The sequence below is a fragment of the Stappia sp. MMSF_3263 genome, assembly GCF_030733745.1.
Taxonomy (GTDB): domain Bacteria; phylum Pseudomonadota; class Alphaproteobacteria; order Rhizobiales; family Stappiaceae; genus Stappia.
The window spans coordinates 171533-214245 of record NZ_JASHIK010000007.1 but is presented as its reverse complement, the minus strand read 5'-3'; the positions used below and the strand labels follow the sequence as shown (position 1 = coordinate 214245).

Annotated in this window: 32 protein-coding genes and 1 tRNA gene; 8 read left to right on the top strand and 25 right to left on the bottom strand. The window is 66.6% G+C overall.

The genetic code is table 11. The features are described 5' to 3' along the window. Positions 1–32 precede the first annotated feature (32 nt). The 9 genes from RBB46_RS10520 to tpiA form a co-directional block, all read right to left on the bottom strand. Positions 33–983: a TAXI family TRAP transporter solute-binding subunit gene (locus tag RBB46_RS10520; protein WP_306028939.1), complete on the bottom strand. Its 951-nt coding sequence runs from the start codon at positions 981–983 to the stop codon at positions 33–35. 570 nt (positions 984–1553) lie between these two features. Next, the gene (locus tag RBB46_RS10515) at positions 1554–1850 is read right to left on the bottom strand and encodes a hypothetical protein (protein ID WP_306028929.1); all 297 of its coding nucleotides are present in this window, start codon (positions 1848–1850) and stop codon (positions 1554–1556) included. Between the two features lie 485 nt (positions 1851–2335). Continuing rightward, positions 2336–2411, bottom strand: a tRNA-Lys gene (locus RBB46_RS10510). Between the two features lie 84 nt (positions 2412–2495). Continuing rightward, complete coding sequence (locus tag RBB46_RS10505; protein ID WP_306028928.1) at positions 2496–5651, bottom strand: efflux RND transporter permease subunit; 3156 nt, start codon at positions 5649–5651, stop codon at positions 2496–2498. 6 nt (positions 5652–5657) lie between these two features. Further along, positions 5658–6803 (bottom strand): efflux RND transporter periplasmic adaptor subunit, encoded by a 1146-nt coding sequence (locus RBB46_RS10500; protein ID WP_306028927.1) that lies wholly within the window; start codon positions 6801–6803, stop codon positions 5658–5660. 130 nt (positions 6804–6933) lie between these two features. Continuing rightward, the gene (locus RBB46_RS10495) at positions 6934–7800 is read right to left on the bottom strand and encodes a VOC family protein (protein ID WP_306028926.1); all 867 of its coding nucleotides are present in this window, start codon (positions 7798–7800) and stop codon (positions 6934–6936) included. Positions 7801–7830: 30 nt separating this feature from the next. Beyond that, positions 7831–9459 carry a CTP synthase gene (locus tag RBB46_RS10490; RefSeq protein WP_306028925.1) on the bottom strand — a complete coding sequence of 543 codons (1629 nt, stop codon included), beginning with the start codon at positions 9457–9459 and terminating at the stop codon, positions 7831–7833. Between the two features lie 121 nt (positions 9460–9580). After that, on the bottom strand, positions 9581–9952 hold the full coding sequence (gene secG, locus RBB46_RS10485) for a preprotein translocase subunit SecG (protein WP_306028924.1): 372 nt from the start codon (positions 9950–9952) through the stop codon (positions 9581–9583). 135 nt (positions 9953–10087) lie between these two features. Then, a complete protein-coding gene (gene tpiA, locus RBB46_RS10480; RefSeq protein ID WP_306028923.1) occupies positions 10088–10840 on the bottom strand; it encodes a triose-phosphate isomerase in 753 nt (250 codons plus the stop codon). 250 nt (positions 10841–11090) lie between these two features. Between tpiA and RBB46_RS10475 the strand changes: the two genes are divergently transcribed. The 6 genes from RBB46_RS10475 (at position 11091) to lexA (ending at position 17611) form a co-directional block, all read left to right on the top strand. Then, positions 11091–12980 carry a peptidylprolyl isomerase gene (locus RBB46_RS10475; RefSeq protein WP_306028922.1) on the top strand — a complete coding sequence of 630 codons (1890 nt, stop codon included), beginning with the start codon at positions 11091–11093 and terminating at the stop codon, positions 12978–12980. A 35-nt stretch (positions 12981–13015) separates the two neighbouring features. After that, positions 13016–14047 (top strand): anthranilate phosphoribosyltransferase, encoded by a 1032-nt coding sequence (gene trpD, locus RBB46_RS10470; RefSeq protein WP_306028921.1) that lies wholly within the window; start codon positions 13016–13018, stop codon positions 14045–14047. Then, entirely contained in the window at positions 14040–14852 is an 813-nt protein-coding gene (gene trpC / locus RBB46_RS10465) for an indole-3-glycerol phosphate synthase TrpC (RefSeq protein ID WP_306028920.1), read from the top strand. Before trpD ends, trpC begins: the two co-directional genes overlap by 8 nt. Before the next feature lie 13 nt (positions 14853–14865). Beyond that, positions 14866–15378 (top strand): cyclic pyranopterin monophosphate synthase MoaC, encoded by a 513-nt coding sequence (moaC, locus tag RBB46_RS10460; protein ID WP_306028919.1) that lies wholly within the window; start codon positions 14866–14868, stop codon positions 15376–15378. A 1-nt stretch (position 15379) separates the two neighbouring features. Continuing rightward, a complete protein-coding gene (gene glp, locus RBB46_RS10455; RefSeq protein WP_306028918.1) occupies positions 15380–16594 on the top strand; it encodes a gephyrin-like molybdotransferase Glp in 1215 nt (404 codons plus the stop codon). Between the two features lie 300 nt (positions 16595–16894). After that, on the top strand, positions 16895–17611 hold the full coding sequence (gene lexA / locus RBB46_RS10450; RefSeq protein ID WP_306028917.1) for a transcriptional repressor LexA: 717 nt from the start codon (positions 16895–16897) through the stop codon (positions 17609–17611). A gap of 123 nt (positions 17612–17734) precedes the next feature. Here lexA and RBB46_RS10445 read toward each other — a convergent pair whose 3' ends face one another. Beyond that, a complete protein-coding gene (locus tag RBB46_RS10445; protein WP_306028916.1) occupies positions 17735–20122 on the bottom strand; it encodes a ComEC/Rec2 family competence protein in 2388 nt (795 codons plus the stop codon). Positions 20123–20365: 243 nt separating this feature from the next. Here RBB46_RS10445 and gltX point away from each other — a divergent pair, with 243 nt between their 5' ends. Next, positions 20366–21796 carry a glutamate--tRNA ligase gene (gene gltX / locus RBB46_RS10440; protein WP_306028915.1) on the top strand — a complete coding sequence of 477 codons (1431 nt, stop codon included), beginning with the start codon at positions 20366–20368 and terminating at the stop codon, positions 21794–21796. A gap of 266 nt (positions 21797–22062) precedes the next feature. Next, positions 22063–23355, top strand: a complete 1293-nt coding sequence (gene gltA, locus RBB46_RS10435; protein ID WP_306028914.1) for a citrate synthase — start codon at positions 22063–22065, stop codon at positions 23353–23355. A gap of 105 nt (positions 23356–23460) precedes the next feature. On the opposite strand, the gene lpxB is transcribed toward gltA, so the two are convergent. The 15 genes from lpxB to dnaE all read right to left on the bottom strand — a co-directional run bounded on the left by lpxB (position 23461) and on the right by dnaE (position 42174). Beyond that, positions 23461–24678 carry a lipid-A-disaccharide synthase gene (gene lpxB / locus RBB46_RS10430; protein WP_306028913.1) on the bottom strand — a complete coding sequence of 406 codons (1218 nt, stop codon included), beginning with the start codon at positions 24676–24678 and terminating at the stop codon, positions 23461–23463. Beyond that, positions 24675–25574 (bottom strand): LpxI family protein, encoded by a 900-nt coding sequence (locus tag RBB46_RS10425; RefSeq protein WP_306028912.1) that lies wholly within the window; start codon positions 25572–25574, stop codon positions 24675–24677. Before RBB46_RS10425 ends, lpxB begins: the two co-directional genes overlap by 4 nt. A gap of 3 nt (positions 25575–25577) precedes the next feature. Beyond that, on the bottom strand, positions 25578–26378 hold the full coding sequence (gene lpxA / locus RBB46_RS10420; protein WP_306028911.1) for an acyl-ACP--UDP-N-acetylglucosamine O-acyltransferase: 801 nt from the start codon (positions 26376–26378) through the stop codon (positions 25578–25580). An 11-nt stretch (positions 26379–26389) separates the two neighbouring features. After that, positions 26390–26854 carry a 3-hydroxyacyl-ACP dehydratase FabZ gene (fabZ, locus tag RBB46_RS10415; RefSeq protein WP_306028910.1) on the bottom strand — a complete coding sequence of 155 codons (465 nt, stop codon included), beginning with the start codon at positions 26852–26854 and terminating at the stop codon, positions 26390–26392. Positions 26855–26887: 33 nt separating this feature from the next. Further along, positions 26888–27955 (bottom strand): UDP-3-O-(3-hydroxymyristoyl)glucosamine N-acyltransferase, encoded by a 1068-nt coding sequence (gene lpxD / locus RBB46_RS10410; RefSeq protein WP_306028909.1) that lies wholly within the window; start codon positions 27953–27955, stop codon positions 26888–26890. A 70-nt stretch (positions 27956–28025) separates the two neighbouring features. Then, a complete protein-coding gene (gene bamA, locus RBB46_RS10405; protein WP_306028908.1) occupies positions 28026–30392 on the bottom strand; it encodes an outer membrane protein assembly factor BamA in 2367 nt (788 codons plus the stop codon). A 187-nt stretch (positions 30393–30579) separates the two neighbouring features. Beyond that, on the bottom strand, positions 30580–31716 hold the full coding sequence (gene rseP, locus RBB46_RS10400) for an RIP metalloprotease RseP (protein WP_306028907.1): 1137 nt from the start codon (positions 31714–31716) through the stop codon (positions 30580–30582). A gap of 94 nt (positions 31717–31810) precedes the next feature. Further along, positions 31811–33034: a 1-deoxy-D-xylulose-5-phosphate reductoisomerase gene (dxr, locus tag RBB46_RS10395; RefSeq protein WP_336623156.1), complete on the bottom strand. Its 1224-nt coding sequence runs from the start codon at positions 33032–33034 to the stop codon at positions 31811–31813. Between the two features lie 3 nt (positions 33035–33037). Next, complete coding sequence (locus RBB46_RS10390) at positions 33038–33898, bottom strand: phosphatidate cytidylyltransferase (RefSeq protein WP_306028906.1); 861 nt, start codon at positions 33896–33898, stop codon at positions 33038–33040. Beyond that, positions 33895–34665: an isoprenyl transferase gene (locus tag RBB46_RS10385; protein ID WP_306028905.1), complete on the bottom strand. Its 771-nt coding sequence runs from the start codon at positions 34663–34665 to the stop codon at positions 33895–33897. The genes RBB46_RS10390 and RBB46_RS10385 overlap by 4 nt, the downstream gene beginning before the upstream one ends. Before the next feature lie 41 nt (positions 34666–34706). Then, the gene (frr, locus tag RBB46_RS10380; protein WP_306028904.1) at positions 34707–35270 is read right to left on the bottom strand and encodes a ribosome recycling factor; all 564 of its coding nucleotides are present in this window, start codon (positions 35268–35270) and stop codon (positions 34707–34709) included. Between the two features lie 151 nt (positions 35271–35421). Beyond that, positions 35422–36141 carry a UMP kinase gene (gene pyrH, locus RBB46_RS10375; RefSeq protein WP_306028903.1) on the bottom strand — a complete coding sequence of 240 codons (720 nt, stop codon included), beginning with the start codon at positions 36139–36141 and terminating at the stop codon, positions 35422–35424. Between the two features lie 130 nt (positions 36142–36271). Then, positions 36272–37195: a translation elongation factor Ts gene (tsf, locus tag RBB46_RS10370; protein ID WP_306028902.1), complete on the bottom strand. Its 924-nt coding sequence runs from the start codon at positions 37193–37195 to the stop codon at positions 36272–36274. Between the two features lie 127 nt (positions 37196–37322). Continuing rightward, on the bottom strand, positions 37323–38168 hold the full coding sequence (rpsB, locus tag RBB46_RS10365; RefSeq protein WP_306028901.1) for a 30S ribosomal protein S2: 846 nt from the start codon (positions 38166–38168) through the stop codon (positions 37323–37325). A 565-nt stretch (positions 38169–38733) separates the two neighbouring features. Further along, positions 38734–42174 carry a DNA polymerase III subunit alpha gene (dnaE, locus tag RBB46_RS10360; protein WP_306028900.1) on the bottom strand — a complete coding sequence of 1147 codons (3441 nt, stop codon included), beginning with the start codon at positions 42172–42174 and terminating at the stop codon, positions 38734–38736. Positions 42175–42713: the final 539 nt, after the last annotated feature.

Genomic DNA, 42713 nt, shown 5'->3' with positions numbered 1-42713 from the left:
CCCCCCCCCCCCCCCCCCCCGTCCGGGCCGGATTACATCCAGCCGCGTTCCTTGTAGTAGCGCACGGCGCCGTCATGCAGCGGAGCGGACAGGTTGTTCTTGATCATGTCCTCCTCCTTCAGGTTCTCGAAGGCCGGATGCATGCGCTTGAACCGGTCGAAATTCTCGAAGACCGCCTTGGTGACCTCGTAGATCACGTCCGGCGAGGTCTTGGTCGAGGAAACAAAGGTCGCGCCGACGCCGAAGGTCGTCGTGTCCTTGTCGGTGCCCGCGTACATGCCGGCCGGAATGGTTGCCATGGCGTAGAAGGCATTGTCGTCGACCAGCTTGCGGATCGCCTCGTTGTCGACGTCGATCAGGCGCGATTCGCAGGAGGTGGTGGCCTCCTTGATCGTGCCGGCCGGGTGGCCGACGGTGAACACGATCGCATCGATCTTGTTGTCGCAAAGAGCGGCGGCCTGCTCGGCCGACTTCAGTTCCGCGGCCAGCGAGAAGTCGGAAGCCGACCAGCCCATCTTCTCCATCACAACTTCGAACGTGGCCCGCGCGCCCGAGCCCGGGTCGCCCATGTTGACCCGCTTGCCCTTCAGGTCGTCGAAGGTCTGGATGCCGGAATCGGCCCGCGCAACGACGGTGAACGGCTCGGGATGAACCGAGAACACCGCGCGCAGATCCTCGAACTTGCCCTCGGGGAACGTGTCGGGGGCAGTGCCGTTATAGGCATGGTACTGCCAGTCCGACTGGGCAACGCCCATGTCGAGATCACCGGCGCGAATGCCGTTGATATTGGCGACCGAACCGCCCGTCGTGTGGGTGCACTTGATGTCGTGCTCGGCCGAGCCGCGATTGACCAGACGGCAGATCGCGCCGCCGACCTGATAGTAGACGCCGGTCTGTCCGCCGGTGCCGATGGTGATGAACGTCTCGGCCTGTGCGGCGCCCGACACTGCGAGCGCGCCTGCCAGGATCGTCCCCATGGTCATGGATTTCAAGAATGTCACTGCGATGCCTCCCGTTTATAGGCAGCGGTCTGGTGAGACGCGCGAGGGAGCCTTGCCGGCTCCGCCGCGCATCCGAAACGCTTCTGGATCATCGCCATCCCGGTTCGGGACCGTCAAACGCAGGAGACCGCACCTCCCCGGCCCGACCCTCCTCACGGGGCGGACCCGGTGGTTCCGGCCATTTCGCAACCCGGCCCTACGCGGGCGGATCGGGCGGCCTGGCCGTTCGAAGCAGCGGACTTGCGTCCTCGGCGATCACCCTCCTCGCTTCGTGTTGCGTATGCCGGACACCAGGTGCCCAGGCACTCCCGCGGAAATGCGGACAATCGAGGTTAGACCGAAACCCCACGCTGTTCCAACCCCCTATCGGACACGCCTGGCGTGTCCCATTCGCGCGAAACCCAGCGTCGCGGGCCGCAAGGCCGCACGGGCCGCGAAGAGCCGGTGGTTTTCAGGACAATGGAGGATGTGCCGGCGAACTGCCCGCCCGCAAGGGCGGCATGCCGGAGCGGTCGGTTGGCAAGGGGCGCACGACCGCAGGCAGGAGAAGGATCAGTCCTTGCTCTTGCCGCCGTAAATCACTTCAAGGAAATTCCGGCGCAACTGGGCTTCGTCCTGCCCCTCGCGCAGCCCCTGGCGCCATTGGTCGATCACCAGACGCAAGGCCAGCGTTTCGCGGGTGTGCGGCAACCGGCTCAGATAATCGGTGAAATAATCGTCCAGCGCCTGGCGGTCGAGTGCGCCTTGCGCGATCAGCCCGTGAATGAGGGCCATTGTCGCCGCGATATGTCCCCTCAGGAACTCGTACTCGGCCGTGCTCGCCGTCTTGTCGTCAGAGGAATCAGACATCGTCGCTTCCAATCATACCAATACGTCTGCACCCAGGCTTCACGCCGCCATCCCGGCCGTGCGACCGGGGATCCCTCACCCCGTCAGCATAACATCCGCCGTGCAATACGTCTCCCGGTACAGGCCACCGGATCGCGAACGCGACCTTCAACGCCCTGGCACCCCTGTCGAGTCCGACTGCAACCTGCAGTCTCTCATGCGGACCTTTCCAAACCGTACAACACGGAGCAGGATTTTTCCACAGTCACTATTTATCATGTGATCAATAACAGGCATCCCGGCCCGTGGCACGACATACGGACCCTCGCGTCACTGTCTGTTTCGCCGCTTCCGGGAAGGCCGCTCCGTGTCGCGTCGGGAGGTGGTGTTGTCCCCTGCCCGGCAACATCCTGCATTCATCGGCAATCGGAAAGGGCCCCGGACGCGGCCGCGAGAGCGCGACAATGTCCCGGCGGAAAACCGCTTCGGCCTGGAAAAGGATGAAATGGTGAGCCCGCAGGGGCTCGAACCCTGGACCTACTGATTAAAAGTCAGTTGCTCTACCAACTGAGCTACAGGCTCACACCGGGGGTTCGTGTAACAACGCGAAGCCCCGGTGACAAGAGCTGAATCGCCTGCACTGGATAACCCGTCCCCGGGTGATCGTCAGGCTGGCGCGGCCTGGGATGGTGGCGTTTCCTCGTCCGCCCCGCGATAGACGCCCTTGATCCGCTCGCGGGTGATCTGCATGACCACGTAAAGCACCGGAATCAGGATCACGCCGAACACCGTCGCGAACAACATCCCACCGAAGACGGCGAAGCCGATGGCCTGCTGGCTCGCAGCCCCCGCGCCGCTGGCCGTCAGCAGCGGAACGACGCCGAGCAGGAACGAAAGCGCCGTCATCATCACCGCCCGGAAGCGCAGATGCGCCGCCTCGCGGGCGGCGGCGAGGATGGAGCGTCCCTTGGCCCGTTCCTCCATGGCGAACTCGACGATCAGGATCGCGTTCTTGGCGCCCAGTCCGACAAGCATGATCATCCCGATCTGCGTATACAGGTTGACGTCCCTGCCCGTCGCCATGACCGCTGCGAAGGCTCCGAGCAGCGCCACCGTCACCGACATCAGGATCGCCAGCGGCATCGACCAGCTCTCGTACTGTGCGACCAGGAACAGGTAGGCGAACAGGACAGAGAGAAGCAGCACGATGACGACCACCGCCCCTGCACCCTGCTGCTGCAGTGCCGAACCGGTCCATTCGAACGTGTAGCCGGACGGCAGTGCCTCCGCGGCGGCCGCCTCCATCTCGCTCATCACCGTACCCGTGGCCTTGCCCGCCTTCGGCGCAGCATTGACCGAGGCGGCACGGAACATGTTGTAGCGGCTGAGGATCTGCGGCCCCAGGACGTTGTCGACGCTCACCAGCGTTCGCAGCGGCACCATGTCGCCCGATTGCGAGCGCACATGCAGCCGGGCAATATCGTCCGCCCGGTCGCGAAAGCTCCCCTCCGCCTGGATCATCACCCGGTACACCCGGCCGAACAGGTTGAAGTCGTTCACGTAATAGCCACCGAGGAAGGACTGCAGCGTCAGGAAGACGTCGCTCACATTGACGCCGAGCAGTTTTGCCCGCTCCCGGTCGAGATCGACAAACAGCTGCGGAACATTGGCGCGGAAGGTCGAGTAGGCCTGCGAGATCGACGGCTGCTGATTGGCCGAATAGACCAGCGACCCGACGCCGGAGGCCAGGTCCTGCGGCGAGCCGCCGCCGGTCTGCTGCACCTTCATCTCGACGCCCGCCGTCGTCCCGAGACCAGGAATCGGCGGCGCGTTGAAGGCGATGATATTGGCCCCGGGGATCGTGGCGAACTCGCTCCACAGATGCGCCAGGATACCGTCCGCGCTCAATGCCGGCGTTGTCCGCTCGGCCCAGGGTTCCAGCTTGACGATGATCAGCGCCGTGTTCGGCGCAAGCCCGGAATTGAGGATCGAGAAGCCGTTGACGACGATGACATGCCGCACACCCGCCACGCCTTCCAGAACGGTTTCCATCTCGTCGGTGATCACCTCCGTGGGCGGCAGTGCCGCGCCGTCCGGCAATTGCACGTCGACCATCAGGTAGCCCTGGTCCTCCAGCGGCAGGAACCCCTTCGGCAGGCGGTCGTTGAGAATGACGATCAGCGCCACCGCGAGACCGACACCGGCCAGTCCGACCAGCGAGCGCGGCAGAAGCCTGGCAACGATGCCGACATAACCGTCGCGCAGCCATCCGATGCCACGGTCGAACAGGGCGAGGATGCCGGTCGGAGGTCCGCTGCGCGCCTTCAGGATCAGCCCGCACAGTGCCGGCGACAGAGTGAGCGCGTTGATCGACGAGATCACCACGGCAACCGAAATCGTCACCGCGAACTGCGAATAGAGGCGTCCCGTGATCCCGGGCATGAAGATCGTCGGAACGAACACGGCCAGCAGCACCAGCGTCGTGGCGATCACCGGCGTGGTGATCTGCCCCATCGCCTTGGCGGTCGCCTCTTTCGGCGAAAGGCCTTCCTCGGCGATGATCCGTTCGACATTCTCCACCACGATGATGGCGTCGTCGACGACGATGCCGATCGCCAGCACGAGTGCGAACAGGCTGATCGTGTTGAGCGACATGCCCGCGACCAGCAATATGGCGAATGTGCCGATCAGCGACACGGGAATCGCCACCATCGGGATGATCGTGGCGCGCCAGCTGCCCAGGAAGATGAACACCACGGTGACGACGAGCGCGAAGGTCATCATCAAGGTCATGATGACGTCTTCAAGCGACTTTTCCACGAACTCGGTCGTGTCGAACGGGATGTCGTAGGCGACATCCTCCGGGAAGGCCCTGGCAAGCTGCTCGATCCGGGCCCGCACCCCTTCCGCAACGGCCAGCGCGTTCGCGCCCGGCGCCTGGTAGACGGCAAGCACCGTCGCCGGGTTGCCGTTGAAGCGGCCGTTGGCGGAATAGAACTGCGAACCGAGTTCCACCCGCGCCACGTCGCCGACGCGCACCAGCGCACCCTCGGCACCGCTGCGCAGCACGATCTTCTTGAACTCCTCCGGCGTCGAGAGCCGCCCTTGCGCCTTCACAGTGTACTGGAACTGCTGCCCCTCGGGGGCCGGCGGCGCGCCGATCTGTCCGGCGGCCACCTGGATGTTCTGATCCTGGATCGCGGCGATGAAATCGGACGGTGTCAGCGACAGGCTCGCCAGCCGGTCGGGATCGAGCCAGATCCGCATGCCGTAGGCGAAGTCGGTCAGCACGTCGGCCTTGCCGACGCCCTTCACCCGCGCCAGCGCGTCCTTGATGTTGATGGAGGCGTAATTGGCGAGGAAGACCTCGTCATAGGTGCGCTTGGGCGAGAACAGCGTCACCACCAGCAGCATGTTGGTGCTGGCCTTTTGCACCGTGACGCCGCTGCGCGTGACTTCCGCCGGCAGCGAACTCGTGGCCTGCGACACCCGGTTCTGCACGTTGACGGTGGCGATGTCCGGATCCGTGCCCACCTCGAAAACGATGTTCAGCGAATAGGTGCCGTTGTCCGAGCTGTTCGACGACATGTACATCATGTTGTCGACGCCGTTGACCTGCGCCTCGATCGGGGCGGCGACCGTTTCCTCCACGACCTGCGCGCTGGCGCCGGAATAGCTTGCCGAGACGCTGACCACCGGCGGCGTGATGTTGGGGAACTGTTCGACCGGCAGCGACAGGTAGCCCAGAACGCCGGCGATCGTGATCACGATCGAGATGACGAGGGCGAATTTCGGGCGGTAGATGAACATCCGCGAGAACATGGCCGCCTACTCCGCCGCGCCGGAGTCGAGAACGGCGTTGACCGGCACGCCGGGCCGCACCTTCTGCAGGCCGAGCGTGATCACCCGCTCGCCCTCCTGCAGCCCCGACTTCACCACGAAGTCGAGATCCACCTGCTGGCCGAGTTCGACGTAGCGCTGCTCGACGGTTTCCTGCGCGCCCACGACGAGAACGAACGGGCCGCGCTGGTCGCGCTGGATCGCGGCCTGGGGAATGACGATCTCGCTCATGGCGACCGGTGCCTCGACGACCACCTCGACAAAGGCGCCCGCGATGAGGATGCGGCTCTGGTTGGCGAAACGCCCGCGCACCGAGATCGTGCCGGTGTTCGGGTCGACGGCGTTGTCGATGAAGACGATTTCGCCGTCCTCCTCGAACCGCTTGCCGGTCGGCAGGATCAGATGGATGCCGGGCAGGTTCTTCTTGTCGGCGACATCTTCCGCCGGCCGGTCCCCGCGCACCGCCTCCAGATAATCCTTCTCGCTGATCGCGAAATTCACATAGACCGGCGCGGTCCGCACCAGACGGGCGATCGGACCGGTCGACGGGCCGACCACGTCGCCGACGCTGAAGGCCGACTTGCCGAGCTGGCCGGAAAACGGCGCGGTGACATCGGTGTAACCCAGGTTCAGTTCCGCCTGGGTGGTTGCCGCATTGGCCGCCGCCACCGCGGCATCGGCCTGCTCCTTGGCTGCCTTGGTCGCCTCGAACTTGGCTTTCGAGACATGCCCCTTCTGGAAGAGATCCGCGTCGCGCTCCAGATCCGCCGCCTTCAGCGCCGCGTCGGCGGCGGCCCGGGCCGCATCCGCCTTGGCCGAGGCCAGCGCCGCCTCGTAGGGCGCCCGCTCGATTGTGAACAGCAACTGCCCCGTCTGGACGGTCGCCCCGTCGTCGACATTCTTCGAGGCCAGAAAACCGGAGACACGCGCGATCAGGTTGACATTGTCGACCGCCTCGATCTGGCCGACGAAGCGTGCCGACTGGCGAATATCCTTGGTGACCGCCGCCGCGACCGAGACCGAAGGCGGCGGCGCGGCCGGCGCGTTCGCCTCCTCGGAGGGATTGCAGGCGGCAAGCAACAGGGCGATCGCCGGCAGGGCGAGATGGCGTAGGGCACGAGACAGTCCTGGCATGGAAATCGGTTCCCCCGGTCGGCGCGGATTCCGGACGCGAGGGCCGCTACAGCTCCCGATCCCGCCTCATCTTTCAGGGCGCACCCGCTTCGGTACGCCAGTCTTGTCCAAAGAAGGTTACACAGTGATTTCAGGCGAAAACAAGCGCCAATCCGAAACCGTCCGCGGCCGGCAGCACCAGCCCCTCACGGGATTCCACTGCATTGATGCCCTGCCGGGCAAGCGATTGCGCAACCGCTGCCCGGTCCGCGCCGGCGACGGCAAGCGCCGCGATGGCGGAGCCGCCGGGCATGAGCGCCGGCGCGGGAACGCCGTAAAGCGCCTCGAATGCCGACGGCGGCATCAGGTGAAGCCGTCCGCGCGGCGTCTCGATCGCGATCCCCAGGCTCGAGGCGCGCATCTCGCGCTCGCCGGTGAAGGCGGCGTAGAAGATATGCTGCTCGGCCGGCTCCTCGCACACGACAACCACCGTGTCGAGCACCGTCGCGCCGTTCTCGTGCCGCTGGTAGTCGGCCGACCAGAAGTTTTCCGGATAAAGATTGTGGCAGGTGAAGAAGCCGTGCAGCGGATCGGAAGGATTGCGCACGAAGGTCAGGTCGAAACCGACCTTGCGGATGCTCCCGTCCGGGCGCGTCTGTTCCCGCCCGAACGAAAACGGTTCGTAGACATGCAGGCCGGCACGCTCGAAGGCCCGCCGGTCGTCCTCGGCACTTCCGCTTTCCATGACCAGCATGGAAGCCCCCTCACCGCGCTCCAGGAAGTCGCGGTTGAACCCGCCGAAGGAGAAGAACCGGTCCGACGCGGGCGGGATTTCGGCTGCCGCGCCAATGGTCAGCAACTCGATGAAGAACCCGTCCAGTTGGACAAGCCGGTTTTCCGTGCCCCAGGGATGCCGGGCGCGCGGCGTCACGGTGAAGCCGGCCGCCTCCAGACGGTTCGCGGCCGCCTCCACGTCATGCACCGCCCATACGACGTGATCGAACCCGCGCGCCGCCATGTTCACCCCTCCCCGGAAATGTCTGACGGATCAGACCAGGCGGCTCTGCTCGACGGCCGCCGCGACAAAGGACGCGAACAGCGGATGCGGCTCGAACGGCCTCGACTTCAGTTCAGGATGATACTGCACGCCGATGAACCAGGGATGGTCGTCGATCTCCACGGTCTCCGGCAACTGTCCGTCCGGCGAGGTTCCCGCGAATCGCAGGCCGGCCGCCTCGAGCCGCTCGCGATAGGCGATGTTGACCTCGTAACGGTGCCGGTGGCGCTCCGAAATCATCTCCGCCCCGTAGATCCCGGCAATCTTCGAATGGTCCTGCAGACGCGCGGGATAGGCGCCAAGGCGCATCGTGCCGCCCAGTTCCCCGTCCGCCCTTCGGACTTCGAGCTGGTTGCCCTTCGCCCATTCCGTCATCAGGCCGACGACCGGCTCGCTTGCTTCGCCGAACTCCGTCGAATTGGCGCCGGCGATCCCGGCCAGGTTGCGCGCCGCCTCGATCACGGCCATCTGCATGCCGAAGCAAATCCCGAAATACGGCACCTTGTGCACCCGGGCAAAGCGCGCAGCGGCGATTTTGCCTTCCGCGCCGCGCTCGCCGAAACCGCCCGGCACCAGGATGCCGTGCACACTGTCGAGCCAGGGCGTCGGGTCTTCCTTCTCGAAGATCTCCGACTCGATCCACTCGATATTGACCCGGACATTGTTGGCGATGCCGCCGTGGACAAGCGCCTCGATCAACGACTTGTAGGCGTCCTTCAGCACGGTGTACTTGCCGATGATGGCGATCGTGACCTCGCCTTCCGGGTTGGCCAGCGTCTCGGAAATGCCGGTCCAGCGGGTCAGGTCGAGGGCCGGTGCGCCCGTAATGCCGAAGGCGGCGAGGACCTCGTCGTCGAGACCTTCCTGATGATAGGCGATCGGCACGTCGTAGATCGACTTGACGTCGTAGGCCGGGATCACGGCGCCTTCGCGCACATTGCAGAACAGCGACAGCTTGCGCTGCTCGCTTTCCGGGATCTTTCGGTCGCAGCGAACCATCAGGATATCGGGCTGGATGCCGATCGAACGCAGTTCCTTGACGGAGTGCTGCGTCGGCTTGGTCTTCAGTTCGCCGGCCGAGGCGATGAACGGCATCAGGGTCAGATGGATATAGACCGCGTGACCGCGCGGCAGCTCGTTGCCGAGTTGGCGGATCGCCTCGAAGAACGGCAGCGCCTCGATGTCGCCGACCGTGCCGCCGATCTCGCAGAGCACGAAGTCGTACTCCTCGTTGCCGTCGAGCACGAAGGCCTTGATCGCATCGGTGACGTGGGGAATCACCTGGACGGTGCCGCCCAGATAGTCGCCACGCCGCTCCTTGGCGATGATGTCCTGATAGATCCGGCCCGTCGTGATGTTGTCCATCTTGTTGGCCGGCCGGCCCGTGAAGCGTTCGTAGTGCCCGAGATCGAGATCCGTCTCCGCGCCGTCATCGGTCACGAAACACTCGCCGTGCTGATACGGGCTCATCGTGCCCGGATCGACATTGAGATAGGGATCGAGCTTGCGCAGCCGGACCTTGTAGCCCCGCGCCTGGAGCAGTGCTCCAAGTGCCGCGGAAGCCAGTCCCTTGCCAAGCGAGGACACCACGCCGCCAGTAATGAAGATGTATCGCGCCATGGACCAATACCATATCGCCGCGAGCGCTGATTCGAACGCCCGGCACAGAGTTAACACACAAGAAAATGCCCCGCGACGCGTATCGCGGGGCATAAGATGAAGAGGCTAGCCGGCCAAGGGCCTACTGCGCCGCCGGAACCTGGGGTCCGGTCGGCTGTTCGGGCGGGCGCAACTGATCGAGAATGCCGTTGCCCGAACCCGGTGTCCCGCCATCCACCGGAGCGGATTGCGTGCCCGGCACAGCGTCGAGAATCGATGCCGGACGGTCGCTGTTCTTGGCCACCAGCGCAAGCCCGAGCGAGGTCGCGAAGAAAACGGCCGCCAGGACGGCGGTCGCCCGCGTCAGCACGTTCGCCGTGCCGCGGCTCGACATCATGCCGCCGCCCCCGCCGCCGCCGATTCCCAGCGCGCCGCCTTCGGAGCGCTGCAGGAGAACGACCAGGACGAGCGCGAGCACGACCATCAGGTGGATAACGATGATAACGGTTTCCATCGAGGACCAGTCTTTGGTTGTCGGATTTGCTGGGCGTTCTACACCAATGGCACGGGCGTTTCCACCCTTGATCGGCCACCCCGTTGCGCGGACCGGCCCTGCGGCTCCCGCATGGGCCGCAAAGCACGGGTCCGGTTAGCCGGCTGCCTCCGCAATGGCCAGGAAATCGCTCGCCTTCAGGCTCGCCCCGCCGACAAGCGCGCCGTCCACATTGGCGACCGACATCAGCTCGGCGGCGTTCGCCGGCTTGACCGATCCGCCATAGAGAAGCCGGATCGAAGCGCCCGCTGCGCCGAAGCGCTTGCCCAGCTCGCCGCGCAGGAACGCATGCATGCTGGCGACGTCTTCCGGCGTCGGCGTCAGTCCCGTGCCGATCGCCCAGACCGGCTCGTAGGCAATGACGCAATTTTCCGGCGTTGCACCGGCGGGAACCGAGCCGGCCAACTGGCGTCCGACCACATCGAGTTCGCGCCCTGCCCGGCGCTCGGCCTCCGTCTCGCCGACGCAGATGATCGCGACAAGGCCCGCGCGCCAGACCGCATCCGCCTTCGCCGCGACGTCCGCATCGTCCTCTCCGTGATCGGCGCGCCGCTCGGAATGACCGACGATCACTTGGCGAGCGCCGGAATCGGCCAGCATCTCGGCCGACAGGTCGCCGGTATGGGCACCGCTGGCGGCCGCGTGGCAATCCTGCGCCCCGACACTGAGCCCGCTGTCCCCCGCGATGGCCACGGCCGCCGCGATCAGCGTCGCCGGCGGACAGATCGCCAGATCGACACGGGCGGCAAGTCCGCCGCGCGCGGCCCGCGCGATGGCGTCAAGCTCACCGAGCGCCGAGGACAGCCCGTTCATCTTCCAGTTGCCAGCGATCAGCGGCTTGGTCGTCATCGGCGTGGTGCTCCCTTGAATGGCATGTCGACAGGGACCGCCGTTTTCCGGAATGTCCCATGCAGACTGCCGGTGCTACCAGAAATTCGCCGGCAATCAAGACGGACCACCGGAGCGGGCGCCGACCGATACCCGCAACGCCTTGTACCGCCTTGCTCCCCGCGCCCCTCGTCTCTATGATCCGCCCGCCTTGGCATGGCCGAACCGACGGCCACGCTGCCCTGTCGCCCAAGAAATAACGGAACCTGCAATGCTCGACACTCTGCGCGCCGGCGCAAAGTCCTGGATTTCCAAACTCCTGATCGGCCTTCTCGTGATCAGTTTCGCCATCTGGGGCATCTCGGGCGACCTCCTGAACATTGGCGGCGACCAGGTCGCCACCGTGGGCGACCGCAAGATTTCCATCGTGGACTTCGACAATGCCTATCGTCGCGAGCTCGATTCCATCGGCCGCAACATCGGCCGGCCGCTGTCCACCGTGCAGGGCGCCGCGCTCGGCATTCCCGGCCAGGTGCTCGGGCGCCTCGTTGCCGAAGCCGCTCTGAACGAAACCGCGCAGGACTACAATCTGGGCGTTTCGGATGCGGAACTCGTGCGGCTGATCCAGACGGCTCCCTCCTTCCAGGCGCCTGGCGGCGGGTTTGACCGCGCCCGTCTTGCCGCCATCCTGCAGGCCAACGGCCTCACCGAGGACCAGTTCGTCGCCGAACGCCGGCTGCTCGAGGAGCGCCGCCAGATCGCCGACGCCATCAGCGGCGGCTTGAAGACGCCGGCAGCCATGCTCGAGGCCTTCAATCGCCACGCCAACGAGGAGCGCACGGTCGCGTATGTCGAATTCGGCGCGGCCCTTGCCGGCGAGATCCCTGCTCCGGACGAGACCACGCTCGCGAGCTGGTTCGAGGAGAACAAGGCCGATTTCCGCGCACCCGAATACCGCCAGGTCGCCCTCTTGCAGCTGACGCCGGAAAAGATCGCGCGCGCCGACGAGATCAGCGCCGATGACCTGCAGCGCGAATACGATGCCTCCGGCGAGCGCTTCGGCGAGCCCGAGCGCCGGCGCATCCTGCAGCTCGCCCTGCCGAGCGCCGATGCGGTTGCCGAGGCGCGCGCCGCCCTGGCCGAGGGCAAGACCTTCGAGGACATCGTCGCCATGCGCGGCACCACGGTGGAACAGGTCGAACTCGGCAACATGGCTCGCGAGGAGCTTCTCGACCCCGCCATTGCGGAAGCGGCCTTCGCACTTGCCGAGGGAGCGACCTCTGAGATCATCGAGGGCCGGCTCAACAACGTTCTGCTCAAGGTCACGGAAGTCACCGAGGCCCGCAAGACCCCGCTGGACGAAGTCTCCGAGGACCTTCGCAAGGAGGTTGCCCTGCGGCTCGCCGAGCGCGAGGTGCTCGACCTTCACGACGAGATCGAGGATGCCCGCGCGGGCGGCGCCACGCTGACGGAAGTCGCCGAACGCTTCTCGCTGACGCTCGATACGCCCGCGGCATTCGATTCCGCCGGCAAGGACGCATCAGGCGCGAAGGTCGCGCTTCCCGATGCGCCCGACCTGATCTCGGACGTCTTCGAGAGTGACGTCGGCATCGAGGCCGACATGCTGCAGCTCGGTCGGACCGGGTTCCTCTGGTTCGAGGTGCGCGAGGTCACGCCCGCTCGCGATCGCGCGCTCGACGAAGTGCGCACGCAAGTGCTCGAAGCCTGGACCCGGGAGCAGCGCGCCGAACGCCTCGATACGCTGGCTGCCGAAATCGTCAAGGAACTGGACGCCGGCAAGACGCTCGAGGCTGTTGCCACGGAGCGTGGCCTTGAGGTCGCGACCCAGTCCGGCCTGAAGCGCGCGGGCGAAAACGCCGCGATCCCGGCCGATGCCATTGCCGGTGTCTTCGCCGGCCCGGTCGGCACTGTCGGCAGCGCAAGCAAGCCCGACGCGCAACGCATCGTCTACACCGTGACCGGCATTTCCGCCCCCGCCTTCTTCCGCGAGGCCGGCGAGATTGCCGCGCTCGACACCCGTCTCGCCGACGCGCTGCAGAACTCCGTGATCGGCCAGTATGTCGGGGAGCGCGAAGCGCGCCTCGGCGTCAACGTCAATCAGGCCAACATCAACCGGGTGATCGGACAGGGCGGAAGCTGAGCGCCTTCGCTCCGCCCGTTCGAAAGGACGACGAAGTGAGCAATCTCAAGACCCTGATCGCCAAGGCGGCCGATGGCAACGCGTTGAGCCAGGAGGAGGCGCGCGCCGCCTTCGAGGTGATCATGTCGGGCGCGGCGACCCCCGCCCAGATCGGCGGCTTCCTGATGGCGCTGCGCGTGCGCGGCGAGACCGTCGAGGAGATCGCCGGGGCCGTCGCCACCATGCGCGCCAAGATGATCCCCGTATCGGCGCCCGCCGACGCGGTCGACGTGGTTGGGACCGGGGGCGATGCCTCGGGCAGCGTCAACATCTCCACCTGCTCGGCCTTCGTCGTCGCCGGTTGCGGCGTGCCGGTCGCCAAGCACGGCAACCGCTCGCTCTCCTCAAAGTCGGGCGCCGCCGACGTCCTGATGGCGCTCGGCGTCAACATCGACATCCCGCCCCAGCAGATCTCGCGCTGCATCACCGAGGCCGGACTGGGCTTCATGTTCGCGCCGAACCACCATTCGGCGATGAAGCATGTGGGGCCGGCGCGAACCGAACTCGGCACGCGCACGATCTTCAATCTGCTCGGGCCGCTCTCCAATCCGGCCGGCGTCCAACGGCAGATGGTCGGCGTCTTCGCCCGGCAATGGGTCGAGCCGATCGCCCATGTGCTGGCGACGCTCGGCTCGAAGGCCGCCTGGGTGGTGCACGGGTCGGACGGTCTCGACGAGATCACCACCACCGGCCCGACAACGGTCGCCGCGCTGGAAAACGGCAAGGTGCGCGTGTTCGAGGTTTCGCCCGGCGAAGTCGGCCTCGCGACCTGCCTGCCGCAGGACCTGAAGGGCGGCGAGGCGCCGGAAAACGCCGTTGCCCTGCGCGCCGTGCTCGAAGGAGCGAAAACCGCCTACCGCGACACGGTCCTGATGAATGCCGGGGCGACGCTCGTGGTTGCGGGCCGCGCCGCGAACCTTGCCGAGGGCGTCGCCATGGCGGCAAACTCCATCGACAGCGGCAGCGCCCTTGCCCGCCTGTCGCGCCTCGTCGAGGTTTCCAACGAAGCGGCTGCAACCCATGACTGACATTCTCGCCCGCATCGAAACCTACAAGCGCCAGGAGATCGAGGCTGCCAAATCGGCCGTTCCCCAGGCCGAAATCGAGCGGCGCGCAGCCGCCGCCGACGCCCCCCGGGGCTTCCTCGCGGCGTTGCGGGCAAAACAGGCGGCCGGTCATTTCGCCCTCATCGCCGAGATCAAGAAGGCAAGTCCGTCCAAGGGACTGATCCGCGCCGATTTCGATCCGCCGGCGCTTGCCCGGGCCTATGAGGAGGGCGGCGCCGCCTGCCTTTCCGTGCTTACCGACACGCCATCCTTCCAGGGTGCGCCGGACTATCTCCTCGCCGCCCGCGCCGCATGTTCCCTGCCCGCCCTGCGCAAGGACTTCCTCTACGATCCCTACCAGGTGTTCGAGGCGCGCGCCTGGGGCGCCGATTGCATCCTGATCATCATGGCGGCGGTCGACGATGCGATGGCGGCAACCCTCGAGCAGGCCGCCATTGATCTGGGCATGGACGTGCTTGTCGAGGTTCACGATGCCGACGAGCTCGACCGCGCCCTGAAACTGTCCTCGCCGATGATCGGCATCAACAACCGCAACCTGAAGACCTTCGAGACGCGGCTGGAGACCAGCGAGATGCTCGCGCCGAAGGTTGGCGAGGAACGCCTCGTCGTCGGCGAGAGCGGTCTGTTCACCCCCGCCGATCTCGCCCGCATGGAGCGCTGCGGCATCTCCACCTTCCTGATCGGCGAAAGCCTGATGCGGCAGGCCGATGTCGCCGCCGCGACGCGGACCCTTTTGGCGCGCCCGGCTAGCGCCGCCGCCGAATGACGGACATTTCGCGATGAGCGCCACGCCTCCACGCCTCACCCATCTGGACGACAGCGGCGCGGCCAACATGGTCGACGTCTCGACCAAGGACATCACCACCCGCGAGGCGACCGCCGAGGGCCACGTGGCGATGAAGCCGGAAACGCTGGCCATGATCCTGTCCGGCACGGCGAAGAAGGGCGACGTCATCGCCACCGCCCGCATCGCCGGCATCATGGCGGCCAAGCGCACCCATGAACTGATCCCGCTGTGCCATCCGCTGGCCCTGTCGAAGGTCGCCATCGACATCACCGCCGACGAGACGCTTCCCGGCCTGCGGGTCACCGCCTTCGCCAAGCTCTCCGGCCAGACCGGCGTCGAGATGGAGGCGCTGACGGCCTGTTCGATCGCCTGCCTCACCGTCTATGACATGGCCAAGGCGGTCGACCGGGGCATGACTATCGGCGGCGTCCGCGTGTTGTCGAAGTCCGGCGGCAAGTCCGGCGACTGGTCGGTTTCCGGCGGCACCCTGGAAAGCGACGGCTGACATGTCGCTGATCTCGGTCGACGAGGCTCTGGCAAGGCTGCTCGCGGGCGTGGAACCGGTCGGAGCCGAACCCGTCCCCCTTGCCGCCGCCAACGGCCGCGTTCTGGCAGCCGACCTTGCCGCCACCCGCACCCAGCCCCCCTTCGCGGCCTCGGCCATGGACGGATACGCCGTCCGCGCCGAGGACATCTCGGCGCTGCCAGCCAGCCTGCGCGTCATCGGCGAGGCACCGGCCGGCCACGGCTATGCCGGAACCCTGCAGCCGGGCGAGGCCTTGCGCATTTTCACCGGCGCACCGGTTCCCCAGGGCGCCGACACGATCCTGATCCAGGAAAACGCGACCCGCGACGGCGACACGATCGCCGTTCTGGAAACGGCCCCTCGCGGCCGGTTCGTGCGCCCTGCCGGCCTTGATTTCACGCAAGGAGAGGTGCTTCTGTGCGCCGGCGAGCGTGTCGGCTTCCGCGAGCTTGCCCTTGCCGCGGCCATGAACCACGCCGTGCTGCCGGTGCGGCGCCGGCCGAAAGTGGCGATCCTTGCGACCGGCGACGAACTGGTCGAGCCCGGTGCCGAGCCCGGACCGGACCAGATCATCGCCTCCAACCATGCGGGCGTTGCCGCCCTTGTCACGGATTGCGGCGGCGAGCCCCTGCAGCTCGGCATTGCGCCCGACAACCGCCAGGCGATCGCGGCCGCGATCGCCGCCGCGCGCGAGGCCCGCGCCGATATTCTGGTGACGCTGGGCGGCGCCTCCGTCGGCGACCATGATCTGGTCCAGGAAGTTCTGGGCGATGCCGGGATGGACCTCGCCTTCTGGCGCATCGCCATGCGCCCCGGCAAGCCGCTGATGGCGGGCCGGATCGGGGACATGCGGGTTCTCGGCCTGCCGGGAAACCCGGTCTCCAGCCTTGTCTGCTCCCTGCTCTTCCTGCGTCCGCTGATCGAGGCGCTGCTCGGCCGTGAGGTCACCGCGCGCGACCGCGACCACCTGCCGCTCGCCGTCGATATCGGCGGCAACGACCGGCGCGAGGACTACCTGCGCGCCACGATCCGGAGGGCCGATGACGGCAGCGAGACGGTCCTCCCCTCCGATCGGCAGGACTCTTCCATGCTGGCCACGCTTGCCCACGCCGATGCCCTTGTCGTGCGCCCGCCTCATGCCGGCCCGCTTGCCGCCGGCGCCCGGGTGCCCGTCATCCGCCTGCCCCGTCGATAACGCCTCCCCCGCCGCTTCCTTGCATTTTTTCGAAGGCATGTTGTGGAACAAGCCGGGAACGGTTAGACTATGTTCATGATTTGTACGTAGCCTGAGTCGCGAGCATCCGGCTTGACGACGTGATGGCCGCGGCCGCTTCGGCGGCGGGTGGACATCGCTTCCGATGCGGTGGCAGGACGGCCGGGCGCCACGTATGGACTGGACACACGTAAAGTCTGGACATAGGCGCGGTCTTTCGGCCTGTCGCGCCGTACCGTCGTCCTGTTTGCCGCCGAATGAGGAAGTTGGGGAACCACGCGGATGTTGACTCGCAAGCAGCATGAATTGCTTCTGTTCATCCACGAAAGGCTGAAGGAGACCGGCGTTCCCCCGTCCTTCGACGAGATGAAGGATGCACTCGACCTGCGCTCCAAATCCGGCATTCACCGTCTCATCACGGCGCTCGAGGAGCGCGGCTTCATCCGCCGGCTGCCCAACCGGGCGCGCGCGCTGGAGATCGTCAAGCTCCCGGAATCTGTTGCCCCCGGCCTTGCCGCGTCCCGGGGCCAGGGCTTCTCGCCTGCGGTCATCGAGGGATCCCTCGGCAAGCCTCGACCGGCCCAGCCCGCGCCGTCCTTGCCCGAACCGGCCAATGACAGCGTTGCGATACCGGTCATGGGCCGCATCGCCGCCGGTGTGCCGATAGAGGCGATCCAGTCCCACAGCCACACGATCTCGATGCCCGCCGACCTGCTGGGCAGCGGCGACCACTACGCGCTCGAGGTACGCGGCGACTCGATGATCGAGGCCGGCATTCTCGACGGCGATACGGTCGTCATTCGCCGCTCGGACGCCGCGGACAGCGGCGATATCGTCGTCGCTCTGATCGACGACGAGGAAGCAACGCTGAAGAGGCTTCGCAAGAAGGGCGCGTCCGTCGCGCTGGAAGCGGCCAACCCCGCCTATGAAACCCGCATCTTCGGCCCCGGCCGGGTGCGAATTCAGGGCAAGCTGGTTTCTCTCTTCCGCCGCTATTGAGCGACCAGTTCGGCCTCGCTTTGGCGATTGGACATGAAGATTGGACCCGAGGAGCGGGTTTGAGAGTGGGCCTGAAGATCGACGCCTGACCAGGCGATGTGAGACCCATTCCTTCAACGGTCCTCAGCGTGCCGCCGGGCGTGGCGTCCAGGGTCGCAGGCGACGGTAGCTCGGAGTTGTCGCGGCGACGAACAGCCCGTCGAGGGCGTCGCCAAGACGGATGGCCGTGGTGCCGTCGCGCGCAAGACGCGCGCGGTCCAGGACAAGCGGCGCGGCGCAATCCGCCGGCGCGTCATGGGCCGAGACGATCAGGTCCACACGGGCACAGTCTTCAGCAAAGGCAGCCGGGTCGCGGACGATCGAGACAAGCAGCGACGTCCTCCTGCCCCCCTGATCCTTCGTTTTCCGGCCTTCCATCGCCTGGTCCATCGTCGAAGGCGGACCTCGGCCACCTTCCGACAAGGGCGGATCCGGCCCGCCTTTCGTCATGGGAGGATCGGGCCCGGCCCCTTCCGGACCATGCGCCCGGACGAGGCAGGCGAGCGCGTCGCACGCCATGGCGGATCTCGGCAGATGCCGCCGGGAACGGGCATCGCCCCCCACGCCGTCGGCGCGCAGCCAGACCTCGGCGATGAAACTCGAGGGCCGCGCCGTGACCCGCAGCGCCCCTGTGGCATCGCGCAGGGCAAGCGTCGTGCCGTTCGCCGAGACCAGAATGTCCGGCTGGCGATGTGTCGCGTACAACCAGGCGGACAGGCACAAAGGCACGAGCGCGGTGCGGCGGAACCCGCGCGGTGCAAGACAGGCGACCGTTCCCGCCAAAACCATCAGCAGCGTCCCTGCGACCGATGGCGCACCGACGGTTCCCTCGCCGGGCGTCAGGCTGGCGGCCCATTGCGATGCGGCCACCACCTGGTCGACCGCCACCCCCATCACGGCCAGGGGAAGCGCCTCGAGACCGAACGGGATCAGAGCTAGGGCAAGCACCGCAAAGGGCATGACCGCGATCGTCACCACCGGCATCGCCACCAGATTGACGAGCGGTCCGAGCGGCGCGATCCGGTGGAAATGATAGGCGCCGATCGCTCCCGTCGCGGCGCCGGCAATGAGCGAGGTGAGCAGGATCGCCCCGAACCAGCTCGCCAGGCTGCCGATCAGACCGAAGACCGGTGCGCCGTCATCCCGTTTCGGCGGTCCCCGGTTTGCCGCGACCCGTCGCCGCGTCATCTCCTCATAGGCCGCGATCAGCGCGATCACGGCGGCGAAGGACATCTGGAACCCAGGATCGACGAGGGATTCCGGGGTAACCGCGAGGATCAGCAGCATGGCGACGCCGGCATTGCGCAATGTCAGGGCCCGACGGCCGAACAGGCGCCCTGCCAGCACCAGCGCGATCATCACGAAAGCGCGCTGGGTGGCGATCGACCCGCCCGAGATCGCCAGATAGAAGGCCGCCGCCGCCAGCGCCGCCCCCGCCGCCCACACGTCGATCGGCCAGTCCTGTGTCAACCGCGATGACAAGGCCAGGAGCGCCCGCAGGACGAAGAACACCGAGCCCGCGAACAACGCCATGTGAAGGCCGGAAATCGCCAGGATATGCGCCAAACCGGCCGTGCGCAGCGCCTCGGTGACCTCGGGCGGAATGCCGGACCGGTCGCCGGTGATCAAGGCCACTGCGAGGGCAGCGGCCGTCGTTTCGCCCAGGGCCGCGCGGATCCGCCCGGCAATGCCGCTGCGCAGTCGCGCGACGCCGGCGGATGCGCGCAGGTTCCACGGCACGGCCCGCGCCTCGACCGGTTCGACACCGCCAAAGGCAAAGCCGCTCGCCCCGATCCCGTCGAAATAGGCGCGAAAGGAGAAATCGTATCCGCCCGGCATGACGGCGGGGGCCGGCGGCATCAGGCGTGCCCGCAGGCGAACCGTATCCCCCGTCGCGGGCACCGGTGTATCCTGTCCCTTGAGCGCAATGCGTACACGGGCCGGCATGCGGTCCTGCCCGATACCGCTCATCTCGCGCAGCCGCAGCACCAGTCTCAGGCCGTTTTCACGATGTTCCACGCTCTCCACAAGGCCCGTGATCGTGGCGCTGCGGGCCCGGTCGAGCACCGGTGCGGCGACGAAGGCGGTCCGCATCGCGCCAGCCGCCGTGCCGGAGACGAGAAGGGCGACGACGAGCAATGGCGCCGCGCCGCGGCCGCGCCGCGCCTTGAGCAGAAATCCGAGCCATGCGGCCAGCGCCGCACCGGCGGTTGCCGCCGCGACCGGCTCGGCGGGAAGCGCGAAATAGACCGCAATGCCACCGGCAAAGACGAAAGCCGCCCAGATCAGCCCCCGGCCACGCTCGATCTCCTCGCGCACCGCGATGCGAAACGCCGTGGCAAGTGCGGGGCGCAGCCTGGCGCGGCGAACATCCCCCTGCCGTCCGCCCTTTCGCCGGCTCAGAAAGTCGGCCAGCAGCGCCCCCCCGGCGGATGGCGCTCCGACTGCGCGCGCCTGTCCGGCCGCCGTCACAGCGTCTTTCCCGCTTTCTGGCCGTCCGTCGCCGGCAACAGACATACGCTCCTCCCAGCCTTGCTCCGCCACCGCCTGAGGCATTGGTGGCGGCGCACCCCTGTGCTACACGGACGCCAACCGCGCCGGGATCGTAGCGTTGCATTGCAACCTGCACTCGCGCAATACGCGAAACGGTTTTCTTTCCGCGAGGAAGACGGCCGGTTGTCGCGTCATCCGATCAATCGACCACGAGGCTTCCCGATGACCGCACCCGTCGTCACGCGTTTCGCTCCCTCCCCGACCGGCTTCCTGCATATTGGCGGCGCGCGCACAGCGCTCTTCAACTGGCTCTATGCCCGGCGCTTCGGCGGCAAGATGCTGCTACGCATCGAGGACACGGATCGCGAGCGTTCGACCGACGCGGCGATCACCGCCATTCTTGACGGCCTGACCTGGCTCGGCCTCGACTGGGAAGGCGAGCCGATTTCCCAGTTCGCCCGTGCCGCCCGCCATCGGGAGGCGGCAGAGCAACTGGTCGCCGCCGGCCTCGCCTATCGATGCTATGCCACCCAGGAAGAGCTCGCCGCGATGCGCGAGGAGCAGCGCGCCAACAACCTGCCGCCGCGCTACGACGGCCGCTGGCGCGACCGCGACCCGTCCGAGGCTCCGGCGGGCGTCAAGCCGGCGATCCGCCTCAAGGCCCCGAACGATGGCGAGACCGTGATCGAGGACCGCGTCCAGGGCCGCGTGACCTTCGCCAACAAGGAGCTCGACGACCTGGTCCTGCTGCGCTCGGACGGAACGCCGACCTACATGCTCGCCGTTGTCGTCGACGACCACGACATGGGCGTCACCCACATCATTCGCGGCGACGATCATCTCACCAATGCCGCGCGCCAGACGCTGATCTACAAGGCGCTCGGCTGGGATGTCCCGGTGATGGCGCATATCCCGCTCATTCACGGGCCGGACGGGGCGAAGCTGTCCAAGCGCCATGGCGCGCTCGGCGCGGAGGCGTATCGCGCCATGGGCTACCTGCCCGCCGCGATGCGCAACTATCTCGCCCGGCTTGGCTGGAGCCACGGCGACGAGGAGATCTTCTCCACCGAGCAGATGACCGAGTGGTTCGATCTCGATGCCATCGGGCGCTCGCCCTCGCGTTTCGACTTCAGGAAGCTGGAAAACCTCAACGGCCACTACATGCGCGCCACGGACACGGACGCGCTGATGGCGGACCTTCTTGCCTTCCTGCCCCACGCCGAAAACGGCGCCGGCCTGCGCGCCTGGCTTCAGGCCGAGGGCAACGAGGCTGCCCTGCGCGCCGCCTTGCCGGGCCTCAGGGACCGCGCCAAGACGCTGGTCGAACTGGTCGACAGCGCCGAGTACCTGTGGGCCGCCCGCCCGCTCGTGCTGGACGAGAAGGCCGAAAAGCTTCTGGTCGCCGACGGTGCCCGCGAGATCCTGGCCGCCCTCCACCCGCGCCTTGCGGCCCTTCCCGAATGGAGCGCGGAAAGCACCGAGGAGGTCGTGCGGATCTATGCGGAAGAGAGCGACCTGAAACTCGGCAAGGCGGCCCAGCCCCTCCGCGCCGCCCTCACCGGCCGCGGCACGTCGCCGGGTATTTTCGACGTTCTCGCCGTTCTCGGCCGCGAGGAATCGCTTGCCCGCATCGCCGACCAGACCGCCGGCTGAACCGGCATCCGCGCAAGCCTTGCCAAGCGTGGCGGGACCGGCTCTTCGGCAGGACGGGCCACCTTCCCCAGCGTCCCCGGCTTCCATGTGAACGGGCCGTCACCCTGTGACCAAAGCGCTAGGGGCCCGCGCTTGCGGGGAGCGGACAAATGGGGTACGCAACTTGCGACCTTTCCTCCCGCCGTGTGTCCGGCCTCCTTCCCGACCTCTCCTGGGGAGCAGCCAGACAATTGCACGGCGCTTGCTTCATCAAGGGGGTAGCCTGAATGAGCGACAAGACTGCAAAGCTGACGATCGGCGAAAAGTCATGGGATCTGGGCATGCGCCCGGGCTCCATCGGACCCGATGTCATCGACATCGCCTCTCTCTACGCCCAGACCGGCTCTTTCACCTACGATCCGGGCTTCACATCGACCGCATCGTGCGAATCCGCCATCACCTATATCGACGGTGATGCCGGAACGCTTCTCTACCGCGGCTATCCGATCGAGCAGCTTGCCGACCACGGCGACTTTCTTGAAAGCTGCTACCTGCTGCTTTACGGCGAACTGCCGACCAAGGCGCAGAAGGACGACTTCGTCAATCGCGTGACCTATCACACGATGATCCACGAGCAGATGTCCCGCTTCTTCACCGGCTTCCGCCGCGACGCCCATCCGATGGCGATCATGGTGGGAACGGTCGGCGCGCTCGCCGCCTTCTATCACGACAGCACCGACATCTCCGATCCGCACCAGCGGATGGTGGCCTCGCTGCGCATGATCGCGAAGATGCCGACCATCGCGGCCATGGCCTACAAGTACCACGTCGGCCAGCCCTTCGTGTATCCGCGCAACGATCTCGACTACTCGGCGAACTTCCTGCACATGTGCTTCGCCGTGCCTTGCGAGGAGTACAAGGTGAACCCGGTTCTGGCCCGCGCCATGGACCGGATCTTCATCCTGCACGCGGATCACGAGCAGAACGCCTCGACCTCGACCGTGCGCCTTGCCGGTTCCTCGGGTGCCAACCCGTTTGCCTGCATTGCCGCCGGCATCGCCTGTCTCTGGGGTCCGGCACATGGCGGCGCCAACGAGGCGGCGCTCAACATGCTCGCCGAGATCGGCTCGGTCGACAACATCCCGGAATACATCGCCCGCGCCAAGGACAAGGACGATCCGTTCCGCCTGATGGGCTTCGGCCACCGGGTCTACAAGAACTACGATCCGCGCGCGCGCATCATGCAGAAGACCACGCATGAAGTGCTCGCCGAACTCGGCATTCGCGACGATCCGCTCCTCGACGTCGCCATGGAGCTCGAGAAGATCGCGCTCAATGACGAGTATTTCATCTCCAAGAAGCTCTACCCGAACATCGACTTCTATTCGGGCATCACGCTGCGCGCGCTCGGCTTCCCGACCAACATGTTCACCGTGTTGTTCGCGCTGGCCCGGACCGTCGGCTGGATCGCCCAATGGAAGGAGATGGTGGAAGACCCGTCCCAGAAGATCGGTCGCCCCCGCCAGCTCTACACCGGTGCGGCGCAGCGCGACTATGTCCCGGTCTCCCAGCGCCGCTGAGGCGCTCCGGGCGGAACCGACCAGAACCGGAAACGGCGCCGAAAGGCGCCGTTTTTGCATCTAACTGACGCAATATCTGCAAGTTTGACGTCAAATTTGCGAGAATCAGGCCGAATTTTTTTCGAAATTGATCGAGTTTTGAACGAGGCCGAGCGCCACGCGCGCGGCCTCATCGGCCTGCGCGGCACCGGAGGGAAGCCGCATCATCTCGTCGAGCCTGGCGAAGGCCTCGACCTGGACGCGCCGCTGCGGACTGTCGGCGAGAAGCGGGCGCACCGCGTCGGCCAGCGTTCGCGGATTGGCGTCATCGTCGAGGAACTCCGGAACGACGTTCTCGCCCAGGATGATGTTCGGCAGCACCATCGAGGTCACGCTGGCGATCGGCAGGAACCGGTTCAGGTCCTTGATCCGGCGGTAGAACCAGTCGAGCTTGTAGGCTATCGCCATGGGCACGCCGGAGATCGCCAGTTCCAGGGATACCGTTCCCGAGGCCGCAAGCGCGGCATGCGCGCAGCGGAAGGCGGCCAGCTTGCCCGCCTCGCCGGTGACGATCTCGGGCGGATACCGCCAGTGTGCCACCTCCTGCTCGATATGCGGCAGCAGACGGGGAACAGCGGGCAGCAGGACGCGCAGGTCCGGCCGCTCCGCCTTGAGGATGTCGACAGTACCCCGGAAGTCGGCAAGCAGCCGCGTGACCTCGCTGCGGCGACTGCCGGGCAGCACCAGGAGAACCGGCGCCGTTCCCGCGCCCGGTTCGCTCCGCTCGCCAGGTGCAGGGCGGAAATCCCCGGCCCGCTGGATGATGGAATGCCCGACGAAGCTCGTCGGCGGTCCGCCCAGGCGCCGGTGCACGGCCGGCTCGAACGGCAGGATCGCCAGCAGGTGATCGACATAGGCGGCCATCCGCCGCGCGCGACCCGGGCGCCATGCCCACACGGACGGCGAGACATAGCCGACGATGGGAATATGCGGGGCGCGCTTGCGCACCCGCCTTGCGACATTATGGGTGAAATCCGGGCTGTCGATGATGACGAGAAGGTCCGGATCGGCGGCAACGACATCGTCGACCGACTGATAGACGCGCTTCACGATGAGCGGCAGCCGGCCAAGTACCGCCGACAGCCCCATCACCGCGATATCCTCGATCGGGAACAGGCTCTCAAGCCCCTCCCGCTCCATCCGTTCGCCGCCAACGCCCTGGAAGCGGATGTTTCCTGCGGTGCGCGCGCGCAGCGACTGCATCATGGGGGCGGCGAGCTGGTCGCCGGATTCCTCGCCGACGATCATGTAGACAAGCAAGGGACGTCCGGCGGTGTCACTCATGCCGGGCCTTTCTCGTCGTCGCCTGCCAGTTGCCCGGATTGTCCGACGCCGACAAGGAAAAGCCCCTGCCGCATCGCGCCGGCCTCGGTCCGCTGCCTGTCGGCGATGAGCACGCGCCCGGCCTCGATGCCGATCCCGGCAAGGCCGGCTTCCGCTGCCCGGTCAATCGTGTCGGGCCCGATCGTGGGAAGGTCGACGCGCAGGTCCTGGCCCGGCTTGGCGCATTTCACCAGCACCCCGCCCTTGCCCTTGACCCGGCCGCGCGCCCGCAGGTCCCGGCAGCGCTCCAGCATCGCATCCGTGCCTTCCGCTCCCTCGACCGCGATGATCCGCCCGCCAAGGCAGACGGCGGCCTGGCCGATGTCGAGGCGGCCAAGTTCGGAAACCGCCCGTGCGGCCAGCCGCAGATCCTGAAGCACGTTGCCCCTGGGCGCCGCGCCGACGAGACTGCCGGGGCTCGCCAGAAGGGCCGGCGCGACCTCATGCGCCCCGACGATGCGGAACCCTTCGTCCTCGAACAGGCGGATGATTTTCTTGAGAATGGAATCGTCGCCCCCGGCAAGCGAGGCAAGGATCTTCGGCAGTCGGCGCATGGTTCCCAGATCGCCGACGATCTCGCGGATTTCGGGGCGCTTGCTGACGCTCCCGATCATCACGACATCGCGCACGCCCTCGCGTTCCAGATGCGCGGCGAGCTTGCCGATCTGGCCCCAGCCAAGATGAACGGGAGAAAACGCCTCGACGCCGGCATCCGCCTCACCGCGAATGGCGACCGCCACGACCCGCCGCCCGCCGGCGCGCACGGCCGAGAGCACTTCCACAGGCACCCGGCCGCCGCCGCAGATCACGGCAAGCGGGGTATCCTCACCGGACGCCGCGGGCGACGCCTCGTTCATGGATCAACCCTCCGAGGGCGGCGTGCAGAACCGGCGGTCGCTTTCGGCCAGGATGAAATCCGTTACCCGGCGCACCAGGGCGACCGTCGAATAGGTCTCGGCGACCTTTTCCGCCCGCTGCCGCAAGGTGCCCTCGGCATCCTCGAACAGTTCCTTGTAGGCACCGCGCAACGCGTGAATGTCCTCGCGCGCAAAGCCGTGGCGTTTCAGTCCGACAAGGTTCAGCCCGTTCAGGCGGGCGCGGTTGCCCATCACCATGCCGAACGGAATGAGGTCGTTCTCAAGGCCCGCCAGGCCGCCCACAAACGCGTTGTCGCCGATGCGGGTAAACTGGATGACGGCGGCGCCGCCGCCCATGATGACATTGTCGCCGACCGTGACATGGCCGGCGATCATGACGTTGTTGGACAGGATCACGCCATTGCCGAGCCGTGAATCGTGGCCGACATGGGAATTGGCGAGAAACGCGCAGCGATCGCCGATCACCGTTTCCAGTCCGCCACCCTCGGTTCCCGGATTGAGCGTGACGCCCTCGCGGACGATGCAGTCGCTGCCCACTCTCAGCGTCGCCGCCTCGCCCCGGTACTTCAGGTCCTGGGCCTGATGGCCGACGGAGGCGAAGGGAAACACGACGGTGCGAGCGCCAACGCGCGTGCGACCCGCAACCGCGACATGCGACTTCAGCTCGACGCCGTCACCGAGCACGACGTCCGGTCCGACATGGCAGAACGGTCCGATCCGGACGTCGCTGCCGATCTGTGCGCCATCCTCGACAATGGCAGTTGGATGAATTCCGGACGTCATTCCGCCTCGTCTCAGTGATCGACCAGCATGGCGCTGATCTCGGCCTCGGCGACCTTGGTATCATCGACCATCGCCACGCCCTCGAACTTCCAGATGTTCGTGCGGTTGCGGATCTTGGTCATGTGAAAGCGGACCTGGTCGCCCGGCAGAACCGGCTTGCGGAACTTCACCTTGTCGATGGTCATGAAATAGACGAGCTTCGGCGTTCCGGAATCGCCGCGCGAATGCACGCACAGCGCGCCCGCCGTCTGCGCCATTCCCTCGATCAGCAAAACGCCCGGCATGACCGGCTGATTGGGAAAATGCCCCATGAAATGCGGCTCGTTGGCCGACACGTTCTTGATCCCGACCGCTGAATTGTCGCCATCCATGTCAACGATACGATCGACCATCAGGAACGGATAGCGGTGCGGAAGCAGCTCCATGATCCGCATGATGTCGGCGCTATCCAGCGTCTTCTTCTCGCCTTCGCTCATATCCATTTCCCCAACGCTCAGACCAGCCCGAGTTCAATCCTTGTCGCGCGCCTTCGGCGTGCCTTGCCCGAGGCCGCGTTCGGCAAGTTTCGCAAGGGTCATCACCTCGCGGAACCACACCTTCACCGGCTTTGCCGGCACGCCGCCATAGCGGGCACCGGCGGGCACATCGGCCTCGACCACGCTGACCGCGGCAATCTGGGCACCCATGCCGATGGTGACATGACCGCGCACACCCGACTGGCCGCCAATGGCAACATAGTCCTCCAGCGTCGCGCTGCCGGAAATGCCGACCTGAGAAACCAGGACGCAATGCCGGCCGATCACCACGTTGTGGCCGATCTGCACCTGGTTGTCGATCTTGGTACCCTCGCCGATCACTGTATCCCGGTTCGCGCCGCGGTCGATGGTCGTATTGGCGCCGATCTCCACATCGTTCTGGATGATCACACGGCCGATCTGGGGAACCTTCCTGTGCCCGCCCGGTCCCATGGCAAAGCCGAACCCGTCCTGGCCGCTGCAAACGCCGGAATGAAGGATTACCCGGTCACCCACCAGCGTGTGCTGAAGAACGGCATTCGCGCCGATCGAGCAGTCACGGCCGATGCGAACGCCCGTGCCGATCACCGCATTGGCGTGAACGCGCGAGCCCGCGCCGATCTCCGCCTCCGGGCCGACGACCGCGCCGGCCTCGACGATCACGCCGTCCTCGATCCGTGCCGCCGGATCGATCCGCGCATGCGGGGAGACACCCCGCGATCCGTCCAGTGAAGTGGGGCGCATGGAATCGGGATAGAGCCGCGCCAGCACCTGGCCCCAGGCCTTGTAGGGCTGCTCCACGACGATGGGAACGACGCCGTCCGGCACCTTGTCCGCATGTTTGCGCGCCACCAGGCAGGCCGCGGCCCGGGTGGTCTCGAGCATGGGGATATATTTCGGATTGTCGAAGAACACCAACTGGCCGGCGGCCGAATCCTCGAGCGGTCCCACGGCGGTAATCCTGACATCGCTCTCGCCGCGCGGCAGTTCGCCGCCGACCCAGTCCGCGATGTCTGAAACGCCCGTTGGCGCGAACGGCTCAAAGAAAAAGGGTTCGCTCATCGTCTTCCCACAATGAATCCGGCCGCCGAATGCACGGCGGCCGGTTCGATGTCCAAAATGCCCGCCAGGATCAGAAGCGCGTGCCGCCGCCGATGCGGAAGAACTGCGTCCGGTCGCCGGACTCCTTGAGCAGCGGCCAGGCGAAGTCGGCCCGCAGCGGACCGAAGGGCGATGCCCATTTCACGCCGACACCGGCGGAAACACGCGGCTGGAAGCTGTTGGACTGAACCGTGGCCGGAACCTGGGTGGTGCCGCAGGCGGCGACGCCGACGCAATTGACAATCGCCGGATCCGCATCCCAGACCGCGCCGAAGTCGGTGAACACGGCGCCGGACAGGCCCAGCTCCTTCGGAAGACCGAGGATCGGGAACTCCGCTTCCGCATTCGCGTGGACATACCAGCGGCCGCCCAGCGAGTCACCGGTGAGGGAATCGCGCGGGCCAATGCCCTGCATCTCGAAGCCGCGCAGCCAGCTGTCGCTGTGCTGGAACTGGTCCGAGGCACGCAGGCTGCGCCCGAGGCCGAAGATGTTGCCGGCGCCGGCGCGCAGGATGCCGATCACGCCCCACTCGGGCAGGATCTCCTTGTAGGCGCGCGCATCGATGCTGGTCGAGAGGTAGCGGGAATCGCCGCCGAGGCCGGCGACTTCCTGACCGAACGACACGTAGAAGCCGTCGCGCGGATCGGTTCGGCTGTCACGGGTATCATAGACCAGCGAGTAGCCGATGGCCGAGGTCAGGTTGCGCCCCAGCGACGACTGCAGGCCGCCCGACAGGTTGCTCGGGACGTTCTGCGACAACTTCTGATCGAAAATCCGATAGACCAGGTTGAGGCGCAGCTCGTCGTCGCGCAGCGGCAGGCCGAGACCGATCGAACCGCCGGTCGTCTCCAGCTCGTAATTGCGGTAGTCGTTGCGGTCGAAGGTGCGGCGATAGACATCCAGCGACAGCGCGATCCGGCGGCCGAGGAAATACGGCTCGGTGAACGCGAACTCATAGGTCTGCGAGGATGCGCCCGCGCCGACCTTGGCGCGAATGAACTGGCCGCGACCCAGGAAGTTCTTTTCCTGCAGCGTGATGTCGCCGATGACGCCGTCCGAGGTCGAGTAACCGACACCGAATCCGATCTCGCCGGTTGCCTGCTCCTCGACATCCACATTCACGACGATCCGGTCCGGCGCGCTGCCGCGCGAGGTCGTGATGCGCACGTTCTTGAAGAACTGAAGGTCCTTCAGGCGGCGCTCCGCCTTGTCGATGAGGACGCGGTTGAAGGCGTCGCCCTCGACCAGGTCGAACTCGCGACGGATCACGTATTCACGGGTCCGGTCGTTGCCGCGAACGTTGATGCGCTCGATATAGACGCGCGGACCTTCCTCGATGAAGTAGGTCAGCGAGATCGTGCGGTTTTCATAGTCGCGGGAGGCGCGCGGACGGATCTGGGCGAAGGCGTAGCCCTGGCGGGACACGTCCAGCGTCAGGTCCTCAAGCGACTTCTCCACCTCGAGCGAGGAATAGGTGTCGCCCGGCGAGGTACGCAGCTTGCGGCGCAGCTCCTCGGGATCGACATCGCTCAGCGAGGTCTGGAGGTCGATGTCGCCATAGGTGTACTGCTCGCCTTCCTCCACCGTGAAGGTGACGTAGAAGACGTTCTCCTCGCGATCAAGATCGGCGACGGCCGAGACGATCTGGAAGTCGGCATAGCCGTGGCGGTAGTAGAACTGGCGCAGAAGCTCCTGATCCGCATCGAGACGATCGGGATCGAAGGAGTCGGTCGTGCGCAGGAAGCTCAGCAGGCCGCTGGTGCGGGTGCGGATGACGTCGCGCAGGCGGCCGTCGCTGAACGTGGAATTGCCGATGAAGGTGATCCGCTCGATACCGGTGCGGTCGCCCTCGTTGATCTCGAACACGAGATCAACGCGATTGCTGGAACGGCTGATGATCTTCGGCTCGACGGTCGCGCGGTAGCGACCGGAACGGCGATAGGCCTCAAGCACGTTCTGGACGTCGGACTGCACCTTGGCGCGCGTCAGCATCGAGCGCTCCTCGGTCCGCACGACACCGGTCAGCGTCTTGTCATCGAGGCGGCGATTGCCCTCGAACGAGATCCGGTTGACCATCGGATTCTCGGTGACGGTCACGACCAGCGTGCCGCCCTGCTGGTTGATCGCAACGTCCTCGAACAGGCCCGTGGCAAACAGCGTCTTCAGCGATTCATCGATATCGGCGGGACCGAAGGAGCGCCCCGGACGGATCGTCAGGTAGCTCTCGACCGTCGAGGCATCGATGCGGGTGTTTCCGCGAACATCGATCCGGCTGACCACCGCGGCTTCCGCCTCGGGTGCACCGAGACCGGGGAAAGCCACCGGCAGGATCGGTGCGACACCGCTCATCACGGCGGCTACCAGGATTGTTCTGGTCAGGTTCTGGACACGCTGCATAAAGACGCTTCGCCTTCGGTTTTTCCGCCACACGTTTTTCCGGCGCCGGGCGCTACGGATGTGGTGGTCGAGATTCTCTATATCCGTCAGTCGTTTTACAGGCTTTTGGAACGGAAGCAACCGCCCAAATCCCGCAAAAACCGTTTCGCACCGGAGCGTTGCAGTCGAGACACGCTCGCCCCGCCCGCTACAACGAACTCAGGTGCAGAACATCGTTCCAGGTCGCGAAGACCATCAGGAACAGGACGATGCCTATGCCTATCCGGAATCCGTATTCCTGGGCACGTTCGCTCAGCGGCTTACCCCGCAGGGCCTCCGCCGCGTAGAACAACAGGTGTCCGCCGTCCAGCATCGGGATCGGCAGCAGGTTCAACAGACCGATGCTGACCGACAGCACCGCCGTGAGATTGAGCAGCGCGCCGAAGCCAAGCGTCGCGACCTGGCCCGAAATCTGCGCGACCCGGATCGGGCCGCCAAGCTGGTCGGCGGATTCGCGTCCCGTCAGGATTCCGCCGAGATAGCCGGCCGTCCGCGTGACGACGAACCATGTCTCCTTGCTTCCCTCGACAACGGCCTCGACCGGGCCGAAGCGGCGGGTGATCACATCCTCCGGCTTGGCGCTGCGGCTGACGCCGAGCAGGCCGACGGACTGGACGTTGCCGAAGGGGTCGGTGATTTCGCGCCGCTTCGGGGTGATCGTCACCTCGACGCGCTCGCCGCCCCTGTCCAGCTCCATCCGCAGCGGAATGTCGGCGCTGACGCTGATCGTGCGCTGCAGTTCGGCGAAGGTTCCGATGCTGCTGCCATCGATCGCCAGGACGAGATCGCCGGCCTGCAGGCCCGCCTCGGCCGCGGCGCTGTCGGGCTGCACCTGGTCGACACGCGGCGAGATCTCCGGGCGACCCATCAGCGCGAACAGGACAGCGAAAATGACGATGGCGAGGATGAAGTTGGCAATCGGGCCGGCCGCGACGATGGCAGCCCGGCGCGCGACGGACTTGGTCTGGAACGCACCGGCGCGCTCGTCGGCGCTCATCTGGCGCAGCGCCTCCTGGTCGGGCACGCTCGCCTCGTTCTCGTCGCCGGCGAATTTCACATAGCCGCCGAGCGGAATGACGGACAGCTTCCAGCGCGTGCCGTGACGGTCGGTGCGGCCGATGAGCTCCGGGCCGAAGCCGACGGAGAACGCGTTGACGCGCACGCCGCACCAGCGACCGACGAGGAAATGGCCGAGTTCGTGGAAGAACACCACCACCGTCAGCACGAACAGGAACGGCAGGGCGTAGCCCGCCACCGATCCGAAGAGCGATCCGATCAGTTCCATTGTATCTCCATTGCCGCGGGGCAGTGTCCTCGCGGCGCGTTAACATCCCGTTGGCGACCGGCTCCGGTGCCTGCACGTATCACGCCCGCCCGCCTCAAGAACCGTTTCCGGCAATCTCCCCGGCAAGACGACGAGCCGTTTCATCCACGGCGAACACATCGTCGATACAGGTCATCTCGCCGAAACCGGTCGTGCCGGCCATGCGTTCCAGAACCTGCTCGGCGGTCGTCACGATATCCAGGAACCCGGCGCGCCGCGCAAGGAACGCCTTCACCATCACCTCGTCAACCGCGTTCAGCGCCGCCGTCGCGGCCGTGCCGGCGGCCAGCGCCTCGCGGGCAAGCCTCAGCGCGGGAAACCGGACCGGGTCCGGCGCCTCGAAGGTGAGCGTTCCCAATGCGGCAAGATCAAGGCGTTGCGCCGGCGTTCCCATGCGCCCTGGCCAGGCAAGACAATGGGCGATGGGCGTGCGCATGTCGGGAGCGCCCATTTGCGCCAGCAGCGACCCGTCCCGGTACTGCACCATGCCATGCACCACGGATTGCGGATGCACCAGCACGTCGATCTGATCGGCCCGCAAGGGAAACAGGTGCCGCGCCTCGATGATCTCGAAGCCCTTGTTCATCATCGTGGCGCTGTCGATGGAGATCCGGGCGCCCATGCTCCAGTTGGGATGGCGCAGCGCCTGGTCCGGCGTGACGCCGCGCATCTCCTCCAGCGCGAAGGTGCGGAACGGACCGCCCGACGCCGTCAGGATCAGTTTTTCCACCTGCTCGACATTGTCGCGCTCCAGCACCTGGAACACGGCATTGTGTTCGGAATCGACCGGCAGGATGGTGGCGGAAGCCTCGCGCGCGGCGCGCATGAAAAGATCGCCCGCGCAGACAAGGCATTCCTTGTTGGCCAGCGCGATGGTCGTGCCCTGCCCGACAGCGGCCAGCGTCGGTCCGAGCCCCGCCGCCCCGACGATCGCGGCAACGACCATGTCGGCCGGCAGCGCGGCCGCCTCGCAAATCGCCCGCGCGCCCGCGGCCGTGGTGATGCCCGAACCGGCAAGCGCCGCCTTGAGGGCGCCATGGGCGGCCGGATCGGCGACCACCGCGTGGCGGGCCCGCACCCGGATCGCCAGCCGGGCAAGATCTTCCGCGCGGGCGTTTGCGGTCACCGCCACAACCTCGAAACGCTCCGGGTCGCGAGCCACCAGATCGAGGGTCGAGGTGCCGATCGAGCCGGTGGCGCCGAGCACCGTCAGCCGCATCGGCCGGGCATCCGCGCGCGCGCCGCCGGGCGCTTGGTCATGGCCGTCCTGGGCGGTCAATTGTCAGTATCCCTGCATGCCCACGAGCGCGGCGACCGGATCGGAGAAAGCGCCGCTCGCCGCCACCGCGACCAGATATCCGAGCACGCCGGCGCCGGTGAGCCCGTCGACCCGATCCATGACGCCGCCATGGCCGGGAATGATCCGTCCCGAATCCTTCACCCCGAAACGTCGTTTCAGAGCGGATTCCAGCAGGTCGCCGACCTGCGAGAAAACCGAAAGAACACCGGCGGCGACCAGCCAGCCCGGCAGCGGCGCCCCCCCGACGAGCATGCCCGCGGCCAGTCCCACCAACACGGCGGCAAGAAACCCGCCGATCGCCCCGCTCCAGGTCTTCTTCGGCGAGACGCGCGCCCACAATTTCGGCCCGCCGATTCGCCGGCCGGCGAAATAGGCTGCGATGTCGGTCGCCCAGACCACTGCGAAGAGAAACACGATGACGATGAACCCGGCTTCGCCCGCCCGCAGGATCACGAGAACCACACCGGTCAGTCCGGCATAGAGCACGCCCCCGGCAAGCCAGGCGACGCCGACCGCCCCCAGCAGCCACCCGGCACAGAACAGCACCGCAGCAACAAGCAGCAGCAGGCCGAGCGCGGCCTGCGGGTGGCCCGTGGCGACCGCAAGCATCGCCCCGGCGACGGCAACAGCGGCAAGACCGGTGGCAACCATGTTGTTCGCGCGGACGATGACGACCCATTCCTGCAGCAGGATCGCGGCACACAGCGCCGCGCCGATCGCGAAGGGCCAGCCCCCGGCATAGGTCGCAAGAAGCACGGCGGGTGCGAGCAGAAGGGCCGAGATGATCCGCAGCCTGAGTTCGGTGGACCGGGGGCGACCTCCCCCCGAGGCCCCGCCCGTCATCTGGCGACTTTCGCCGAAAGCCCGCCAAACCGGCGATCGCGTGCCGCGAAGGCCTCGAAAGCGCTGTCCAGCGCGCACTCGTCGAAATCCGGCCAATGCAGGTCGGCGAAATAGAACTCGCTATAAGCGGCCTGCCAGAGCAGGAAATTGGACAGGCGCTGCTCGCCGCTGGTGCGGATGATCAGGTCCGGATCGGGAAGCGCTGCCGTGTCCAGATAACGGGAGATGCTGTCTTCGTTCACGTCTTGCGGCGCGATCACGCCCTGCGCCACGTCGGCCGCGAGCCGCTTCACGGCGCGGGCAATCTCGTTGCGACCGCCATAATTGAAGGCGACGACCAGCGTCATGCCGGTGTTCTCGCGGGTGAGCGCCTCGCCTTCCTCGATCAGGCCGAGGATCGAGGGATCCAGTCCCTCGCGCTCGCCGATCATCGTGACACGGACGTTCTGGCGGTGGATTTCGGCAAGGTCCCGGCGCACGAAACGCTCAAGCAGCCCCATCAGGAAGCCGACCTCGGCCGGCGGACGGTTCCAGTTTTCCGAGGAAAAGGAGAACAGCGTCAGGATCTCGACGCCGCGCTTGGCGCTGTGCTTGACGATCCTGCGCAGGGCCGCGACGCCGGCACGGTGGCCCTCGGTGCGCGGCAGCCCGCGCCCGACAGCCCACCGGCCGTTTCCGTCCATGATCACGGCCACGTGTCTGGGCACCCCGATACGCTCCCCCGCGTCAACCTGCGCGGAAACGCCAAGGTCTGCCGTGACCGTCATCCCAAACTCCTTGACCCGCCGACCGGACCGCGACTGTGCGATCAGATCTGGGAGATTTCTTGTTCTTTCTTCGCCAGCATGGCGTCGATTTCCGTGATCATCTCATCGGTCATCTTCTGGACCCGGTCAGCCTGCACGCGGCTGTCGTCCTCGCTGATAACGCTGTCCTTCTCGAGCTTCTTCAGCGTGTCCATGCCGTCGCGGCGCACATGGCGCACGGCGACCTTCGACTGCTCGGCGTATTTGTGAGCCAGCTTGATCAGATCCTTGCGGCGCTCCTCGTTGAGCTCGGGAATCGGCAGCCGCAGGTTGGTGCCGTCGACAATCGGGTTGAGGCCGAGATTGGATTCGCGGATCGCGCGCTCGACGGCGCCGACCATCGACTTGTCCCAGACCTGGACCGAAATCATCCGCGGCTCGGGGACGCTGACGGTCGCCACCTGGTTGAGCGGCATGTCGGAGCCGTAGGCCGAGACGGAAACGGGGTCGAGCATGTTGGCCGACGCGCGACCGGTGCGCAGCCCCGCCAGATCGGTCTTCAGCACGCCGAGAGCGCCGTTCATGCGTCGCTCGAGATCGCCAAAATCGATATCCTGGTCCGCCATCTTGTCCTCTTTTGTTGAAGCGTCCGTCCAGGAGGACCGGAACGACCGAAACCTTCGCGTCTTATTTCCATGACGCGGGCTCCAAAGGCAAGGCCCCCGCCCCTCTTTTGCGGGGACGGGGATGCCGAACAGCACCCCGGCAGGCGCCGCTTCAGTCGGAAATCACCGTGTAGCGGCCGGCGCCATTCATCACATCGACAAGCGCGCCGGGCGTGCGAATCGAGAACACGATGACCGGAATGGCGTTGTCGCGCGCCAGTGCGATGGCGGTGGCGTCCATCACCTTCAGGTCGCGGCCGAGCACCTCGCCCGGCGTCAGCGTGTCGTAACGCTCCGCGTCCGGCACCTTCTTGGGGTCGTCCGAATAGACGCCGTCGACGCTGGTGCCCTTGAGGAAGGCGTCGCAGCGCATCTCGGCGGCGCGCAGGGCGGCGCCGCTGTCCGTGGTGAAGAAGGGATTGCCCGTGCCGCCGGCGAAGACGATCACGTCGCCATCCTCCATGTAGCGCTCGGCGCTACGCTGGGTGAAGGTCTCGCAGATCGAGGGCACCGGCACAGCCGACAGAACGCGGGCCGGCACGCCAAGGCGGCGCAAGGCGTCGGCAAGCGTCAGCGAGTTCATCACCGTGGCCAGCATGCCCATGTGGTCGCCAGTGACCCGGTTGCCGCCCTTCGCCGCGATGGCGACACCGCGGAAGATGTTGCCGCCACCGACAACGACGCCCACCTGGGCGCCGAGCGAAACGGCCTCGGCGATTTCCTTCGCGACCCGGTCCACCGTCTGCGGATCGATGCCGAAATCCTGCGATCCCATCAGCGCCTCGCCCGAAAGTTTCACGAGCACGCGTCGCCAGCGAAGTTTTCCCGTCATTTTTTTCTCGCCGTTTCAGAGAAGCAGTTTGTCTTGGACGCTCGCGCAAACGCAAGCGGACAGGACACCCCGTCCGCTTGCGCTTCGCATAGAAGAAGGGCGCCGGAATGACCGGCGCCCCGATATAGGCTTAGCTTCCGACGGCCGCCGCGACTTCCGCGGCGAAATCGGTCTGTTCCTTTTCGATGCCCTCGCCGAGCGCGTAGCGCACGAAGCCCGTGAGCTTCACCGGCTTGCCGAGCGTCTTGGCGAACGCCTCGACGGCCTGCTCGACCGTGTTGTCCGGGTCGATGACGAAGGCCTGCTTGGTCAGCGTCACTTCCTCGTAGAACTTGCGCAGGCGGCCCTCGACCATCTTCTCGATGATGTTTTCCGGCTTGCCCGATTCGCGCGCCTGCTCGGAGAAGATCTGGCGCTCGCGCTCGACGACATCCTGGTCGAGATCCTCGACGCCGAGCGACAGCGGGTTGGTCGCCGCGACATGCATCGCGATCTTGCGGCCGAACGCGGCCACTTCCGCGGCATCGCCTTCCGACTCGAGCGCGACGAGCACGCCGATCTTGCCCAGGTTGTCGGCAATGGCGCTGTGCACATAGGTCGCAACAGCGCCGCTGGAGACCGAAAGAGCGGCCGAACGGCGCAGCGACATGTTCTCGCCAATGGTCGCGATGGCGTCCTTGATCGTGTCGGACACGCTCTTGGACGAGCCGGGGAACGTCGAGGAGGCAAGCGCCTCCAGGTCGCCGTCGACGGCAAGCGCGGCCTGCGAGGTTCCGGCGATCAGCGCCTGGAAAGCCTCGTTGCGGGCGACGAAATCGGTTTCGGAGTTCAGCTCCACGACGGCGGCCTTGGTGCCCTCGGAGGCAACGCCGACCAGACCCTCGGCCGCGACGCGGTCGGCCTTCTTGGCCGCCTTGGCGAGACCCTTGGTGCGCAGCCAGTCGATTGCCGCTTCCATGTCGCCGTTGGTTTCGGTGAGGGCTGCCTTGCAGTCCATCATGCCCACGCCGGTCTTCTCGCGGAGCTCTTTCACCATAGCTGCGGTAATGCTCATAGATCGCCTCGTTGACGGGTGTTTACCCCGGCACGTTTAGCCGAGGCCTTGCTTAAGATTGATGACAGGTGCCGCCGTGACGGCGGCAGCCGGCGAAACGAATGTCCGCCGGCCATCGCTTACACCGTCAGCCGGCCTGGGCCGGAGCTTCCTCGGCGACCGTTTCCGCAGCCGGCTGCTCGGCAGCGTCAGCGGCTTCGGCCGGAGTCTCGACTTCGGCCTCGGCCTCGAGCGCCGGCTCCACCGGAGCCTCCTCGGCAGCGCCGACGTCGACGCCCATGCCGCCCTGGGCACGCGAAATGCCGTCAATGGCAGCGCGTGCGATCAGGTCGCAATAGAGCGAGATCGCGCGGCCCGCGTCGTCGTTGCCCGGAACCGGGAAGTCGATGCCGACGGGATCGCAGTTGCTGTCGACGATCGCCGCGACGGGGATGCCAAGACGCTTGGCTTCCTGGATCGCGATCGCCTCGCGATTCGTGTCGATCACGAAGAGCAGGTCGGGCAGGCCGCCCATGTCCTTGATGCCGCCCAGGTTCCGCTCGAGCTTCTCGCGCTCGCGGTCCATGAACAGACGCTCCTTCTTGGTGAGGCCGCTCGGGTTGCTGAGCGTCTCCTCAAGCTTGCGCAGGCGCTGGATCGACTGGGAGATGGTCTTCCAGTTGGTCAGCATGCCGCCAAGCCAGCGGGCGTTGACATGGTACTGGGCCGAGCGGCGGGCGCTGTCGGCGACAGCTTCCTGAGCCTGGCGCTTGGTGCCGACCAGCAGGACGCGGCCACCGGCGGCGACCGTGTCGGACACGGTCTTCAGCGCCTGGTGCAGAAGCGGAACGGTCTGCGCCAGATCCAGAATGTGGATGTTGTTGCGCACGCCGAAAATGTAGGGACCCATCTTCGGGTTCCAGCGGTGCTTCTGGTGACCGAAGTGAACACCGGCCTCCAGCAATTGACGCATAGTGAAATCGGGCAGGGCCATGGCCGTGCAACTCCTTGATTTTCCGGTTGTACCTCCGCAGGGTGTGACAGCGCTCATGCGCCGACACCGGATGGACCCCGTCCGTGACGAAAACCGACCCTGCGTGTGGAATGCGCGCGTTATAAAGGGCGTTGCCCGCCAAGACAAGCCCCGCCGACCCGCCTTTTGCCCCGCCCGCCGTTGAAAAGATGCAGGCGGCGAAGAATGGTCCGGTGCGCGGACCGCGAAAGGCGAAGCGGCGCGGCACCTGGAACGTGCGCGGCGGGAGGACTTGGGGTCGTCTCTCCGCCGTCACCTCATCCTCAAGCCGTCACCCCCGGCTTGACCGGGGGCCCATTCGTTTCCAGAGCGGCGATGACAAGCTCGTGGAAGCCGCCTGCACCCTGCCGCAACCGGCAGGAAACCATCCTGCCCGCCGGGGTTGCCAATGGATCCCCGGTCAAGCCGGGGATGACAACCGAGGGGGATGAAGGGCCGACGTGATCTCGGCGGCGGGGCGCGGACAGTTCGCCATTGAGGCCGCCGTCCAGGAGGGCATGCAAGCCCTCCCCGGCCCCTGCTCGCCTCAGGCGAGCTGCACCTCGATGACACCCGGGATCGTCTTCATCGCGCCGGCCATTTGCGGCGTCAACCGGTAGCGGCCGGGAAGCTTCACCTCCACCTCCCGTTCGCCGCTGCCGCACAGCACGACCACACTGACCTCGCCATCGCCGCGATCGCCCAGGTGACGGGCCAGCCGCCGCGCCGCCTGCTCGTCCCGCAGGAACACCGTCAGGCTCTTCTGCACCCGCGAGGCTTCCTCCTCCAGCGGGCGGACGGACTGGATCCTGAGGCTCGGCTCGTCGTCGCGCATGTCGGCACCGACGAGAAGCACCACGGATTTGCCCGGCTCGACCGCGTCGCGATACTGGTGCAGGCTTTCCGAGAACAGCAGCGCCTCGTACTGGCCGGTCGGGTCGGACAGCCGGACGATGCCCATCCGGTTGCCCGAGCGCGTCTTGCGCTCCTGCCGCGAAAGCACCGTTCCCGCAAGCCGTCCGGCCGTCGCACCCTGTTTCACGGCCTGCGAGAAATCGCTCCACATCTGCACCCGCATCCGCTCCAGAAGCGGGCGATAGCTGTCCAGAGGATGGGCGGAGAGATAGAAGCCGATGGCGGACTGCTCGCGCTGCAGCTGGTCGTCCGGCAGCCAGGGCGCGGCATCCGGCAGGTGGACGGCCTCGCCCTCCTCGCCGCCGCCGAACATGTCGTTCTGGCCGCTCTGCTTCTCCTCGTCCGTACGCTGCGCGACGCCGACGATCCGGTCGATGCCGGCAACCAGGCGCGCCCGGTTGGCTTCCAGCGCGTCGAAGGCGCCGGCGTTGACGAGGCTTTCCAGCGTCCGCTTGTTGAGCTGCCGGGCGCTGATGCGGCTGGCGAAATCGCCGATCGAGCCAAAGGGGCGATCCGTGCGCATGGCGATGATATGCTCGACCGCGCCCTCGCCGACCCCCTTGATGGCGCCCATGGCATAGCGGATCTTCTCGCCCTCGACGCTGAACTGCACGCCCGAGCGGTTGACGGAGGGCGGCAGCACCTCGATCCGCATCCGCCGCGCCTCGACGCAAAAGTCGCTGAGCTTGTCGGTATTGCCGAGATCGAGCGTCATCGACGCCGCCATGAACTCGACCGGATGGTTGGCCTTCAGCCAGGCCGTCTGGTAGGAGACCAGCGCATAGGCGGCGGCGTGCGACTTGTTGAAGCCGTAATTGGCGAACTTCGCCACCAGGTCGAAAATCGTGCCGGCCTGCCCCTTGTCGACGCCGCGCTCCACCGCGCCGTCGACGAAACGGGCCCGCTGCACCTCCATTTCCGCCGCGATCTTCTTGCCCATGGCGCGGCGCAGCAGGTCGGCTTCGCCGAGCGAGTAGCCCGACAGGACCTGGGCGATCTGCATCACCTGCTCCTGGTAGACGATGATGCCGTTCGTCTCCTTCAGGATCGGCTCCAGCAGCGGATGCAGGTAGTCGGGCTCCTGCTCACCGTGCTTGACGGCGTTGTAGACGGGGATGTTGTCCATCGGACCGGGACGGTACAGCGCCACCAGCGCGATGATGTCCTCGAACCGGTCCGGCTTCATGCCGGCGATGGCGCGCCGCATGCCCTGGCTTTCCAGCTGGAACACGCCGACCGTCTCGCCGGCGGCAAGCAGCCGGTAGGTCGCCGGATCGTCCATCGGCAGCGAGGCCATGTCGACGGCGATGCCCTTGTCGGCGATCAGCTTCACCGCGACATCGATCACCGTCAGCGTCTTCAGGCCGAGGAAGTCGAACTTCACCAGCCCGGCCTGCTCCACCCATTTCATGTTGAACTGGGCGACCGGCATGTCGGAGCGCGGATCGCGGTAGAGCGGCACGAGCTGCTCCAGCGGCCTATCGCCGATGACGACGCCGGCGGCATGGGTCGAGGCATGCCGGTAAAGCCCCTCGAGCTTCTGCGCCATCGCCAGGAGGCGGGCGACAATCTCCTCCTCGCGCTGCGCCTCCTGCAGGCGCGGCTCGTCGCGGATCGCCTGCTCCAGCGTCACCTGCTGGCCGGGCGTCGCCGGCACCATTTTCGACAGCCGGTCGACCTGGCCATAGGGCATCTGCAGCACGCGGCCGACATCGCGCAGGACGGCCCGGGCCTGCAGGGTTCCGAAGGTGATGATCTGGGCAACCTGCGCGCGTCCGTACTTGCCCTGGACGTAGCGGATCACCTCCTCGCGGCGGTTCTGGCAGAAGTCGATGTCGAAATCCGGCATCGACACGCGCTCGGGATTGAGAAACCGCTCGAACAGAAGCGCGTAACGCATTGGATCAAGGTCGGTAATGGTCAGTGACCACGCAACGAGCGAGCCCGCGCCTGAGCCGCGCCCCGGCCCCACCGGAATGTCCTGCCCCTTGGCCCACTTGATGAAGTCGGCAACGATCAGGAAGTAGCCGGGGAAGCGCATGCCCTCGATGACGCCGAGCTCGTAGTCGAGCCGGCTCCAGTAGTCCTCCTCCGTCATGCCCGGCGCCAGTCCGTGCGCCGCGAGACGCGCCGTCAGGCCCTCGCGCGACTGGCGCCGCAGCTCTTCCACCTCGGCGACGAAGACGGCTTCCGGGTCGGCGGAGGCGCCGGCGAACTGCGGCAGGATCGGTGCCCGCTTCAGCGGCCTGGCATGGCAGCGCAGGGCGATCTCGACCGTGTTGGCCGTCGCCTCGGGCAGGTCGGAGAACAGCTCCAGCATCTCCGCCCTGGTCTTGAAGCAGTGCTCCGGCGTCAGCCGGCGGCGGTCGTCCTCGGCGATCACCCGCCCTTCGGCAATCGCGATCAGCGCGTCATGCGCCTCGTAGTCGTCGCGACTGGCGAAGAACGGCTCGTTGGTGGCGACCAGCGGCAGGCCGAGATCGTAGGCGAGCACCAGCGTCTCGGGCTCGCTGGCGATCTCCTCCGGCATGCCGTGGCGCTGGATCTCCACATAGAGCCGGTCGCCGAAGACGCCCGCCAGCGCCTCGAGCCGCGCCCGGGCGCGGGCCGTGTCGCCCGCGCAAATCGCCTGGCCGACGGGTCCGCCGACGCCGCCGGTCAGCAGGATGACGCCGGCCGATTTTTCCAGGATGCGCGACAGCGGCACATGGGCGCGCATCGAGGGATCGGTGTCCAGATAGGCGCGGCTGACCACGTCCATCAGGTTGGCGTAACCTTCGGCATCGGCGGCCAGCAGCACGACATCGCTCAGGTGCTCGGTGCCGCGTCCCTTGCGCACGCCGCCGTCGCCGAAATCGACAGCGAGTTGCACGCCGGGAACCGGCTGGATGCCGGCGCCCCAGGCCTTCTCGGAGAATTCCAGCGCGCCGAACAGGTTGGACGTGTCGGTGATCGCGATGGCCGGCTGGTCGTCGGCCTTGGCCAGGTCGATCAGCCTGGCGATCGGCAAGGCTCCCTCCAGCAGGGAATATCCGGAATGAACCCTGAGATGGACGAAACCCGGACCGTTCATGTGCCTGCACCACCGCGTTGCTCGGCCCGCCCGCCCCCGGCAGACGCGGCGCCCGCGCAGCCACAAGGCCGGGGCACCCGCATGCCGGTCGGACAAGGCGCGCGTGACGGCATCCAGATGCCACACGCCCGGATGCCAGGCGGTCAGTGTCGGTTCTCGCCCGCCCGATGTCGAGACCAGGCGGCGAACCGTCCCCAGTTGCCGCAAGGCCGTCCCCAGCCAGCAACGGCGATGTGCGCGGACAGGCCCGCGCTCAGGCCAGGAAGAGCTCCGCCAAGGCGTCGCTCCACAGCAGCATCGTCACCCCGAACAGCATCAGGGCGCCGAGCGCCATCAGGTCCTGGAACGTTTCCCGAATGTCGTTGAACATGGTGCCCTCCCGCGTTCCAAACTCTCGATTTCCGTAGTATGTTCATGTTTTGTTCTTTTTACAACCCTCCCTCGAAACGCATGCGGGCGATGGTTATCGGGAGGTTAAACCGGCAGGTGCCGGCCGGAAGCAAACGGCACGACCAAGGCGCTGACAGGCGGGCCCATGG

Coding starts and splice junctions, on each gene's coding strand:
- rpsB (WP_306028901.1), bottom strand. CDS start 38,168: ATGGCCCTGCCCGATTTCACTATGCGTCAATTGCTGGAGGCCGGTGTT.
- gltA (WP_306028914.1), top strand. CDS start 22,063: ATGAGCGACAAGACTGCAAAGCTGACGATCGGCGAAAAGTCATGGGAT.
- moaC (WP_306028919.1), top strand. CDS start 14,866: ATGAGCGCCACGCCTCCACGCCTCACCCATCTGGACGACAGCGGCGCG.
- lexA (WP_306028917.1), top strand. CDS start 16,895: ATGTTGACTCGCAAGCAGCATGAATTGCTTCTGTTCATCCACGAAAGG.
- pyrH (WP_306028903.1), bottom strand. CDS start 36,141: ATGACGGGAAAACTTCGCTGGCGACGCGTGCTCGTGAAACTTTCGGGC.
- RBB46_RS10520 (WP_306028939.1), bottom strand. CDS start 983: ATGACCATGGGGACGATCCTGGCAGGCGCGCTCGCAGTGTCGGGCGCC.
- RBB46_RS10425 (WP_306028912.1), bottom strand. CDS start 25,574: ATGAACGAGGCGTCGCCCGCGGCGTCCGGTGAGGATACCCCGCTTGCC.
- RBB46_RS10515 (WP_306028929.1), bottom strand. CDS start 1,850: ATGTCTGATTCCTCTGACGACAAGACGGCGAGCACGGCCGAGTACGAG.
- RBB46_RS10495 (WP_306028926.1), bottom strand. CDS start 7,800: ATGGCGGCGCGCGGGTTCGATCACGTCGTATGGGCGGTGCATGACGTG.
- gltX (WP_306028915.1), top strand. CDS start 20,366: ATGACCGCACCCGTCGTCACGCGTTTCGCTCCCTCCCCGACCGGCTTC.
- RBB46_RS10505 (WP_306028928.1), bottom strand. CDS start 5,651: ATGTTCTCGCGGATGTTCATCTACCGCCCGAAATTCGCCCTCGTCATC.
- trpC (WP_306028920.1), top strand. CDS start 14,040: ATGACTGACATTCTCGCCCGCATCGAAACCTACAAGCGCCAGGAGATC.
- lpxA (WP_306028911.1), bottom strand. CDS start 26,378: ATGACGTCCGGAATTCATCCAACTGCCATTGTCGAGGATGGCGCACAG.
- secG (WP_306028924.1), bottom strand. CDS start 9,952: ATGGAAACCGTTATCATCGTTATCCACCTGATGGTCGTGCTCGCGCTC.
- dnaE (WP_306028900.1), bottom strand. CDS start 42,174: ATGAACGGTCCGGGTTTCGTCCATCTCAGGGTTCATTCCGGATATTCC.
- RBB46_RS10390 (WP_306028906.1), bottom strand. CDS start 33,898: ATGACGGGCGGGGCCTCGGGGGGAGGTCGCCCCCGGTCCACCGAACTC.
- tpiA (WP_306028923.1), bottom strand. CDS start 10,840: ATGACGACCAAGCCGCTGATCGCTGGCAACTGGAAGATGAACGGGCTG.
- RBB46_RS10500 (WP_306028927.1), bottom strand. CDS start 6,803: ATGCCAGGACTGTCTCGTGCCCTACGCCATCTCGCCCTGCCGGCGATC.
- RBB46_RS10475 (WP_306028922.1), top strand. CDS start 11,091: ATGCTCGACACTCTGCGCGCCGGCGCAAAGTCCTGGATTTCCAAACTC.
- lpxB (WP_306028913.1), bottom strand. CDS start 24,678: ATGAGTGACACCGCCGGACGTCCCTTGCTTGTCTACATGATCGTCGGC.
- bamA (WP_306028908.1), bottom strand. CDS start 30,392: ATGCAGCGTGTCCAGAACCTGACCAGAACAATCCTGGTAGCCGCCGTG.
- RBB46_RS10490 (WP_306028925.1), bottom strand. CDS start 9,459: ATGGCGCGATACATCTTCATTACTGGCGGCGTGGTGTCCTCGCTTGGC.
- RBB46_RS10385 (WP_306028905.1), bottom strand. CDS start 34,665: ATGACGGTCACGGCAGACCTTGGCGTTTCCGCGCAGGTTGACGCGGGG.
- lpxD (WP_306028909.1), bottom strand. CDS start 27,955: ATGAGCGAACCCTTTTTCTTTGAGCCGTTCGCGCCAACGGGCGTTTCA.
- fabZ (WP_306028910.1), bottom strand. CDS start 26,854: ATGAGCGAAGGCGAGAAGAAGACGCTGGATAGCGCCGACATCATGCGG.
- glp (WP_306028918.1), top strand. CDS start 15,380: ATGTCGCTGATCTCGGTCGACGAGGCTCTGGCAAGGCTGCTCGCGGGC.
- tsf (WP_306028902.1), bottom strand. CDS start 37,195: ATGAGCATTACCGCAGCTATGGTGAAAGAGCTCCGCGAGAAGACCGGC.
- frr (WP_306028904.1), bottom strand. CDS start 35,270: ATGGCGGACCAGGATATCGATTTTGGCGATCTCGAGCGACGCATGAAC.
- rseP (WP_306028907.1), bottom strand. CDS start 31,716: ATGGAACTGATCGGATCGCTCTTCGGATCGGTGGCGGGCTACGCCCTG.